Genomic DNA, 57,671 nt, shown 5'->3' on the forward strand with positions numbered 1-57,671 from the left:
TTTTGACAAATACTCAGCACTTTCTTGAACTTCTAGATTGAAAGGGCGTGCCATTGCTTCCTCATGAGTCTTTTTCTTCCATGTTCTTTATTCTACAGTTCTATGCACGCTCATTTAGACTTGGTATTAGCCCTCTTTCCCAAGCATTGACACAACCTGTATTGCTGGGTTTATTTTTACCTATTCAGGCAGGAGGTTGGAGTGCATCTAAATTACCGCGCACTACTGACTGGCAGTTTGAATATAACAAAGCACTGGTACTGAAGGCTGAGGCATTAGGCTTTGATTTGATATTTGCGCTGTCACAGTGGCTTCCCAAAGGTGGCTATGGAGGTGTTTTTAACGGAGAAGCCCTAGACTCGTTTATCACAACAGCTGCCCTGACAAGCATCACCCAAAAAATCATGCTAATTTCTACTATTCATGTGTTGTATGGGCCGATTCACCCGTTACATTTAGCCAAATATGGTGCGACGTTAGACCATATATCAGGGGGTCGTTGGGGTATCAATATTGTGACGGGACATCGAGCTGTGGAACATGAGATGTTTGGTTGGAACCGCATAGAGCATGATCATCGCTATGAACTGGCTGCTGAGTTCGTAGAGGTGGTACAACGTCTGTGGAATGATGACGAGAACTTTTCCTTTGAAGGAAAGTCAACTTGGAAACTTGGTGGAGCCTTTGTCACACCCAAGCCGAAATATGGTCGCCCAGTTTTGGTGAATGCTACAGGTTCAGATGCGGGTATTGCTTTTGCGGCGCGTTACTCGGATATTGTATTTATTACTAGTCCTGGAGGGTCAGATTTTGCTAGTGCGATCGCTCTCTTACCTGCCCATACCCAAAGAGTGAAGCAAGCAGCGCGGGATATTGGGCGTGAAGTCCGCACACTTCTCAACCCTATGGTGATTAGTCGGGACACTGAGCGCGAAACTTGGGACTACCACGATGCGATCGTTGCTTATGCTGATTCTGACGCACCTTTAGGCTTTAGCAGATTTGACAGTGATGCTCACGCTTGGAAGGGTCGTGTAGGTAAAGATGCACCGAAACGTCGGGCGATTGGTGGAAATATCGAAGTCATTGGTACACCTGAACAGGTGGTTGAGCAGTTTATCCAGTTGAAGCAGGCTGGTATTGATGGTTTGCAATTGAGTTTTTATGACTTTAAAGAAGACCTGGAATTTTTTGGCGATCGCATCCTTCCTCTGATGAAGCAGGCTGGTCTAAGATTATAAATTATGAAGTCTGAAATGCAAAAATTCTTGCTTGTATTTAGATTGAAAGTTCTTGATAAACTAGATAGTAGGCTTCCAACTCAGTAGCTCCTGTGAGCTTTAACGAACACAGAAAGGCCACAGAGTTCAAAGTCTGTTGCGTGTAAGGGTATAAATCGTCCAAACTCTTACACCTCTATTACCTGAAATCTGTTACTTATAATATTGTTTCTGCTAAAAGATTTATCATTAAGACCCCAAAGACAGCAGAGGGAGCAGAGGAGAAAATTTTGACATTTCTGCACAGTTTCCTGGAATCATAATTGATTACCCAAAGATGATATTAGACGGTCGCCTCATTGATTTGAATTCAGCAGCTAATAACGTTAGCAAACGCTATAGAAATCATATTTGATTTAGGAAAAAACTAGGTAACTTCTACTCTCTTTTTGCTGTTCTCTGTCTATATAATACCAATTCTGTATGAAGATGCACTGAATTAAATAACGAACCACATAGACGCGGTAGCGGCTTCCCGCAGGGTAGGGCGCAAAGAACACAAAGAAAGACGAGATATGAAGATTAAATGCAGACTCACATAAAATTGGTATAAGTATGTTCAGTTATCAAATTCGATTTCTATAGTAGAGTTCGCTAGTTAACGGAACTTAGATAAAAATCTTGTTTTTCTATATGCTTTTCTCTGCCAAAGTTAACCATGCTACAAATTGCTCATAATTAATAATATTTACGCAATAACACAAAAAATTAAGGTCTTAGACCACATTGCATATTAAGAATAAGTCTAATTTCTAAAATGGATTAGTAAATGAATTGAAATAAATAAGGAATATACATAAATTTATTTATTGTCGACTTTCTAGAATAGCAGATTTATCATATTTATTAGCCAGCTAAATTTCAGACTTTTTTTTTAGCTCTCCAGCTAAAGATTGCTGATGTATGTGTCATAATGTCACGAGTCAATAGTAAAAAAACTATTTTAAGTTTCCAACACATCTAGTGTTGGATGTAACAGTATTTGCTATGTAAAATCCAATGCTATTCTCTATAACCAAGCAATAAATAAATAATCTGGTAAAAACTCATGCTATGTCTGACAATCCAAATATTTTTGTCTAAATTTAACCGATAGCAAGGGTTTAGTAAGTTCTGGATAGGGAGGAAAACTGATGAGATTGTTAGATTTGAAAAATCGTGAAGTTGAATTACCTTCTAAAGCTGATAGTAACTTTTGGGATTCAAGAACAATAGTACACCCACGACCACTGTTAAAACGCTCTACCTGGCAAAGCTTAGATGGCTTATGGAAGTTCGCATTTGATGACGAAGGCAAATGCGTCCAACCCAGCGATCTTAAGCATTGGTCTCATCATATAGAAGTTCCTTTTGCGCCCGAATCTACCAAAAGTGGGATTGGTGATCAGGATTTTCATCCCAACTGCTGGTATGAGCGAGAATTTGCCACACCAGATGGTGATGGCAGATTATTGTTACATTTTGGTGCTGTAGATTATCGGGCGCGTGTGTGGGTTAACGATCAATATATAGCCGAGCATGAAGGCGGGCATACTTCTTTTAGCCTCGATATTACCCATGCTTTAAACAATAGTGGCACAACAAAGGTGACAGTTTGGGCGCAAGATGACCCCCACGACCTCGCTAAACCTCGTGGAAAGCAGGATTGGCAGTTGAAACCCCACAGTATTTGGTATCCCCGCACCACTGGGATTTGGCAAACTGTCTGGTTAGAACGTGTAGGTGAGACTTATCTCGGTCATTTACGTTGGATGCCTGACTGCGAACGCTGGGAAATTGGCTTTGAAGTTGGGCTTGCCGGTAATGTTCCGACTACGGGTGTACAAATCAAAGTGAAGTTGAGTGTGGATGGTTTGGTGTTAGCCAGCGATAGTTATGAGGTATTTAGTGGGGAAATTAGCCGTCGGATTGCTTTAGGTGATCCGGGTATTGATGACTGTCGGAATGAATTGCTTTGGAGTCCAGAAAAACCCACACTAATTGATGCCGAAATTCAGCTATGGCACAAAAACCAGTTGCTAGATAGTGTGCAATCTTATACAGCTATGCGGACTGTGAGTATTCAGCGCGATCGCTTTATGCTCAATGGTCGTCCTTATTATCTAAGGCTAGTGCTTGACCAAGGCTATTGGCCTGATAGCTTAATGACTCCACCCGATGATGATGCTTTACGACGTGATGTAGAACTCGTCAAAGCTATGGGTTTTAACGGAGTCCGCAAACACCAAAAAATTGAAGACCCCCGCTTTTTATATTGGGCAGATGTATTGGGGTTGTTAGTATGGGAAGAGATGCCTAGTGCTTACCGTTTTACACCCACAGCCGTAGAACGTATGACCCGTGAGTGGACTGAGGTAATCAAACGAGATGTTAGTCATCCATGTATTGTGGCTTGGGTTCCGTTTAATGAATCTTGGGGAGTGCCAAATTTAGTAGAGACGGCGGCTCACCGTAACTACGTCTTAGCAATGTACCACTTAACCAAGACCCTTGACCCAACTCGCCCAGTTATTGGTAACGATGGTTGGGAAAGTACAGATACAGATATTCTCGCTATTCATGACTACGATAAAAAGCCTGAGCGATTAGCCCATCGTTATCGCCCGGATATCAAGATATCGGATTTATTTGAGCGTAGCCGTCCAGGTGGACGCATCCTCACGCTGGATAACTACCCCCATCAAGGACAACCTGTCATGTTGACTGAATTTGGCGGGATTGCTTATGCACCAATTGACCACCCTCATGCAGATCAAGCTTGGGGATATGAAAATTGCTCGAATATTTCCGAACTAGAAATGAAATATGCTGCTTTGCTGGAAACAGTGAACGACATCGAGCTATTTAGCGGATTCTGTTACACGCAATTCACAGATACCTTCCAAGAAGCTAACGGTTTATTGTACGGCGATCGCACACCGAAATTTCCCATTGAAGCCATCCGTGCTGCTACCCTCTCAGGACAAGGATTATGTACTCCCACCAGCTGTTAAAGCCCGACGGACGGAAGTTAACTTTATATAGTCGCTATCCCATCAATAGTCAGTTAGAAGCCACGAGTCCTAGTAACGAGCCAGTACAAGCTAATCCGCACCTGCGCTGGCATCCTTTGCGGGGTGAATGGGTAGCTTATGCTAGTCACCGTCAAGGGCGGACATTCATGCCACCCCCAGAATATAACCCCCTTGCGCCAACCATCGACCCCAACTTTCCGACAGAACTACCCCAAGGTAGGTATGATGTGGCGGTGTTTGATAACCGCTTCCCCTCAATGATTCCGACGGCGAAGAATCCACCTGATGCGATCGTGGAGACTTTACCTGCTAATGGAGCTTGTGAAGTAGTAGTTTTTACTCAAAATGCTAGTGCTTCCCTCAGTTCTTTAGAATTGTCGCACCTGGAATTGCTGTTGGAAGTGTGGGGCGATCGCACTCGTGAACTGGGCGAAAATCCCCAAATACAGTACGTTCTAGCCTTTGAGAATAAAGGTGTAGAAGTGGGTGTTACATTGCACCATCCCCACGGGCAAATTTACGCTTATCCGTTTATACCACCTGTGCCTGCGCGGATGTCAGCTATGCAGCAGGAGTATTATCAAGAACATCAAAGGGGTTTACTGCAAGATTTGATTCAACGAGAGATTGCTGATCATCAACGGATTATATATCAGGATGAAGATGCGATCGCCTTCGTCCCAGTGTGTGCGCGTTATCCCTATGAAGTCTGGGTTGCACCAATTCAGCCAGTCAGTAGTTTTACAGAACTAACTCCAAAACAACGCCTAGGACTGGCTAAAGCATTGAAAACCGTCACCCTCAAGTATGACGGCTTGTGGAATCGCCCATTTCCTTACTTAATGGCTTGGTTTCAAGCACCCACGGACGGTTCAGCACATCCTGAAGCACATTTACACGCCCAGTTTTATCCCCCATATCGCACCAGTGACAAGCTGAAGTATTTGGCGGGAACGGAACTTGCAGCCGGGATGTTTGCGAATGATGCTTTACCAGAGGAGAAGGCGAAGGAATTACAGGCGGTGAGTGTCAATTTACAAATGCCAATTTCTGTCTGATGGGAAAATAGGCGCATTTTTATAACTAATGCGCCTCACAACAAATTATAGAGAGATTGATCGATAACGTATCTACTCTACATTCAGGAAGAAAGTGTATGAAGTGAAACTGGAAGAGAAGAATCTTGTACATATTGAAGGATACAACGAGCTACATATTCAGCTAACTTGATAGGAACAGCATTACCAATCATCTGTTCTAAATCTGATTTATTACCCTGGAACTTAAAAGTTTTTGGAAATGTTTGAATATAACTTCTTTCGATGGTAGAAAGAGGTCTTAATTTCTCATTAACATCACAAGCATCTCCTTCATGCTTCTTATATGTTTTGGGAATAGGACGGTTTACTCCCCGAACTGTTGGACTAGGTTCATGGATGCTGAATATAGCCCTTCTTTTATAACTTCTTGGATGACGATAAAAATAATCAATACCTAAATCATGACCTAGATAATCAAAAACAGTCATAGGCTTCTTAGATTGATGTTTGATTAGATAATTGCTGAGAGCATTATCTTCTCCATGAAGCTGACCAATTAAAAAGTAACGTTTTCTAGCTTGTGGAACTCCACAGTAACTTGCATTTAATATTGAACAAGTTAAACCATATCCAGCTTTTTTGAAGATTTCTAAGGCTGTTGTTAAAATTTGACTTTTAGTAATTCTATCTACATTTTCCATCACGAACCAATTAGGCTTGATTTGCAAAATAATATTGGCAAATACAATCGTTAAATCGGCCCTACCAAGATTTTCATCTCGTTTTCCTGCGCTTGAGAAATCTTGGCATGGAGGGCCACCAATAATTATTTCTGGATTAAAACTGGAAATTATTCTACATATATCTTCTTGAAAAATGTCTTTCTCAAAAATAGGATGATGAAAGTTTTGTCTATATACTTCAATTGCTGGAAGCCAATTATCAAAAGCTGCTACTAAATTAAACCCAGCATTTTGAAATCCCAGGGACAAACCTCCGCAACCTGCAAATAAATCTACTGTTTTCATTTCTGATTTTGTAATTTGATAGTTGCAATTTAATTTTGATTTCTAACTAATAATCTGGCATAATAGGAACTGATAAATCAAATATATCTGGTGAGTTAAATATTATAGCATCAAATCTTCTTTCTGGACTCAAGAGATTCTGACCACCGCCTAAGATAATTCTTTTAATTTCTTGTTTTGTAATTCTAGGTTGTCTCAAGGCTGCCGATGTCATGTAAGCATGGGTAACTCTACCGCTTACGGCAAATGCTTTATCATTTTTCGTATTATACGAAAGGCTGTCTATGATTCTCCCATGATTAAAAGAACCATTAATACTAAAGTCAGATAGCATTTTAAACAGCCAAATAATTGTTCTAGTATGCCTAGCAATATTTCTGATTCTTCCGTATGTATTAATTTCTATTTTTGCTAAATCTATAAATAATCTAGTAAAAGCTAGATTACTCCACACAAAAACGTCCAAGCAGTTATCTACTAACTTTGGTGATTTTCCTTCTGTTTTCCAGATAGGCTGCATTAAAAAAGGCTTTTGTGCATCTATAAGTGAAAGTGCGATCGCATCTATACAGTCAATCATATCTGGAATGTAAGGTATTACAGAAATTGCTTCTGTCCAATCAGTAATGTTTGCAAGTTTTTCCGTAATCGCACTGCCCAGAATAGACGGGTTGATTCTAAACTTTTCTACAATACTACAAGCTAAATAAACTATAGTATCTGGTCTGATTACAATTTCACAGCCATAATAATCTTCTGCAAATTCACAAGTTGTATTATCCGGTAAGGCTGTTAATTTAATCTCAATTGGCTGTAAGCAAGAACCTGAATCTCTTGATTGCGTGACTAGATCAACACCTGGTAGATTTCCAATTAGATATTGTTGATATGGTGTAAACTGCGTTTCAAAGGCATAGAAAAGATTATCGGAGGTTGGGTCGATTCCGTAGAAGTTTTCTGTACTAATGCTTGAATGCTCAACTTTGAGGTTTGAGTTTAGCTTAATGTATACATTCTCTAGATTTAAACTATATAAATAAGAGCAAAGAGAAGCCGGGAATGAAGAGTTAAAACAGTTTTTGCCCCAAGCTTCTTTTTGGGTAAAATCTCGGTTTGAGTATATTAATCCAAATAATCCAGGCTGCTGATTTGGTATATTTCCCAGTAACACAGGTTCTGATGGAAAAAATGAGTAATAAGATATTACAGTAAACAGTAGCAGCTGACACTGCTAGATTAAGATTTTTGAGTAATTCGGCGGTAATAGCGATCGCTACCTCAGACAGACGCAGATAGACACAGATAGATTTGATAATTAGCTGTATCTATATATGTTCTTCCTATGAGCGAAGAAGTCTCGACGAAACTAGGATTTATCAGGGAAACCATCTCTCAAACTGAGGTTGGGGGTGTGCGTCTGCGTGGTATAGATTGGTTTGCTTGGGCTACTGGTGGTGCTTCTAATACCGTACTGTTGACGGCTGAAACTGGTGTGGCAGAATTATTAGTCACTGGACAAGATGCGTGGGTATTGACTGATGAAATTGAAGCCCAGCGTCTCAAAGATGAGGAATTACCCAGCCATTTGAAGCTCCATATTAACCCTTGGGCTGATGCTGCGGCTCGTGAGGCTTTTGTCCGTGAGGCTACAGATGGGGGTATAGTTATTAGCGATCGCTGCAATAATGCAACTCCACAAGAACAATCAATACCCCACTCTCTACAACAACATAAGCGGGTATTATTGCCAACGGAGTTAGACAGATATCGCCACGTCGGACAACAAGCCAGCGCAGCGATGACAGAAGTGCTACAAGCTGCCCAACCTACTTGGACAGAATATCAGTTAGCGGGTGCGGGTGCGGAAGCGTTGTGGGCGAGAGGTTTACATCCAGCTTTGACATTGGTAGCTGGAGAAAGGCGTTTACCTCTATATCGTCATGCTACACCGACGGGAGAAAAGATTGGAAGACAAGCTATGCTGGTATTTTGCGCCAGAGGCTATGGATTGTATGCGAATCTCACAAGATTTGTTTGTTTTGGTAGCCTGACAGATGATGAAGCCCAATTACATCGTTATGTCTGCGAAATAGAAGCTAAAGCACTCTCAGCATCTCAACCGGGAATGACTCTTGATGCAGTTTATTATGCTTTAGCGCAAGCTTATGAACAACATGGATTTCCTCATGCTATCCGTGAACATCACCAGGGAGGAACTACAGGCTATTTAGCTAGAGAGATTGTTGCTAATCCAACAACAACCGACTTTTTAACCGAAAATATGGCGATCGCCTGGAATCCCAGTTTAACAGGTGCGAAGGTTGAAGATACTTTTGTCATTCTAAAGGATGGGAAATTAGAAAATCTCACTTTTGATCAAAACTTCCCTAGTGTGGAGGTAGAAGGAAGATTACGCCCTGTACCGTTAGAGAAATGACAGAGACATTTACCAGCAATTATGACTTTTCAACAAATATTTCATCAGCCACCTGAAACTCAAGCGAGTGCATCAGGAAGAGTTAATTTACTGGGCGAACATACCGACTATAACGATGGTTTTGTCTTACCAACGGCGATTCCCCAACAGACAACGGTACAGTTAGGTTTGAGTGATGATGGACAACACCAGTTTTATTCAGAAAATCTGCAAGAGCGTGTCAGTATTTTAGATATTCATCATACGCCTTCTGGATTTGCTAGTTATATTTTTGGTTGTATTGAAATCTTAAAACAAGCAGGATATACCATTCCTTCGCTGAATGTGTATGTGCAATCATCAGTGCCTATGGGTGCTGGTTTATCTAGTAGTGCAGCTTTGGAAGTAGCAACACTCAGAGCAATTCGCCAGCTATTAGATTTACCAATTGATGATGTCGAAATCGCTCAACTTGCCCAACAAGCAGAAATTCACTATGCAGGCGTACAATGCGGCATCATGGATCAAATGGCTTCCAGTCTTGCTGATACTGAACATCTTTTGTTTCTAGATACTCGAACGCTAGAACGGCGTATACTAGCTTTTCCCAACGACACAACAATTTTAGTTATAGATAGCGGTGTACCACGCACTTTGGCAACTAGTGGTTATAACCAACGTCGTGCTGAGTGTCAGGAAGCAGCGCATTTGTTGGGAGTCAAGGCACTACGAGATATTACTGAAGTTCAGGTGACAGAAAAATTGCCAGAACCATTAAATCGTCGCGCTCGTCATGTGGTGACAGAAGATAACCGTGTTTTGGAAGTTTTGCAGGGAGTCACACCTGAGCGTTTTGGTGAGTTGATGAACGCATCTCACGCTAGTTTGCGGGATGATTATGAAGTCTCTGTACCAGCGTTGGATACATTGGTAGAAATTTTACAGAAAACCCCAGGCGTATTTGGTGCAAGGCTGACAGGTGCAGGTTTTGGAGGTGCTTGTGTGGCGTTGGTAGCTTTAGGTGAAGAACAAATCATTGCGCCTCAAGTCCTCCAGCAATACAACAACGCAGGTTATACAGGACAAATTTTAGTTCCTAACTTCGAGGTGCATAATGCAGCCTAACGTTATTTTTGGCAATGCTGTCAGTGAAGGTACAAATCGTTGGGGTTGGTTTATGGGACACTTCATCACTCCAGATTATGATCCACGTTCAACTACAGCACTAGAAATTAAATGGGGTGTGCATCAAGCAGGAGAAAGTAGAACTGAGTGGGCAGTAAATAATCAAGCTGCTACACTTTCTATCTTGATTAATGGTCAATTTTGTCTGCAATTTGAGGACAGAGAGATTAATTTATCTCGTGAAGGTGATTATGTGTTGTGGTATGCAGGTGTGGCGCATTGTTGGACTGCTCAGTCTGACTGTACTATTCTGACTGTGAGATGGCCTTCTGTACCTAATGATAGTGTAGGAATATGATTGAAGTAAAGTAGATAGAAACAAAATTAAATTATATTTTCTCATCTTTATTTCACAGCATGATAGCTATTTTTAGCTATTTATCTACTTATTTTTCAGTATCATTATAGTTGAACTTGCTAATACATAAGTTCGCTTATTTTTTTATATTCATAACAGTATTTCTTATAAAAATTAATAAAACAAATATCAAGATAATACGCTATTATCGACTAGCAATTATAAAAAACTGTCTTCAGAGTCTAATTTATAGCAGTAGCCAAGTTGCTTAGGACATGGATAAATAGTAAAACTGAGACAGCACAAAGCTTTTAACCCTGTCACCTGTCACCTATCACCTGTCCCCTGCTATACATTTGGCTCTCAATTTGTTAATGCAAGAGGTTAAGAGAAATGGTTCAAAGTATAGGCGGTATAGCTAAATATTCAGCTACCGACCTAAATACATTTGCTCAGGAATTGAATCAAGACGGAATTTGTGTAATTCGTAATCTTTTTGAGCAAAAATTGATTAATGAGTGGTTAGAAGCGTTTGAAAAGTTATTTCACGATCGCCAAAATCAACCAGGTGGTTTAGCTCCTCGTGAAACCTCACGCTATTACCTAACTTTGCCTTGGGTTTATCCGTTTGCTAATGAGTCGGTTTTCGCTAACCCAGTAATTATGGGTATTCTAAAGCGCGTTTTTTATCAAGAATATGTAATGGTGCAGTTGGGGGTTGACGTTCCATTCCAGGGTTCAGATTATCAGGAAACTCATCGGGACTTTCGCCCATTATTTAGCGATCGCATCGTTACGCCACTTTACGCCTTAGCAGTTAACTTTCCCTTGGTAGAAGTAACCCCAGACAACGGCCCGTTTCAAATGGCGAGGGGAACTCATCTTTTACCACGGGAAGAAGGATTACAAAAGATTGCTACTGGTGAGATTCCAATGGAATCATTTTATATGCAGCCTGGAGATGTAATGGTGCGATCGCCTTTAGCACTGCACCGAGGTTCACCAAATCGCACAAACCAGCCCAGACCTATGGTAGTCATGGGTTATGCTATGCACTGGTTACAAACACCAAAGGTAGATTTAACTCTGCCACGGGACTATTATGATCATCTCCCAGCAGAACTGAGGCAGATGCTACGGTGCAAAGTTGTAGAGGAATTGTCTCAGCAAAAAGTCGAAACTTATATCAATTTCAAGTATTAGTCATTGGTCATTGGTTAACGCGATTTTTTCAACCCCTCTCCATAGAGCGAAGCTCTTCTCGTAGAGTACCTCTCCCCGAAACGGAAAGAGGCTTTGAATCTTACTCCCCTTCCCTGCGAGGGAAGGGGTTGGGGGTTAGGTTTGAGATAAAGTTGTACACGGCATTAGTTATTCATAGCTAATGACCATGAAATATTAACTATGGAATACACTAATCCGGTTTATCAAGGTTATTTTGCTGATCCCTTTGTTTGGCAACACGAAGGGGTATATTATGCGATCGCTACTGGTGCAGCAGAAGCAGAAGGAACAAAACAATCCCGTGTATTTCCTCTGTTACGTTCCTTTGATTTTGTCAATTGGCATTTTGTTGATCACGCACTGTTGCGGCCAGACCCAGCCCTTGGCAATAATTATTGGACTCCCGAAGTTGCTTACAATGATGGACTTTTTTATCTCTACTACTCTGTCGGACATGAAGATAAAAACCATCAGTTGCGAGTAGCTACAAGTGATACTCCTTTGGGGCCTTATCAAGATATTGGCGAAGCACTTACAGATTTAAATACTTGTCCCTTTGCTATTGATCCGCATCCATTCTGTGATGATGATGGACAATGGTATCTATTTTACGCCCGTGACTTTTTGGATACAGAAGGTGGTGTGCGTGTTGGTACAGCTTTGTTTGTAGACCGACTCCAAACAATGACTAAGTTGGCTGATGAGGGAAAGGTGGTTTTACGGGCGCGTTCCGATTGGCAAAGATTTTTAGCTAACCGTTTAATGTATGGTGAAATCTATGATTGGCATACTTTAGAAGGCCCTTGTGTGCGTAAACATGAAGGTAAATACTATTGCTTTTATAGTGGCGGACGCTGGGAAACTGAAGACTATGGTGTCGATTATGGTGTTGCTGACAATGTGATGGGGTCTTACTCTGATGCTGGTAACGAAACCGGGCCACGAGTGCTAAAGTCTGTGCCTAATTTTGTCAGAGGGCCGGGACATAATTCTATTGTGCTTGGGCCAGATGGTCAAACTGAGTATGTTGTTTACCATGCGTGGACACAAAACATGGATAAACGGCAAATTTGTTTAGATAAACTCATTTGGACACCAGAGGGGCCACGTTGCCAAGGCCCTACTTGGACACCACAGACTATTAGTGACTCTTGAAGTTACTTAAGAAAAAGTTTGATTTTATTTTTGGTAGTTGCAAAAAATTAATTACTCAATTTATGTCATACACAGCGTATTTTTCCTGAATTAGTTATAGGAATAGTTCTATCTGTGGATAGTAAAGTTAGTAGAAAATCAACACTAACATTAGAGAATAACTGATTACAAGGTGCAAATATATGACATCAAAAACTCCTCCCGATAATCGCCAAGATGAAAATAAATATGACCCAGAAGATAATCCTGGGACTCAAACAACTGTTCCTACTACAGAAGAAGGGGATACTCCTCTTGATGAAAGATATCGGATGACTGGTCAAGAATCAGGTACAGAAACTCGTCAGGGTGCTGAACCGGAAGCCCCTGGAGGTAATGTTACAGTTCCTGGTCTTCCCAATCAAGGGACAGAATCTCGTTAAGATAATTATTGAATTTTTGATAATCCCCAAAATGAACGCTTTGGGGATTTGTATTTTACTTACTTCAAAAATGCTGTAGTAATTGATGTCGCTTTTGATGCCATCGCCAAGTATGAGTGATAATTTCTTGCAAACTTGGGTATTGAAGATTCCAACCTAATTTTGTACGTGCTTTATCAATACTGCCGACTAAAATTGGTGTGTCTCCTAATCAGCGATCGCGCTCTACAGAGAGCCAATATATCTGGCTCCGCCTGTAACTAAAAATTGTTGACATAATTAGACACTGGAAATTAAAAATAAAGAATGTAGAACGTTAAATTGTTAATCTATACTGAGACATTGTTAATGCAGAAGGATACATTGCTAATGTAGGTTGAGACATTGCTAATTTAAGGCTTGACATTGTTAATGCAGGGAGACACATTGCTAATGTAAGGCTTGACATTGTGAATGCAGGTTAGTGAATAACGAATGGGTTAGCCTCTATCATCAAAGTAGCGAGACATAGCACTATCAAGACAAGGCATTAATTGACCGCGATCGCTACCAAGTACACTATAAGTAGGGCGTTTTGCAGGTAAATTAATTTCTTGCATAGGCAAAGCAATCAAATTCTTGGTACTCACACCAGCTTGTTTTGCTACTAATCGCGCCAAGTCAGCCCAAGCGATCGCAGTTTTGTTAGCCAAATGCCACAAGCCGCTTTCACCATCAATTAATAAATCAAGACTTGTATGAACTAAATCCGGTATATATGTAGGTGAAACAACCGCATCTTCAGCCGCCACAAAAGTATGACCAGCATTTAGTTCACGTAAAGCAATAGTTACAAAGTTATATTCATCCCAAGGGCCAAAAAATGCACTAGTGCGAATTACCAGTGATGCAGGATAAGCCTGTAATACTAATTTTTCAGCTAAAACTTTACTACAACCATATACATTCAGAGGTGCAGCGTCATCACTTTCTACATAAGGTTTAGTTACAGCACCATTAAAAACTAAATCAGACGAAAAAGTTAACAGTACGGCATGATGTTGAGCGCAAGCAGTAGCTAAGATAGCTGCACCTTCGGTATTAATTTTCAGGCAAATATGAGGTTCACGTTCTGCATCATCTACGCGCACATATCCAGCCGCGTTTACCACTGCCCAAGGTTTTAACTTTTTTAACACTGCATTTACAGAGTCAGGATTAGTAATATCCATTTCTTGACGTGTGAGTAAGCGATATGTAATACCTCGCATCTCACACAACCGAGCAAAAGCTTGTCCTAATGTACCTTTTGCGCCGACTATGACTAGAGGGGGAGTGCTGAGTTTTGAGTGCTGAGTGCTGTTAGCGGTAGCGCGGCGTTTAGCCGGTGCTGAGTTTTGAGTATTGAATGTTGAGTTGGTAAATTTATTGTTATCACTCCCTTCATTGAGACAGTGAATAGCTGGGTATAATAAACGCTGTGGTCGATGCCACCATCCTGGTGTGTTAAGTAAAGGGTGATGGGGTTGATTACCAGTCGCCAAATCACGGACTAATTTAGCGATCGCAGTTGGTCTAGGATGTGGAGAGCGTAAATCAAATACGCCTGATTCGTAATAGCTAACTGAGCGTGTAACTAAACTATTCCAATCGTAGCTGCCAAGAAGTGACCAAGCTGTAACAGCACGAATATCTACACCTTCATTTTGTAATTTCTGAGCATCATTCCACGCCTCATAAAACCAGCGCAATTGCTCCTCACGAGTGCAACTCAGGTGAACTTCAGTGACAGCCAAGGGTAGTTTATAACGTTCCCATGCTTCTTGGAGTAAAGTATACACACCTGCCACATTTTCAGCACAAACTCTTACCGCCTCAACATCTGCATATTGATCACGGCCATTACCACCATGTGTCCGGGCGGGGTAGTTTTCTAATTGTTCATCTAAAAAGCGATCGCTTGTGAGGTAATGGTTAATGCCAATAATATCTGGTGGACAATAAGAATTTTCGCAAGCTGCTTCCAGTTCCGCTTCACTAATGCCACAGTTACACAAGTAACCCCACATCGGATGAGTTGAGGTAATGTCACCACACAATAAATCAAAGCTCAACCAACGGCGTTCGTTTTCAAATTCTGCTTGATACACCAACTTGGTTGTACTGTAAGTTTTGCCCAAATCTTCAGTTTGTACAAGTTGAGCATTGGGGTTAACTTCTCGAATTGCTTGCATAGAAAATGCGATCGCTTGGCATTCCCCTAACAAAGCACGGGCAAAAGTTAAATTGTCTCTACCGTGTGGATACCAGTGACCATACATCCCACTAAATCGTGCCGTTGTTAATGGTTCATTGATTGGCGTGTAATATGTTACCCAAGGATAGCGTTCAGCCACCGCACGAGCAAACTCGGCTAATTTCTGCGGAAATGCGGGATCTATCAAACTAGTATCACGGGGGCCGCTACCATGATGCACCAACCCCACAATTGGAGTAATACCAAGTTCCTTTAACTTTCCTAACCGCACATCTACCCAAGACCAGTCAGCATTTTCTAAGCCATCGGGCGCAACTCTTTCCCAAAGAACCGGGTAACGCATTTTCTTGATACCCAATTCGGCAAACAACTCTAAGTCATCCAAACGCTTTGCATGACCATTAGATTCCAACTGATCAAAATACTCCTCACCCACGCGATTAACAGTACACTCTACTCCAGCCCAAATTTCCACCGGATATCTCGCATCACAGACCATAACTCATACCCACTCCTAATATTCTCCGCGCCTCTGCGTCTCTGCGTGAGAGAAAAATCATTCCACTTCCAAACTCAAACTTTCACAGCAATTTGCTTGTAAACAGACAAAGCCTGAGCCACACATTGATCCATGTTGTAATACTTATAAGTTGCTAACCGTCCCACAAAATAGATCCCTGCTGTGTTATCTGCCAAAGCCTTATATTGCCTGTAAATCTCCTGATTTTCAGGACGCGGTACAGGATAATAAGGATCGCCCTCAGCTTGAGGAAATTCATAGACAACACTAGTTTTAGAATGTTCCTGTCCAGTCAAGTATTTAAACTCAGTTACACGGGTGTAGAGGTGTTCATTGGGGTAGTTGATGACTGGCGCAGGTTGAAATACTGGGATGTTGTGTGTCTCATGTTTGAAATCCAGTGACCGATAAGGTAATTTGCCATAACGGTAATCAAAAAACTCATCCACTGGCCCCGTATAAACCATTTCTCGACAAGGTATCGCTTTTTCGATTTCTCGATAATCGGTATTCAGCATTACCTTGATGTTGGGATGATTCAACATATTCTCAAACATCCGGGTAAAGCCGTGAAGTGGCATAGCTTGGTATGTATCGGTAAAATAGCGATCGTCTCGATTAATACGGGTAGGAATTCTCGCTATCACTGATTTATCAAGTTCTGATGGATCTAATCCCCATTGCTTTTTGGTGTAACCCCGGAAAAACTTTTCATATAAAACTCGCCCAACTTTGCTGACCACCACATCCTCTGAAGTTTGTATGTATTCCTTTGGTTCAGCCAGTGATTTAAAAAACTCTTCCGCCTCAAAAGAATTGAGGTTCATACCATAGAGTTTGTTAATGGTGTCTAAATTAATGGGGATAGGAACAAGTTGCCCTTCTACACTAGCTAAAACGCGATGTTCATAAGCACGCCATTGAGTGAAGCGCGAAAGGTACTCAAAGACTTCGCGGGAATTGGTATGGAAGATATGCGGCCCATATTTATGGATGAGAACACCATCTTCGTTGTAATGATCGTAAGCATTCCCGCCAATGTGGTTACGTTTATCGACAACTAAAACTTTCTTTCCCGACTGAGTGGCTAAACGTTCCGCAATCACACTACCAGAAAACCCTGCACCGACAATCAGATAATCAAAAACAAAATTTCTAGTAATAATATTGGGTGCTTGTTTACCTGCAACGGCACCATTGGAACTCATTTTATCCTCTTTGCTGTGGGTGGCGATCGCAGAGTCTATTAGTTTCATCATCGATGCCAAAGTCCGATCCCAAGAAATCTTTTCTAAAAAAGCATCAACCCGACTCAACCAACCTGTGGCTGAATTATCTTCTTGCATTGCTTGTTCAGCAGCAACTACAAACTCATCAACCGTATCTGCAATTCTTACTAGTTTCGATTCTCCATAAGGACGCACCACATCTCGAATCGAAGTAGAAACTACGGGTTTAGCTGCGGCTAAATACTCTGGGGTTTTGGTAGGACTAATAAAGCGGGTGGCTTCATTGCGTGCAAATGGTAGCATCGCCAAGTCCCATCCAGCTAAGTATGCAGGTAGTTCTTTATAGTCTTTACTACCGAGATAATGAATATTCTCACGCTGCGGCAGAATTGCTGGGTCAATTTTCACCACTGGGCCAATTATTACCAAATGCCAATCGGGACGCGTCTCAGCCACACCACGTAACAGTTCAATATCCATCCGTTCATCAATTACGCCAAAGAAGCCGAGACGCGGATGAGGTATGTTTGCTTGATCTGCTGGTTCTGCAATATTTCTCGCTTGGGCGAAGTGCGCCACATCTACACTGCTAGGAAAAGCATAAACATTGGGGTGCTGATTGACTTTATTTTCGTAAAGGCTTTGCCCACCTGTAAATACCAAATCTGCACGGCGGAATAATTCTGCTTCATAGCCCTTTAATTTGGGTGATGCGCCTTTGAACGCAGATAATTCATCCATGCAATCATAGATAATTGCCTGGGGTTGCAAGTGGTTAGTGAAAGCGATCGCCATTGGTGTGTAATACCAACAGATATAATTGCTAATGCTGTATTCTGCAAATAAACCATCAAGCAGCAGACATAAATCTGCGTTGATCCCTTCTTCACTCAACCCCTCTGGTAAGTGTGGTACAACAACCACTACCCCGTGATCATCTTGCCGGATATCTAACCGCCCTAACGTTTCTTTGCTAAAAACTGGCTCTTCAATAAAATATACTCGCCTTTCTTGCACACAACGACTCAATATATGTTGTGGTCTTTGATAAACAAAATTCCACCGCAAATGAGAAAAACACACTATATCAGGCGTATCTGTGAAAACTGTGTCTTTTCTATTTGCTTTTTGGCTAGAAGTAAAATCTGTTGAAGATACACCTAAAGATGATTGTTTTGCTAGTTCTGATAATGTTGTTTCACTCACTTGCGATGATGTCATATGGTTAGATTTTTGAGCTTTGATGCCTGATTTTTTTTGTGTCATACTTCAACCAAATAGATATATTTGTGAATTAAACTTAAACAGTAAAATTCACTAATTTTTGAGATATTTTTATTCAAAGACTGTTCAAATACATCACAATATTTTTTAATCTCTAATTATTAATGTTAAAAAATATCCTTTGTCTATACTCCCACCATACATAGATATCTTCATCTATCAAAAGAATCACATCTCTTTGTTAAGTTAAATAACTAAAACGGTTATTATGTGGCTTACTAAGGAACTTCAATGAGAGAAAACAGATAATATAGCTTTAATTATTTTTGATAATTTATTGTATTTTAACTGACACTAAATTTTCACATTAATTCTGCCGTTTGAGGGAGTTAACTATTAGTAATTACTATTAACGTGCTGATTAATAGCACTATTAGCTAACAGTGGTTTTTTATGTTTAATTTTCTTAAGGAAGTTGGTAATTATGCCAAACACAGTTTCCAAGCCGGGCTATACATCGGGCAAGGTCTATCAGTTACTTTTGACCACATGCGTCGCCGTCCCATTACTGTACAGTATCCTTACGAAAAACTGATACCCTCTGAAAGATTTCGCGGAAGAATTCACTTTGAGTTTGATAAGTGTATCTCTTGTGAAGTTTGTGTGCGAGTCTGCCCAATTAATTTGCCAGTAGTAGATTGGGAATTTGACAAAGCGAGCAAAAAGAAAAAGCTCAAACATTACAGCATAGATTTTGGAGTTTGTATTTTTTGTGGTAATTGTGTAGAATTCTGCCCCACAAACTGTCTTTCATTTACTGAAGAATATGAACTTAGCGTTTATGATCGCCATGAGTTGAACTTAGATAATGTGGCGATGGGAAGATTGCCTTACAAAGTTACCGAAGATGCAATGGTAACACCGCTACGGGAATTAGTGTACTTACCAAAGGGTATTTTAAATCCTCACGGAGTGTCTGATGATGCTCATCGAGCAGGTATGTTGCCATCTGAAATATTAGAACAAGCCGTAGACGATGTTAATGAAACTAATTCTTTGTAAAATGACAGCTAATTGCAGCTAAATTTATGGACTCGATAGCAATATAATAAAGTGCTACCGCTAAGGGACTTCCAACTAAATATTTTTTTGTTGGGTGTAAATTTTCTTGAGGTAGGAGTGCGATCGCTCTTTAACAGTACACACTATTTTTCCAGAAAGTCAACTACTACTTTTCCTACTTCTGTTGGTATTTGATTCACCATCCATAGGCTTCCACCTTCTAGTTCTACTCTTTGATTGTGAGGAATTACTTCCTTAAGCCACGATTGATTCTCTGCTTTGGCTAAACCAACTTTTTCTAAAGGTTCTAAAGCTTTTTCTCCAGATAAAATCAGAGTCGGACACTGAATTAAGCGAAATCTTTCTGGAGCAGAAAGACAATAGTTGGCGACTGCAATCCCAGGATATACAGGAGAGCCAAAGCACTTCAAATCATCTAAAACACAACGGTGATTTAACTCGCCATTACCAATATAATTAACACGAGATAACCATTGTGCCATCAAATGAGAGCCATCGTCTTGAATTTGAAATCCTTGAGAATATCTTTTGAGAATTTTGTCTTGCTCTTGTGCATCAAAGGCAAGTAAATTACAGAGAATCAGCTTATCAACACGATTTGGATACACTGCGGCTAATTCTCCGGCAATATAACCCCCAGTCAGACTACCGAAAATACTCGTTTTTTCAATGTTTAATTCATCCAAAAGTGCGATCGCTGTTTTTGCATAGTCTGCAACTGAATAAACTCTAGGTGGCTTGTCAGAATCACCCAACCCCATTAAATCCATTGCAATGACTAATTTTTTCTCCGCTAAAATCGGCATCAATTCGTGAAATTCGTCACTACTACGGGGAGTCATGTGTAGTAAAAGTATGGGTTCACCTTTTCCACCTATCCGGTAAAGAATTTGTCCATCTTCTGTGTCTAAAAATGCTCTTTTAATTTGTTGGCTCATTTTTTATACACCTTCAATAAATGCAATTTAAATTTAAATTTGAGATTACACAACTACAATCATTTTGCTCATTGTCTGTCATCAAAGATGATGCAATTTTATATGTTCAGTTTGGCTTCTCTTTTGATTTACCCAGCAAATTTCTGTTTTCGTATTGATCACAAAATAGAGCGTTTTAAATAACGCCCTGTCGGCGAACCTAAAACCTGTCCGTTGTGATAAATCAAATGTCCTCGCAAAAAAGTACTCTTAACTCTTGCGGTTAACTCCATACCCTCAAACGGTGTGTAACCTTGCTGTGATTCTGACTCAGCTGCACGTACCACAAAATTTTCATTTGGATCTACTAACACCAAGTCTGCATCATAACCAACAGCAATATCTCCTTTTTGCAATACACCAAAGCGCCGCGATGGGTTCCACGATAGCAACTTAGCAATATGGTTGTAAGACATTCCCCGCTTACTACCTTCACTTAATACACCCGAAAGTAGATATTCCGTACCGCCGAAACCAGACTTGGCTAACCAAATATTATGGGGGTCTTTCGCACTGCGTTTTTGTTCCGCAGAACAGCAAGCATGGTCACTTACTATCCAATCTACTTGATTATCCAATATCGCTTGCCATAAATATTCCACATCAGCACGGGGACGAATTGGCGGGTTAACTTTTGCCCAAGTACCATTAGGACTATCAACATCTAAAAGTAAATGTCCCACCGTCACTTCTCGCCGGAAATTAATATGAGGAAAAGCAGTTTGCATAGTCAACGCTGCTTCCATTGCTTTGCGCGAACTCAGATGTAACAAATTGATATTTGCACAATTAGTTTCATGTGCTAAATAAGCCGCAATACAAATTGCTAAACCTTCAGAATGAGGCGGACGTGCAGCACTATAAGCAGACAGTCCACTCAGACTAGAATCGTTGGCGACTATTTTGGTATAAGCGTTGAGAATTTCGGCAACTTCGCAATGCAAACTTAAGCTAATAGTATCTCGTGCTGTTGGATATTCTTCCATCAAACGAGTTATACCACGCATGATAAATTCAAAATGGGCAAAGTCGTAGCGTTCTTCTTTATTAATCATCAAAAACAAGTTTTGCTGGTCTGACAAACCATGCAACCCATAACCGCCATAAAACATGAAAATCTTAAATGAAGATACCCCATGTTCTGTAAACAATAAAGGTATTTCGTCGATATGTTGGCTGGCTATGGGTGCAACGTGATAGCTGTAATCAACAAAAAAATTACCTGTGGATAATGCCAATACTTCAGGAAAAAAATCGCGATAGGAACCACCTTTGTTGAGATAATATTGTCCAGTGCGAATGTAATTTAAACTAGTTGTAACTCCCCCCATTGCGGCAGCTTTACTTTCTGTGACTGCATCTTGATTGAGGGGTTGATAAATGCCAATGTGCATGTGAGCATCCACAACCCCTGGAAAGCCGAGTAAATTTTTAGCATCGAAGATTTCTTTGGCTTGTGTGGCGCTAATATTAGGGGCAATATCCACAAATTTACCATCTTTAATGCCTAAATCCAGTAGTTCGACTGCATCTTGATGAGGGCGAACTACTCGCACATTTTTAATAACTTTATCTAATAAGGGAGGTTCAGACACAGTAGACCTCAGACTAAAATAAGTATATCAGCTTAAATTCTGGCTGGTTTAACCAGAAATTTTTATATATTACTGGAACCTCGGCTAAAAACTATGATTATGTAATAGTTTTTAGTAAGTATTCAGAATAAAGAATACAGAAGTCAGAATTGATCACATTTGGATAACTTGTAGTTTGAGGTTATGAGAATCTCTGTCTAGTAAAACCTTTACTTATCAATGATTCTGAATTCTGACATCTTTTATTCAATTAACTTCAGGATAAAAACAATGGCAACTTTTAATGAATATCATCTCGACCCCCAGCAATTTCCGTTTCTCCACAGTCTGGAAGATGAATGGCAAGTCATTAGGGATGAGTTTACTAGCTTTAGGCAGCAGGCATCAACTGAAGAGTTAAAATTTGCTTACGATGTTTTGGGGCCTAAGAGTAAAACAATTAAAACTAAAGGTGATTCAAAATATAGTGCTTTTGGAATTTTATTCCAAGGTTTATTTATTGAGGAATATATTCAATTACATCAAATCCAATATCCAGATGATGGCACAGATGAGGCAGCAGCAAAAGCTCTTTCTTTAAGAAAGAAATATTTACCAAATTTAGCGAAGGCTATTGAAAAAGTTAACTTTAAGGAAGATAATATCCTGAGAAATGTTTATTTTGGGACATTTCATCCAGGTTTGGATATCAAGCTGCATGTTAACTATAACCCACACATGAATCGCGGCTATTTGGGCTTGATTGTGCCGGAGGGTGATGTGGCGATGAAAATTTGCTATGACCAGCTTTATTGGCATGAAGGTAAGTTTTTGATTTTAGATCATAGCTATCCCCACTGTCCTCACAATTACACTGATTATGATCGAACTGTTTTGGTCGTAGACTTTTTTAAACCAGAAAAATCTAGAGAAGAAGTCAGGGAATTTGAACAAGAACAAGTTACAAAACGTATGCAAGATAATCCTTACAGTTTAGGTGTGTTTGGTAAGAGTGATAAAGCAACAGTCGAAGATTTTATTAAGTATGGTTTAGCTCATCAATTAGAGTGGGATAAGGCTTTGTAAGTGCAATTAAGTCACAGGCAAATGTCAAATAGATTGTTAATTTTTGATTTTAGACTTTTGCCTGTCATTGACTATTTACTTGTGCTGATTCAGTGCAGACTGAAGACGTGCATCGTCTTGCTGAGTAATATCTGGGTTATGCAGTATCCAATAACAATCTAAGCGATCGCTTGTCCGAAATAACAGCAGTGCGCCACTTTCTGTCCAAAATGGGCCGTGGGGAACATGAGCAGGTCGCCAATAGTAACCATCTTTGCACATTGCTGCATAACGTCTATTAAATGGATCATCGCTCATTGACCAATGTCCCAGTACATCTCCACTGATGACATAAGCTTCTTCGGTAGTGGGATGACCTGCATAAAAGTTACCTTCTATCCACATTGGTACTAAACCAAGAACCCAGGTGGCGCGTCCGGTTTTTTTGTTGGTATACAAACTTTTACGCGCTGAACCAGGCGGTAAGAAAGTTGTGCTTTCCCATTTCATGGCGTGGAGTTCTTGCAATGGTATATACTCAGCCATGCGTGGATGCGTCTGCATATTCCCGTGGTATAAAGAAGTGGCAGGAATTTGCTCTAGGCTGGCATAGTCTTCTGTAATATAAGTGGGGGTAGCGTCTGGCATCCACAACAGAATTGTGTCTTCTTCGGTTTTCCAAGGGCCTGTAGGTATACCAGCCGGAATATATGAGTAACTGAGATTGCGAAGTTTAAATCCACCTTGGCAAAGTGTACCTGTCAGGACGAAAATTTCTACATCTGTGGTGAAATGACCGATAGGTGCGTTCCAACCTTGTTTGAGGATGACTCGTTGTGTAGATTCACCAGTACTGTCGTTGATGGATAAAATCTGAGTCGTACCATATTCACCAGTGACAAAGTTTTTTACCTCAAACGGTACTTGTGGGAAGTTAATCACTGAGTTGAGTGATGCTTCTGTTTCAACATGCTTGCGTCCTGTCCAAGTTTGATTACTTGTGTCTGTCTGTGGAAGGTTCACATTTTGATGCTGTAAATATGAACTTTTATTATCTTCGTATGCTTGCACCATATTTATTTGCGATATCCATGAATTGATGAGTTACAAAAGTTAGATTTAGCTGAAAAACTAATGACGAGTATAAGCACGTTCAAATTTAGTTTTTAATTGCTGTGCTGCAAAGGCTAATACTACTGCGAATAAACTAGCTGCCACAGCTACAGGTTTAACCCAAGAGTTATCTGTAAGTATAGCTAAAGCCGCAAGTGCGATCGCTACTCCAATTAAAATTTGCTTGCTTGAGTTTGTCACCCGATAAGCTTGATTGCAAGAACTACAGATTTGAGTATGTTGCGATAATCTATCCAAGGTCAGCGAACTTTCCTGTAACTCATTGCTATGAAAGTTTTTCTCTGAGTCATAACCTTGATAAAATGGCAAACCTTGACCGAATTTATCTAACCATTTGCGATACTCAACTACTAATGTGTCAGAAGTTTTGAGTGGTAAATAAATTTCCTTGAGACTTTTTCCTAAACGCTCAATTTGTCTTTTTTGTTCCACAACAATTTGCAAATCCCCTTCTAAAATTATGTTGCGGATCATAATATGGTCGAACCATCTGGGCATCAACTTTACTTGCCAAGGGAAGAAATTTCCATAGTTTCGCAGCAAAATTCGACATCTGTCTTTACACATAGGTAGGGAATACAAAACTACTCCCCCAAATTTGCCTATATGACTATTGCTAGATTGATAAATAACTAAGTTAGGTGCAACAAAATTTAATAACGACCAAGGCTGGTGCTGTTGTCTGGTGCTGCGCCATCTCCCACGAATGCCTGACAATGAACTATCAAGAACTTCTAGGTCAAGTGGTTGGGCATTTTCGCGTTTACCAACAATACCATCATGGCTAATGTAAACATGGGCTGGGTCAATGACATTTTCAATAAAATATGTTTGGTCGTAAGGTAAATCTCGGATGTAATCTGTACAAAATACCCCTGGTTTGTCTAATTCTGGGATTATGGGGATTAATTCTTCAAGAGGTTGTTCTTGCCCAGCCCACATCCAAATTATCCCTTGGCGTTCTACTACAGGCAAAGATTTAACACAGGCTTTGGCAGGAATTTTGGCATCTTGTGGTAATTGTGGAATATGCAAACATTGACCATCAATTCCAAATTGCCAGCCGTGATATAAGCACTCAATTCTGCCATCAATAATTTGTCCATCAGATAGTCTAGCAGCGCGGTGAGAACAACGGTCTGTTAAACAACCTAATTTTCCTTCTTGATTTCTGAATAAAACCAAGGGTTCATTATATAAGGAAAATCTGTAAGGCTTGTCTTTTGGTAAATCTTGTGTAAACGCAATGGGATACCAGCAGTTTTGCCAGTCAAACTCTTGATGGGTTGCTGGTGTTGGCGAGGTTTCGGAAATTGCTTTATCAGGTGCGATCGCCATATATTTTCACTCATTTTTTAGCTTAAAACATACAATAAAATCGTAAATATTATTATTGATAATTGTTAATTAACATTTAGGAGAGATATTAAAATTGGCATATTTTAATATCTCTCCCTAGAGAATGATGACTTTATAAATAAAATCTGATTTATACATTTTTATGTGAGATAACAAATATGGTTTAAAGTTGACGCTGAGTGTATAAATAGTTGAGAACAATGACACAAGACCCTGCAAATACATTAAAAGTTGCTCACCAAGCATTTGAAAATTTTACATACGGTCTAGCGACGGGAGAATGGCAAAAGTTTCTCGATATGCTAACAGAAGATTTTAGCTTATGGTTTCCGATGGGTAAATTTCATGGTTTGAATGAGGGGAAAGAACGCGCCCAAGAGTTTTTTCAATATGTTTCAGAATCTTTTGGTTCGGGAATTACTTTAACTGCTGTTGACCGTGTTACTAGTAATGATCAAACCGTCGTCTTTGAGTTTCGTGACGAAGGTCTATTATTAGGACAACCTTACAAAAACCGTGTTGCGGTGTCTTTTGATGTGCGCGGCGATAGAATTTGTGCTTACCGAGAATATTTTGGCAGTGATGGGAAATCCTATTAATTGATTAAGAGTAAATAGCCTATGATCAGTGTTAATTGAGTTCTTTTAATTCTTGACATTTAGCTTCGGCGGCTTGATAAGCTGCTAAATATTCTTGACCTCCTAACATCACATCACCATAGTATTCATAAGGTGTTGTGCCGTAAATTGGTAAGGGGTCATCTTCGGGATAATCCTCTTTTGATTCTTCGATGATAGCTTTGAGTTGTTTAGCGTTTAAACTTTGTGCGGCAAAATACCAAAGTTCTTGGTTGGCTTTACTAATGTGAGGTAAGTTGGGGTCAATGATGCGTGTAACGGAATCTTCCCCAGAGGTATCTTTTAATTCAATCCAACCATGTTCAACAGGGCGATAAGGTTTACCAGCATAAACTAAAAAACCTTGAACATAAATTGCCCCCTCGGTCGATAATGCTGCTTTGTAAGCATTATCAAAAGTTTTATTTGCTTTACTTTTAATGCGTTTAGCAATTTCTAACGAAAAAGTTTCATCTAATACTTTATTCATTTACAGAGGAAATTTCAGTGCGTACTTATATTATTCTATCACTGGCGTAGACTGGATTGAATTGATTGAGATATCAGGTGATCGCTCTTTATCTTTACAAAAATACTAATAACTATAAATATTGCTAAACTCCAGCTACAAATGTCAATTATTTTACATCTACAGTAGGATATCCATCTTAAATTTAAACACTTAAAATATACACTTAAGTATACTCTTGTCTAATCCACATAACCATCGTGATTAATCAACACTCCGAGAGTGTCTTTCACCAAACCCTAGAAACATCCTCAGACAAAGGCTATAAATTTAGTTGGTTTGATTGGATTTGTCTGTGGTATCCGCCAGGATGGTTAATTTTGTTTAACCGTCACTGGCAACATTATCACAGTGACCCAGATGGTTGGAATTGGTTGGAATATATATTATTTCTGATACCGTGTGGGTTTTATTTAGCACTACTAATTCGATGGTTGCGCTTGGGTTGTCGTTCCCCTAGAAAAGAAGTTGGAGAATTTAACCCCAAATATCAACAAGCTTTTCGGCAAGAAATTTTAGCCCCAATTGTGAAATATTATTTTCGGGGAGAACTGCAACAAATTGAGCATTTGCCACAAACAGGGCCAATGATTGTGGCAATGAATCACGCAGGGATGTGTTTTCCTTGGGATTTTCTGACTTTGGGTTATTTGTTAAGTGAAACACAGGGATGGGTAGTGCAACCATTAGCCAATGTCTCTTTATTTGAACATCCTTGGATGATTTGGTGGCTACCATCCCAATGGTCGCAAGTATTAGGTGCAGTGCGAGCAGAAATTCACGACTTTGAGACAGCGATCGCACATGGTAAAATTTTGCTGTATGCACCCGAAGGCATACGTGGGCCGGGTAAAGGCTGGCAAAAACGCTATCAACTGCAAAAATTCGATATCAGCTTTATTCAGTTGAGCGATCGCTATCATATACCGATTACGCCAGTAGTTTGCATAGGTAGCGAATTTTTGCATCCTTGGACTGTAAATAGTAAAAAGTTGCAACGCATCATCAAACTACCATTTTTACCCATATCTCCATTAATGTTTATCTTGCTATTATTTCCCTCAATGGGAGTTTGGGCAATGAAAACACGCTTACGATATTTTATCCAACCCTTAGAACAGCAGATTCATACAAGTAAAGACCGTGCTGATACTTATCAAAAAGCTCAACTATTGAGAAATAAACTGCAAACTCAAATTACTAGAATGTTGAAGAATGTAAACCCGTAAAAATACTCAAATTAATTTTCAAGCTTATCTAAATATAATTTAGGAGTTAAGAAGTCCAAATTCCGAGTTGAATTCTGTATTCTCATACATTAACAGTTGTCTAATTAGTCTTGATGTAGTAATTTTATTTAAGCTTTGGGTATAAACACTGTATATATATATAAATACATAAAAAATCTTCTTTTCATTCTTGAAATTAAAGTTCTGATAAAAAAATAAAGCAACTTATAGACTCTTTAGAACTTAGTGTGCCAATTTATATCTATGCAATCGCTGAGAACCATAATTCAGAGATTGACTTTAGGTGCATCTTCCATTGAACTCACTAGCAAGTAGAAGTTGCTGTTAGATAAACTCAGTGAGCTAACCCAGGATTGAATACTGATTTGCAGAAATCGATTAGCTTTCGCAAAGCAATTTATAGGCTGAGTGCGTAATGGCTTCAAAACTAGATTTTGAAGGAGAGTTTCTGCTGCCAAGTGTTTTTATGAAACTTTTTAGATGCGAAAAGGAGAATTAAAAAAAGTGACACAAATGAACTCAAAAAAACTCATAGGTTACATAACCTGTGGCGTATCATCATTAGCGGTAGTCATGGCTGGGCAAATGTCGCAAGCAAACGCAGCAGCCATGAGCTTTACAACCACAAACTTTACAGGCAGTTCCCTACAAGCCAAATATACATTAGATGACACCATAGCCGGAGCAGGGAAAGTTCAGTTTAAAGTAGAATTTATCACCGACTCAACCTATAAAAATATTGGAGACATTCGCGGAGTATTCTTCGACATCAAAGACAACTACCTTCTATCAGGACTAAAAGTCACAGGTGTAGGTGGAACAGACATCACAACAACAGCCTACAGTAACTTAGGACTACTAGAAAGCGTCGGTCAAGCTGGTCTCAATGGAGATGGTAATACCCATAAATTTGACTTTGGGATCGAAATTGGTGATAACGGTTTAAAAGGTGGGTCAGATGATTTCCGCACAGCCACCTTTGTTCTATCTCACAGCACAGCAGCCTTAACCCTAGATCAATTTTTTGGTCAAGAATTCGGCTTACGTGCAACCAGTGTAGGAGTTGCTGGTTCGAGTCGAGAAGGAAGTAGCAAACTAGCAGGGATAGCAACATCAGCACCCACATCAATACAAACACTCAAAGAAGAATACAACAAATTAGTTGCCGAAGCTGACGAGGCAGAGGAAACCGCCAAAACAGCTAAATCCAATTACGATAGATATCAAAAAGACGCTGACAACAAAAAAGCTGACTACGAGAGATATCAAAGAGACGCAGACAGCAAGAAAGCTGATTACGAGAAAGCTCAGAAAGACGCAGACACCGACAAAGCTGACTACGAGAGATATCAAAGAGACGCAGACAGCAAAAAAGCTGACTACGATAGATATCAAAAAGACGCTGATAATAAAAAAGCTGACTACGAAAAATCTCAAAAAGACGCAGACAGCAAAAAAGCCGAATATCAGAAAGCCCAGCAAGATGCAGACAACAAGAAAGCTGATTGTGACAAAGCTCAGAAAGATGCTGACAGCAAAAAAGCAGCTTATGAGAAAGCCCAGCAAGAAGCCAACAAAGCTTCTGGTTCAGACAGAGCCAAAAAGCAACAAGAAGCTAATAATAAGAAAGCCGAATACGAGCAAGCTCAGAAAGAGGCTAATAACAAGAAAGCGGAATATGAGCAAGCTCAGAAATCTGCTGACAATAAAAAAGCAGACTGTGACAAAGCTCAGAAAGACGCTGATATCAAGAAAGCAGACTGTGATAAAGCTCAGAAAGAGGCTAATAACAAGAAAGCAGACTGTGACAAAGCTCAGAAAGACGCTGATACAAAGAAGGCTGATTACCAGAAATCACAGAAAAACGCTGATACAAAGAAAGCAGACTGTGACAAAGCTCAGAAAGAAGCTCAGAGCAAGAAAGATGATTGTGACAAGGCTCACAAAGAAGCTCAAAGCAAGAAAGATGATTGTGACAAGGCTCAAAAACACGCTAACAACAAAAAGTATGATGCTTACAACAAGAAGATAGAGTGCGATAAGGCTGAGAAACCTACACCATCACCAGCGCCAGCACCAGCACCAGCGCCTGTACCAGCACCCGCACCCGCACCAGCACCAGCGCCTGTACCAGCACCCGCACCAGCACCAGCGCCTGTACCAGCACCCGCACCAGCACCAGCGCCTGTACCAGTGCCTGCACCTGCGCCAGCACCAGCACCAGCGCCAGTACCAGCACCAGCACCAGCACCAGCACCAGCGCCAGTACCAGTGCCTGCACCAGCACCAGCGCCTGCACCCGCACCAGCGCCAGTACCAGCACCAGCACCAGCACCCGCACCCGCACCAACACCAACACCAGCGCCAGTACCAGCACCTACACCCGCACCTGCACCAGTACCAACGCCTGCACCCGCACCAACACCAGCACCCGCACCAGCCCCTGCGCCTGCTCCATCTCCCACAACTTACTATCAACCGCCTACTTCTCAGCCTCAACCTAAGAAGGTACCTGAGCCTAGTACACTAGCTGCTTTGGGCTTATTCGGTCTCAGTACTATCAGGTTGAAGAAAATCAACAAGAAAAATGATTTGTAAGCTTCGGCAATACTGTTAAGCTTTCATATTTAGCTAGATATGGGTTGAGAGGTAACAAAAAACTTCTCACCCATTTTTTTATAGTGAAAAATACTTGTAGCATTCCTGTTGGAGATATGAAGAAAAGAGACAAGGTAGAGTGATGTTTGTAAATCAAATAGATTGCTATGGTTTTGTATATCTCAGATTGACTCAACAAAAGTATTACCGAAGCGATAGCCTTTACCATACACTGTGTGAATCAAAGTAGTTTCTTTACCTACCTCAATCTTGCGGCGCAACAGGCGAATTAATGCTGCTATGACGTTGCTACTTGGTTGTTCTTCATCGTCCCAGAGATGTTCCATAATTTGGGCGTGAGTTAGCAACTGTCCTGTGTGTTCCATAAAGTATTGCAAAAGTTGACTTTCTTTTTGGGAGAGTTCAATGATGCGTCCTTGGCGGTAAGCTACTTGGTTGTCGCAATCAAGTTCTAAATCAGCAACAACTAATCTTCCTGGTGTGGTTTCATAGGTTTGGGAAGCGCCACGACGCAATAAGGCGCGGACTCTGGCTAACAACTCGCGTAATTCAAAGGGTTTGACTAAATAATCATCTGCACCAGCATCTAAACCTTGCACGCGATCGTCTAAAGTATCTTTAGCGGTAAGAAACAACACAGGTGTATTTTTTCCTTGTCGTCGCAATTCTTGGCAAATTTCTAATCCAGTTTTTCCTGGCAACATCCAATCTAAAATTAGTAAGTCATAGTGACTGGCTGCGGCCAGTTGACTACCATTCGCCCCATCATAAGCGGCATCTACGGTGTAACCTTCACGAGTTAACACACGGCTTAAGGGGTCTGTTAATTCTACTTCATCGTCAACTAATAAAATTCTCATGCTGCTTATGGTAAGCAATCGAGATATTCTCAATAATAAATGAACTGTCTACACGCTAAGGATATCAAGAAAAAGAATGTTGACTGTCGCACTACCGAAAGGGGAACTACTAAAAAATAGCATCCGCCTGTTGCAATCTGTAGGATTAGATTTTAGTGCTTTTTTAGATTCTGGAAATCGCCAACTTCAGATTCTTGATGCGAGTGGACAAGCTAAGGGTTTGTTGGTACGCGCACAGGATGTACCTGTCTATGTAGAATATGGTCAGGCACAGTTGGGGATTGTTGGTTATGATGTGTTGCGAGAAAAACAGCCACAGGTAGCACATTTAGTTGATTTACAATTTGGCTATTGTCGCATGTCGGTGGCAGTTAAAGCAGCTAGTCCTTACAAATCACCTTTAGATTTTCCGCCGCACAGCCGCATTGCTTCTAAGTATGTCAATTGTGCTAGGGAATATTTTCAAAGTTTAGATTTACCAGTGGAAATAGTACCGTTGTCTGGTTCTGTGGAACTTGGCCCGATTACAGGAATGTCAGAAGCTATTGTTGATTTGGTTTCTACGGGGCGGACTTTGCGCGAAAATGGCTTAATTGAACTGGAGACTTTGTATCACAGTACGGCACGGTTAATTGGACATCCGTTAAGTTACCGAATCAATACAGGTAATATGTGCGAGTTGAGTGCTAAGTTGCGCGAGGTGGCTTTGCTGGGGGTATAGGTGTGTAAGGGTGTAAGGGTGTAATGGTGTGGAATTATTTTTCTCTACTTCCTATTACCCATTCCCTACTCCCTACTCCCTTCTATTTTGTCTAAACTGGAATCATGCCCATTATTCAAGTTTAGGGCGATCGCTTTCTCTGTTAAACACTTTAAAATCTCAAAAAGCTCCTGCTTCCTTCAATAAAAATCAAATTTTTCCAAACTTTTAATCAAATCTTTTTTTAAGTTTTTTCCCAAAATTAATGCAAACTGAATCTTATTATCAAGAACAGGCGAGGCTTGAAGCTCTGCGCCGATATCAGATTTTAGATACTGAACCAGAACAAGCCTACGATAATCTCGCTCGGTTGGCGGCTTTTATTTGTGGGACTTCGATTGCTTTGGTTAATTTCATTGATGAAAACCGTCAGTGGTTTAAGGCGAAACTTGGTATAGATGTGCCAGAAATGCCTCGTAATGTTGGCTTATCGTATCTTTGTTTAGAACGCCAGGATATTGTCGTTATTAATGATACTTTAGAGCATGAGCAGTATGCTGCGAATCCCGCAGTTACTGGCTATCCCCATGTGCGTTTTTATGCGGGTGTGCCTTTGATTTCTCCGAATGGACAGATATTAGGAACGCTCTGTGCAATTGACCCACAACCACGAAAACTAAACCAACAACAAGTAGAGGCTTTGTTGGCTTTAGGTCGTCAAGTAATTAGTCAGTTAGAACTGAGACGACATTTAGCTGAAAGACAACAAACAGAAGCATTTTTACGCGAAAGTGACCAAAGACTGAAGTTAGCATTACAGGCGGCTAAACTGGGTTCTTGGCAACTAGACCTGAAAACAAGGGAATTAGCTGCTTCTAGTCAGTGCTATATCAACTTTGGTTTACCGCCAGAAGTTGAGTTTACCTATAGTAAGCTGTTGGAATGTATTCATCCTGACGATCGCTCTTATATGCAAGAGTCTGTCAGACAAGCTATAGAAAATCATGGTGATTACGAAGCAGAATATCGCTGTATTTGGCCAGATAACAGCATTCATTGGGTGTTAGCACGGGGTACTGTCATCTACGATAGCGAAAATCAGCCAATTCGGATGATTGGTGTCACCTTGGATGTGACTGACCGCAAGCAAGCAGAGGAAGAATTAAAAAGACAGAACTTGCGATCCCAATTATTTGCTGAAATAACGCTGAAAATTCGAGAATCTTTACAGTTAACAGACATTCTGCAAACCACAGTGCAAGAAGTCCAAAAACTGCTGCACGCTGACCGAGTGTTGATTTTTCGTTTGTGGGCAGATGGTTCAGGTACAGTAGTACAAGAAGCTGTTCTACCAGGTTGGCCTGTGGTTTTAGGACAAAATATTCTTGACCCTTGTTTCCAACAAAATTACGTAGAAAAATATCGTCAAGGACGCATCAGTGCAATTTTTGATATTGCAACAGCTGAGATTCAAGATTGTCATAAAGCATTTTTGCAGCAGTTTGGTGTCAAAGCGAACCTCGTAGTGCCAATTCTCATCCGCGATGGGATTTGGGGTTTATTAATTGCTCATCAATGCGCTCACCCCCGTCATTGGAACAACTTTGAAACGGAATTATTACTCCAGTTAGCCAATCAAATTGGTATCGCTTTATCCCAAGCACAGCTTTTAGAACAAGAAACCCGCCATGTTCAAGAGTTAGCCCGTTCTAATTCGGAATTGGAACAGTTTGCTTATGTCGCTTCCCATGACTTGCAAGAACCGTTACGAATGGTGACAAGTTATTTACAGTTACTAGAAAAGAAATACAGCAGCCAACTTGATGCCACGGCCGATCAGTTTATCAACTATGCCGTAGATGGAGCGCGGCGAATGCAAAATCTAATCAACGACTTGTTGAATTATTCACGGGTAACAACAAGGGGACAACCTTTTGTAGAAGTTGATTGTGGAGAGATTTTAGAGCAGGCGATCGCTAACCTAAAATTTGCTATAGAAGATAGTGGCGCAGAAATTACTTATGATTCTCTACCCATAATCAAAGCCGATCCCATACAACTAACACAAGTCTTTCAAAACCTCATCGGTAACGCCATCAAATTCCGCCGAGATATTCCACCACGTATTCATATTAGTGCATTGAGAGCAGATGAAGGGGATGGGGGACAAGGGGGACAAGGTGGACAAGGAAGAAATGTAGACAAAGATGTTTCTTCTCCCTTGTCTACCCCCTCTACCTTGTCTCCCCCCTCACCCCACTCAGCACTCAGCACTCAGCACGAATGGTTATTCTGTGTAAGTGATAATGGAATTGGTTTAGAGGCACAGTACGCTGAACGTATTTTTGTAATTTTTCAGCGTTTGCATGGTAGAAGTAAGTATCCGGGTACTGGTATTGGTTTGGCAATTTGTAAGAAAATCATAGAACGCCACGGCGGACGTATCTGGGTTGAGTCAGAATCGGGCCAAGGCTCGAATTTCTATTTCACAATTCCAGATCAAGCAGGTCAACCATCGTGAATAACCCACAACCAATTATGCCAATTGAGGTTTTGTTAGTTGAAGATAATCCTGGTGATGCGGAACTGACACGCATCGCCCTACAAGATAGCAAAATCTCAATTAACTTGAACGTTGTGGAAGATGGTGTAGAGGCGATGGCATTTTTACGCAAGCAGGATAGCTATGCCAGAAAACCTCATCCTGATATTGTATTGTTAGATTTAAATTTACCGCGCAAAGATGGACGGGAGGTATTGGCAGAAATTAAATCTGACGACAATCTCAAACGCATTCCCGTTGTTGTCCTGACTACTTCCCAATCGGAAGAAGATATTCTTAAAGCCTATAATTTGGCTGCTAATTGTTATATCACCAAGCCGGTAGATTTTGATCAATTCGTTAAAATTGTACAATCCATAGAAAATTTCTGGTTTGCGATCGTAAAACTGCCGCCGGAGTAATGGAAATGGCAGGAGAATTAATAAAAGTCTTATTAGTCGAAGATAACCCTGGCGATGTTTTTCTTTTACAGGAGTTATTAAAAGAAGTCAAGACAGTGCAGGTAGATTTGCGTCCGGTTGAGGAATTGTCGGCAGCACTCAACTTATTAGCGCAAGATAATTTTGATTTGATGTTATTAGACCTGTCTCTACCTGATAGTCAAGGAATTGGCACTTTTTTAAGGGCTACTAGTCAAGCAAGAGCTACACCAATTATTGTGCTAACAGGTTTAGATGACGAAACTTTAGCACTCCGCGCGATGCAAGAAGGAGCGCAAGATTATTTAGTTAAGGGGCAAGTAACTGGTGATTTGCTTGTGCGTTCGATGCGCTATGCTATTGAGCGTCAACGGATTGAAGATGCACTGCGTCAGAGTGAGGAACGGTTTCGCGTAGCACTGAAAAATTCGCCGATTTTTGTATTTAATCAAGATAGAGAGTTACGCTACACCTGGGTTTATAATTCGATTTCTGGCTGGACAAATGAAGATATGCTGGGTAAGCATGATTCAGAACTGCTCCCAGATGCAGATGCTCAAAATTTAACTACCATTAAACAAGGTGTCCTGACCACAGGAATAGGTACAAGAGCCGAAGTATTGCTGACTACGCCCCAAGGGATTCGCTATTATGATGTGACTGTTGAGCCATTACGGAATGAGTCGCAAGATATTGTGGGAATAACTTGCGCCAGTATCGATATTAGTGAAAACAAACAAGCCGAAGCAAAAATCCGCGAACAAGCAGCATTATTAGATATCACCACAGATGCTATTTGTGTACGTGATTTAGATAATAAAATTTTATTTTGGAACAAAGGTGCAGAAAAACTTTATGGCTGGCAAGCATCAGAAGCTTGGGGCAGCAATGTGAGTGAGTTATTATTTGATGAGTCTTGCCCCGAATTTGAAGCAGCTTGGTTAAACGTCGTCAGCAAAGGTAAGTGGCAAGGTGAATTAACTAAAAGAACTAAAGCCGGTAAAGATGTATTAGTAGCGAGTCGCTGGAGTTTGGTGTGCGATCGCCAAGGTAGACCCCAATCAATTTTAACAGTAGATACGGATATTACGGAGAAAAAACGCCTAGAATCGCAACTGTTTCGCGCCCAACGTATGGAAAGTATCGGCACTTTAGCCAGTGGTATCGCCCACGACCTCAACAATATCCTCACACCAATTTTAGCGGGAGCGCAACTATTACCACTGAAGTTCCCTGATGCTGATGAACGAACCCAGCATTTATTAGAAATTTTAGAAATTAATGCCAAACGCGGTGCAGACTTAGTTAAACAAGTATTATCCTTTGCGCGGGGTGTGGAAGGGCAACGCATCAATTTGCAACCTCGACACTTAATTGTCGAAGTTGCCAAAATTTTGAAAGAAACCCTACCAAAATCTATTGAAGTTCGCCTTGACTTATCACCTGAGTTATGGATGGTTTCGGGAGATAGTACCCAACTGCATCAAGTTTTGATGAATCTCTGCGTCAATGCTCGTGATGCTATGCCTGATGGTGGTACTTTAACGATTACTGCGGCAAACTTGTTAATTGATGAAAATTACGCCCGAATGAATTTAGATGCCAAAGTCGGCCCCTACACAGTGATTAGTGTCTGTGATACCGGGATTGGCATTCCAGAGGAAATTTTAGATCGAATTTTTGAGCCATTTTTCACGACTAAACCTGTAGGACAAGGCACAGGATTAGGACTTTCTACAGTTTTGGGAATTGTGAAAAGTCACGGCGGTTTTGTGAGTGTAGAAAGCCAAGTCGGGAACGGAACTTGCTTTCGGGTTTATTTGCCTAGTGTGGGTGAACAGGAAATTTTTCGCCAAGACGAAATCACACTGCAAGTTGGTCACGGAGAATTGATTCTGATTGTAGATGATGAACCCTCGATTCAAGAAATTACCAGAACATCCCTAGAAACTCATCATTATGAAACTTTAATTGCTAGTGATGGCATTGAGGCGATCGCTCAATACGCCAAAAATGCTCATAAAATTAGTGTCGTGCTGATGGATATTATGTTGCCCTCATTAGATGGAGTCACAGCCATCCGTACCTTACAAAAAATTAACCCCCAAGTCAAAATTATTGCCACCAGCGGACTCATGCCGAAAGAGAAGCTAGGGGAAATCACTAAAATGGGTGTCAAGAAGTTCTTGGCTAAACCCTATACTGTGAATGAATTGTTACTCAGTTTGCAAGAGATTCTCAACGAAGGTGGTTAATCGTCAAGCATCTCTGCTTTCTCAGTAATGTATTCTCTATTCTTCAAGCACTTTGCTCATGTTCTATTGGGGTAAGCTGAATTACTACCCGTTGATTCAGGACATGAGCAATTTTTTGCAACATTGAAAGAGAATGTCCTTCGTAATCAGCATCTTCCAATCTGGCTATTACAGGCTGTTTTGTACCTACAAGTTCCGCCAGTTGTTTTTGTGTTAATCCTGCTTTGGTTCTGGCTTCATAAATCAGTTGTGCAACTTCTGCATTAATTGAGGCTTCCTCTACTAATGCTTGAAGTTCAGAATCACTGTTGGTTATTTTGTCAATAATTTTGATTGCATCGCTAATCTTGGCCATCTTTTTGTTCTTCTACGTAGGTGTGAACTTCTGGGTTTTGTTCAAATAAAAGCTTACGTGCGATCGCTCGTTCAATATCAATTGGCGGTACTGCTGCGTCTTCTTTTGTGATTGCATGTGCAAGAATCGCCAAATTTTGACCATGAAAAAAGTACAGAATGCGGTACTGCACATGAATATGTTTTGCCCGTAGCTCGTATATACCATCGCGCAAGTAATCAACCGCCGGACGACGAAGTTCGTATCCTGATGCTGTAAGTTGTTTGATTCGAGCAACACAGTTTGCATAACCTTTGCGGTCTTCCTGCAAAAGTCTTGTCAGCCATTTCAGCACAGGAACTTCCCCTTCCTCTTCCTGGTAGAAAACAACACGGGTTTCAGGCACAGCTTACACTTTAATTATATCAATATTGTTATATTAATGTATAAGAAACCAGACAAACCAACTAAACAAAGTTTCCTCAATTAAAAATTAAGTCTTCCCACTACCAATCAAATACAACAACGCCATTCTGACCGCTACACCACTGGTAACTTGCGATTGAATCAAGCTAAATTCTGGGTCATCCATTAAATCAGAACTAATTTCTACACCACGATTTACAGGGCCGGGGTGCAGAACTTTCACATCAGGTTTGCACAGTTGCAATTTTTGTCGAGTAATGCCAAATAACTGATGATATTCTCGCAAGCTTGGGAGTAAATGTGCTGTCATCCGTTCTTTTTGCAGTCGCAGAGTCATCACAAAGTCTGCGTCTTGCAAGGCTGGTTCTAATTGCCAATGTAAAAATAGTTGACCATTGAGTGTATCTTTTTTCTCACTATATATATACTCAGCAAATAATTTTGGTAACAAAGTCGGCGGTGCGGCTAAATGTACTTGTGCGCCACTGGCAACTAAACTCCAAATATTCGATCGCGCTACGCGAGAATGTAAAATATCCCCAACGATCGCAATTTTTTTCCCCGCCAAAGTTTCTATATTCGGGTGATCTCGGTCAACTAAAGTGCAGATCGTAAATAAATCCAGCAACGCTTGGGAAGGATGTTCATGTTGACCATCCCCAGCATTGAGTATACTCACTCGCACACCCAACCGATCCATTTCTTGAGCGATCGCATCTGGAACACCCGCTTCTTTATGACGGATGACCATAATATCAGTCCCCATCGCTAAATAAGTTTTAGCTGTATCGAGAATTGTCTCACCTTTGGTCATCGAAGAAGTGGAAGCCGCAAAGTTTAAGGTATCTGCGCTTAGACGTTTTGCAGCTAGTTCAAAACTGCTACGTGTGCGGGTAGAAGGTTCAAAAAATAAATTTGCCACCACCTGTCCTTGCAAAGTTGGTACTTTCTTCGTCCGCCGCGATAGCACTTCTTGAAAACTTGCAGCCGTTTGCAAAACGGTATTGTATTCAGCAGCAGTAAAGTCAGCTAGAGAAATGACGTGATGACGATTCCAGGTGGTAGTAGGCATAAATCTGTGCTTTGTGGTGTAAAGATGCAATCAATTGCTTCTCTACCAATATTTACTTTTGGTATGCAGAGGTAATAATAGCACTTGGTTTCAACATCGAGGACTAATATCGAATAGGGTTAAGAATACAGAATACAGAAGTCAGAATTGCTCATAGGTTAAAGACTTATAGTTATAGACTAATTAAAATTTCTACCTAGCAACATCTTGATTTCACAATCATCTTGATTCTGATAGCAAAACTGACCAGGAGTTATGAAATTGTCCATATACCGACTGAGAAAACAATGGATGTTGTTACTAGCGGGTTTGATTCTCGCTTTACTGCTTACTATTCCTGTCAGACTGGCAATTGCTTATTACCAAAATCCCCAGCCTCAAGCTATTCTAACCCTCGGTGGTGGCGCAAACCGACAAGAGTTTACCGCTTCGTTTGCTCAATTTTATCCAGGTCTACAAATTTGGGTTTCTTCTGGTCTTCCTCCCCGCCAAGCAAAAGCCATTTTTCATACCGCAGGAATCAGTGATCAGCGATATCACCTTGACTATCGTGCTACGGATACGGTAACTAACTTTACCACCTTAGTAGAAGTTTTCCAACAACAGCAGATACACCATATATTCTTAATTACTTCTCAGTTGCACATGCCTAGAGCAAGAGCGATCGCTACTTTAGTTTTGGGTAGTCGAGGTATTGCTTTTACTCCTGTCTCAGTACCATCTGAACCCACTGAATTAGAACCAATAGACCTGATTTTGCGTGATTTTTTGCGTTCCCTTCTCTGGATAATTACAGGGTATACAGGAACCGAGTTTTAACTAGTACAACAAGGCAAAAGTAAAAAGGGAAAAGTAAAAAGAAAGAATAACTATACCACAAGCCTTTTAGCAATTTCTTATGGTCACTGAGCGTAGTCGAAGTGTGGTCTGTTTATTTACACCGACCTGTACTATTAGTCCAATAAACCAATTATGAAAGGTCACAAATCCCCAACTTTTCAAAAAGTCGGGGATTTGAACACTTGCAACCTGTCAAAGACAAAAAAGAAGGGACGTTTTGAAAACATCCCTGTAATTCAATCTTTAAACACTCAATGTCAGCCAAAACAAAGAGGCCTTACAACTGTCTCAAGAAAGCGATAATTGCTCTTTGATCATCGCGTGTTAGAGAACGGAAGCGAGCCATAACTTCTCTTGCTTCACTTCTGCGAGTGTTGGAAAGAGGACTGTTATATTGTGGGCAAATGACATCTTGAGGTTTTGCACCGTAGTCGATAACAATGGGATCGCTGCTGTTCACTACGCCGTCATAACCAAGTTTGTTGAAGTATTTACCACCTACATTTGGAGGTACAGGACATCCACCACCAGTCAATTTTGAAGTCTTAGAGTCATCGGGTGCAGGTAAGTCATGTAGCTCAATTGCAGCCAGTAGAGCTTCGTCTACATTGCGAACAACTAATGGTTCGTTGGTTGCGTCTTTATTAGTTGTTACAGTACCTGCGGGTGTTGTGTCACGGTTAAGGACACTTAAGAAGACACGCGCATCGTGCATGAATGGAGGGCCAACTCTACCAATACCAGTCAGAGGTGGTGTACGGAAGCGATCGCCAGTAGCCGTACCTCTTACATTGGAGAAGGAATCGCTGGCAAAGTTACGCATTAAATCGTAAGTTGCAAAGGTAGCTGCACCAGACCTTTGACCAAATGCGTCAGCACGGGTTACAAGGAATGGATCGCGGGGAATTGGGGAGAATCTTTCAACATCAATAACTGGGCCTCTATGGATGTTGATATCCGAGAATAGAGGAGCCCAACGATAGCTAAGAGCATCGATAAGTCCTTGTGCATCTGGCCCCAAGGATGGGTCGCCAGTAGCTGGAGACTGACCAGTTCTTTGAATTGGAGTGTGGCAGTTAACGCAACCAACCATGCGATCGCTCTGGTTAATCGCATTCGGATCTAAACCATCGCCACCTCTAGGCATCTTACCAGCAATAGTCCGGTTAGCAAAGGCAACCAAGTCAACACCAAACAATTGCGCCCCTCTTTGCACTCTAGCAGCTGGATTGTTACCAGGTAGAGTTTTAGAAGGATCTTTAGCTCTGAGGACAGCTAACAACTCTCTACCAAATTCTGGTGGAGCGATGGAACGGATAAAGTTACGTTCGCTGAATGGTCTGCTGACAGGAAGTTCTGGGTCAGCTACTAGGTTGCGGCAGTTGCGATTATAGGGAGCAATAGCGGGGTTAGCAATATTCTGCTCAACAGGAGAGATCCGGTTAGTCATACTCAGACTACCAAACATACCTCCAACGATAAACTGCATCATTTCCGCACCGTTGGCACGTAAACCAAAACGTCCCAGTCCTTGAGCTAGTCGATCTTCTGCGGTAGGAGACACAGTTGCATTGGGAGGAATTGTATTGGTTACACCTGTGACACAATCACCAGTACATTGGAAGAAACTAGTTCTGAGGGAAGAATTATCACCTCTAACATCGTTGGGATCAGAAGCGCCTGTAATATCCACGTTGGGAATCGCTTCTATCAAACCACGACCAATATATGGAGGCCCAGCAAGTTCGGTAATCGCCCGTCTAAATCCACTGGCGCTCCGTCCGGTGGTGCGATCAAAGTTAGTAAGGTTTCTATCTTCTGCAACGCTGGGAATCGCATCGGGTTTACAGTCTATATCAGAACCAAAAGCCGCTTTCAGTTCTTCATTTGGAGGGCGTACGTGCTGTAAGAAACCACCAAAATCTTGACCACTGGGACTAGAAGCATTTAACGCATCAAAAATGACAGGTGTTGCTGTAGCGTTAAAGTCTCCAAATACTGTAAAGGCTGCGGTTCTTCCTGTACTGTTAACCGCATCTAGTTCGTTACTGGTATTTAAACTACGACGACTTAGGTCAACAGAACCATCTGGATTGACAGGATCTAAGCGTCTACCAGGCGCTCTACCACCATTAACTTGTGTATCACCAGATACAAAGCTGTAGTTAGTAGGAGTTGTTCTGTTAGCTCTACTAACTGTAGAAGTACCTGTCAGCAGCCCTTCATTGGGTACTGACTCCAGGTTATTCAGGTGACAACCTGCACATCGTGTTTGCATAGCCATCGACCCGAAACCATTCTCAACTCTGTTGGGGGTAGTAAAAAATTCTGCCCCTTCGAGTTCTCTTTCCTTAATTGAATTTGGCAGAGAAGGATAAACCAATCTATCCAACTGAGCCACAGTAGTAATGGGTCTGAATCTTGTTCCGCTATCCAAATCTACGTCGCCAAAGGTATCACGACGTATACGCTCTGCTGGACGAATGGTGCGGCCATTCGGAGGGTCAACTACAAAGTTAGTTGCAACTTCGGCTCGTCGGCGTGCAAATAAAGTTTCTTCGTCAGGTAAGGCAATCTGACCGAAGACTTTTTGTGGGTTGATATAGCCTATCAGTACCGACAGGCCTAAAGATAAACCCACTATTAATAAAAGAAATCTTCGTTGTTTTCGCATTAACTAAGTTCCAAGCTTATTTAATATTGAGTAATACAAACTCAAGGCTATCTATTTCGCATTAGGAGTAATACAATTTCAGGGCTACAGATTCCGCAGAGGAACTGTAACTTTTTCGTCACCAAGTACGAAGAAATCAAGCAAAGTATTGATCCCAATACTTTAGAACTTAAGTTCGCAAATAGTTGAGTAACTAATTACACTGTATATTACTACAACTTCAAACTAAAAGGAAATTTTTATTAAGTATATACTGTTAAATATTTCTACATAAACTGTCTCAAATAAATCAAGATACTATAAAGTTAATGTGACGCTAAAGTCTAGTTTATGTAATCTTTAAATTCCCGTTATTGCCATCATGAAGTTAAAAAAATCTTTAAAGAAAGCATGATTAAGAAAGAATTATGCAGCCATAAAGTAAATGCTTAGGTGCTTGACACCTACCGCCAGCATTAGGACAAAATGCTGTAAAATCAAGGCTTTGATATGACATACCTGGCCTTTGTATTACTTCACTGAGTCAACAATATTGCCTACCCAACAATAGTTTGATCAAACTTAGAGGAATTAGCTGATTACATAACATAACAGAAATAGAGTATCTCTATCTCTATATTGCTAGTAAATTTGCTTAAACAATATAAGCACATAATGAAGCTTATATACTCAGTTTCAATATTTAAACTTTGTATCAATTCAGGTTGACTTGCAATCAATATTATGTGTTATCAAAATTGATACATTTTGCTGATCTATGTTTTCCAAAAAGCACATAACTTTTAACTAGTAAATAAAGTTAACAAAATTTCACTGCTAATATTCATCAATAGTTAATGTTAAGAAAAATTCTCAAGAAGTAATTTGTGGAAAACCTAGTAGGGCAAGATTCAAATCTTTCTAGATTGTCACTGTAAAGATAGAGATTTGGCACTGAAATTTAAAAATAAGTTGCAGATATTGTCAAATAACTCTCTATATGTATGAGATGGTAGATTTTCCCACACTGTTGAGAGGCTTAAACTTGAATGGTTGCGTTAATACTATTGATGCAATAGCTGTAGGAGGTTAAATACTTGCTATCTACCCCAAGCATAGATGTCAGAGTCATCAATAATATTGAAAATTAGGACTTTTATATAAAGTACGGAAAACCTTAGATGCGCTAGGGGCTTCTCGTACTCTACAGGAGTACCCAATAAATGGGGTTTAACAGAGGACACAGAGCAAACGGAGGGAATAGAGTTGAAAGAGCTGATTACGTAAGTCCTAACGTCAAAATATCATACCAAACTTCTTTGGTGATGAAATTAAACTTTACATTAAGTTAAGATATGGGGAATTTAGAATCAGTAGACTCACTGTGGTAGGTGTAAAACATGCAAAGCTAGAGAAATTAAAGTCAGGAAAGTTAAAAAGCCGATAGTATCTAGCATTGTGGTGACTAACGGCCCACTCACTAGTGCAGGGTCAAGTTTCAGCCGTTTTAAACCCATTGGTAAGAGAGTACCAAGAGTAACAGCCACCATTGTGTTAGTAGCCATAACTGTACCTGCAACTAAACCTACCCATCGTTCTTCAGGTTTAGCCCAAATCATTGATAGCCCCATCATGGTTATGCCTAAAACCACAGCAGTACCTAAACCCGCCAAAATTTCTTTACGCAGAATTTTGAAGGTATCTCTAGATGTGACTTCACCCACACCTAAGCCTCTAATTGTCACAGTTAAGGCTTGAATTCCCACAGTTCCGCCTGTATTAGAGAAAATTGGCATAATGACGGCTAATACTGGTACAGCCGCAATTACCGATTGAAAAGGGGCGATCGCACTTGCCGCACCAATGTACAATCCCATAATTGCCAATAACCAAGGTAGGCGCTTGCGAATGGTAACTAAAGGCGGTGATAAGGCTTCTTCATCACCACTCACCCCGGCTAATTTTTGGATATCTTCGGTGGCTTCTTCTTCTAAAATATCAATCACATCATCAATGGTGATGATGCCGACTAACCTTTCTTCCCTGTCAACTACCGGGATAGCGATTAAGTCGTAACGCTTCATGATTTGGGCGACTTCTTCTTGCGGCGTTTCGGTTTTAACTTTGATGACGCGATCGCTAGATATATCACGAATATAGACATCAGGAAAGGTAAACAATAACTGACGCAACGAAACGACTCTGACAAGTTTGCGGTTATTATCTGTAACGTAGGCGTAGTAAATTGTTTCCTTATCTTCGTCTTGACGGCGAATTTTGCTTAAGGCTTCACCAACAGTTAAACCTTCTTGCAAACGCACATATTCTGTAGTCATCACCCGGCCTGCTGTACCTTCGGGATAACCCAGAATTGTGGCAGTTGCTTGTCTTTGTTCGGGACTTAGTTGTTGTATTAGGCGTTTAACTACCCCAGCCGGCAATTCATCAAATAATTCCGCCCGTTCATCAGGACTCATCGCCTCCATAATTTGCGCTACCTGGACATTATGCAGAGAGTTAATCAGTTCTTCCTGCACTTCTGTGGGTAGATATTCAAACACGTCAATTGCTTGAGCTTTATTTAACAGCCGAAAAGCGATCGCCCTCTGTTCTTCTGGTAATTTTGTAATATATTCACCGACATCTACGGGTTGTAACCCATTTAAGTCGCATTTCAACTGATTTAAATCAGAGACATTGAACAGTGAATCACGAATGTCCTGTGTAAGCATGAATACCTCCTATGTGCCTCCCCCGCGCCGAGAGACACGCTCACTAGCTTAGAGGAGGTTCGTACTGCCGTCTTGTGGACTTTTGTCCATAAAATTTCAACAACTCAATATCGATTGCCAAATCAAGGCATCGCTAACTGATCATCCTAACTTGGAATAGTGCGATCTGATCAATTTTCAGTAACCACGTACTAAGTTTGTGATATTCAGTACAGGTACATTATTGATTACCCTGACTTTCCGTTAACTAGTGTCGATTGTACTATTGCTAAAATTTGTGTCAAGCAAATGTAGAGGTTTGCTGGCAAACTTCACAAAGTCAAAATATTTACATCCACTAATGAGTGTTTGTTTGAAGACTCAGGGTAGAGTGATCATAGAAGGCAGTGGTTCGACTACTTCGACTGCGCTCAGTACAAGTTCGCTCACCAACCAGGCAGGAGGCAGTCTCGATGAAACTTATTTCATAGCCAAGTATGAAAGTGAGACTAGCATTTTTACTCAGCACTCAGCACTCAGCACTCAGAACTTTCAAGCCATTTCTGTAGGTTGGGTGAAACGCAGTGTAACCCAACACAGCACATTTTAAGTATTTTTGCAACAGTTGGGTGACGGCGCAATCACAGATTTACCTTGTTACCAATATCTTTTGTGCGCCTCCACCCAACCTACTCTTTATTATTCTTCTTCTGGGATAGGTAAATCTAAGGCTATCAACAAAGCCTGAGATAAATGAGCCATTACCGAATGCGAAACTGCACCTCTTAAACGCAAAAAGCGGGTTTTAGATAGCACCCGCACTTGATCTGCCATTGCGATCGAATCTCGCTTGAGTCCGCCATCGGGTGCTAAAATTAACACTTGAGTCGGATAAACTCGCTTACCTGATTGATACGTAGTGCAGGGAACGGCTAAAACAACTGGACTCGACGAATTAATTGCATCACGACTGACAATAATTACTGGGCGAGTCCCTCCTTGCTCTGAACCTTCAGTTGATTCTAGGCGAGCATCATAGACCTCACCCCTTCTCATTATAAGGATTCCTCTAACAGAAAAGCCTCCCACTGAGCAGCAGCAAACTCAGACTCTAGTTTGAGTACTTCTGCTTGATAATCAGGATCACAGGCCATTTCTGTCAAAGCAGCGTCAATTGCGGCTCGTTTCTGTGCTGCTAATTCTCGACGTAACGCTTGCACCATAAAATCATTACGACTTCTTGCTTTGCCTTCTAAAACTGCCTTGTCAGTTGCTTCTAAAAGTTCTCGTGGGATTGCCAGTGTAGTGCGAACGGATTCGGCTTTCATGTAGTGATGATTATTTTGATGTCTTCAGTGACGACTTCTATGATATCACTCTTAATCGCACTCCGACCCTTGGAGTTCTACCGAAGACCATGTAGCAACTAAAATTTTGCGCCCACAGTAGTACCGAATCAGTAATAGAAAAGACTTTTTGTCTCCGCAAAGGTATGTTCACATTACACACTGATTTACAAACTTCAGCCATAACTAAAAGTCCCGATTCTATCGCTATCTTAGGCATCTGGACGAGAAATCCACTTCTATGTACTACTTAAGTAGGAAGAGTTATTTGTAGGTGATAGTCAGTAATTCGGCAGAAAATAAAATTTTTTTTGTGACTTTGCCTGAAACACTCACTTTTTTGGGTGAACCATCGGCATAAAGTTCAAGGCGTACTATTCTAATTTGGAGGAAGGCTAATGCTAGATGTCACATTCTACTCACAAGCCAAAGAAACAATTGATACAGTGGATGTTTCAGACGATTTTTACGAATGGCTGCAAAAATCAGGCTTTGCCAACATTGCGAAATCTCAAGAAATAGAGATGAAACCTGACGGAGAAACTGTGAAAGTTTCTGCCATTGTTCTTGAGGGTGGAAACCGGAGAAAGTTTAGTGACTTCTTGCGAGACGCAATTGTTCAAGAAAGTGATGATGTGCTGAATACGTTGGGTAATTCACCGTCGAAGGAAGAATACATAAACACCACCTATAAACTCAAAACCTTACAGAGTTTGCGTAAGTTTGTGGAGGATGAAAAATGTAAATATCTAGAATGGGAGTAAATAGAGGGGCTTAAATGGTCGTAGTTGGAATAAGACTGGTGATTCATACCGACTTACTTACAACATCGAGATGCGATCGCAGTATAATAAAATTGTTGTGTAAACAGTGTAAATCGGCAAAACTTGATTCTGTATTACCACAAGTTCTTTCTAGAACCTCAAATTTTAGGTCTTTCCCTTCATTTTCACCAGATGCCTTACCAGTGAAAAACATTTGGATTTAGTGAGAATTCATTCACAACTGTGTAACTAAATGGCTACTAACGCGAGATAATAAGTAGTCTCTACTACTCTTAGCTGTAAATACCCTGACCAATTACAAAAAAATTCTCTTCACAGCTACAGGTTGGAATTCTGCAAGCATCCCTTAATGAGTATGAAAACAGCTACCGAATTACAAACTCGACTAGAGCATTACTACCAGCAAATCAAGACAATTATCTTAGTGCGGCAAAATCCGATTACTGGTTTGCTACCTGCGAGTACAGCCATTACGGCTCACGGTGATTATACAGATGCTTGGGTGAGAGACAATGTTTACAGCATTTTAGCGGTTTGGGGTTTGGCGCTGGCGTATCGCAAAGTTGATGAAGACAAAGGACGCACTTACGAACTAGAACACAGCGTGATTAAGCTGATGCGTGGGTTGCTGTTTGCGATGATGCGACAGGCGCATAAAGTCGAGCATTTTAAACACACTCAGTCACCTTTGGATGGTTTACACGCTAAATACAATACTGCGACTGGCGATATTGTAGTAGGTGATGATGAATGGGGACATTTGCAACTGGATGCCACATCTATATTTATATTGATGCTGGCGCAAATGACAGCTTCGGGATTGCAGATTATTTATACGATTGATGAAGTAAACTTTGTACAGAACTTGGTTTACTATATAGGTCGCGCTTACCGCACACCAGATTATGGTATTTGGGAACGGGGGAATAAAATCAATCATGGTAGTGCGGAGTTAAACGCTAGTTCTGTGGGAATGGCGAAAGCTGCACTAGAGGCCATTAATGAACTCGATTTATTTGGGGTACGGGGAAGTCAAGCATCGGTAATTCATGTGCTACCTGATGAAATTGCCCGCGCCCGGAGTACATTAGAATCCTTATTACCGAGAGAATCGGCTTCTAAAGAAATTGATGCGGCGCTGTTGAGTATTATTAGCTATCCGGCGTTTGCGGTGGAGGATATTAATCTGCGCGATCGCACTTTTAACGATATCATTAACAAACTCCAAGGCAAATACGGCTGTAAACGTTTCTTACGTGACGGACATCAAACTGTTTTAGAAGATCACCAGCGTTTACACTACGAACCTTGGGAATTAAAGCAATTTGAGCATCTTGAATGCGAATGGCCACTATTTTTTACTTATTTGTTGCTAGATGGCCTATTTCGCAATGAGCCAAAGCAAGTTCAACAATACCAAGAAATGCTGGAATCATTATTAGTAGAACGGGACGGTTGCTATTTATTACCAGAACTTTATTATGTGCCTGCTGAAAACGTCGAAGCCGAAAAATTAGCACCCCAAACGCAAAAGCGTTTACCTAATGAAAATATCCCTCTAGTCTGGGCGCAAAGTTTATATTTTCTAGGTTTAATGTTAAGTGAAGGTTTGCTGGCTGTTGGCGATATTGACCCATTAGGGAGATATTTAAGTATTGGTAAAAATCGGGAAGCTTTGGTACAAATTGCTTTGTTAGCGGAGGATGATGACTTACAAGCAAAACTAGAAGTGCATGGCATTGAAACTCAAACCCCTAAGCAAATAGAACCAATTCAAGTTAGAAAAGCTGGGGAATTATCAAATATTTACACCCAAATTGGACGCAACGATAAACTAGGTTTAACAGGGCGACCAGTCAGAAGATTACGGAGTTTAACCACATCGCGGATCTTTAGAATTTCTGGTGCAACTGTAGTATTTTTGCCGTCATTTTTAGATGCTCAACAGTTTTATTTAACTCTTGATTACCATTTTTTAATTGATCAAATTAGGAGTGAACTTGCTTATATTCAAAAATATTGGAGTGATTTAGGTCGTCCTATTTTAACTTTAATGTTGACTCACACCATGTTAGAAATTGGGGCGGAAGCATTACTCGAATTGATGCAAGAACTCAAAGATGGTGTTTGTAATGGTGTACGCGTCAAACTAGGTAGACTCAATCAATTAATGCTGACAGGCGCTATTCAAAGAATAGATTTTTTGCAAGATACAGAATTTTATCAGTCAGCGATGCACGATGCTGCACCACATTGCTGTTATTTGGCTTACCATCCCGGAAAGAGTTGGCGCTTAGGACATACCCAAGAATTTCAAATGGAGTATGAAACCAATTTGGGATTATTACTTTCTTCCCTGCGGGGTTCAGAAAATCTCTATGAACAAATTGAGTTATTGCAGACTTTAACCCGTTTGCAAGGATTAGACTTTGATACTGGTTTTGGTGGCCCTAATACTCGCGTCACAGTGGGAGATTTGCTAAATGAAGTTTATATCAAAGCCGGTGATTTAGGGATCTGGGCAATTGTCCGTCGGGCTGCGGGTTTATTGCAAATGGTGGATATTGCTTTATCCGATGCAGTCACCAGTATTTTGATTCGGGGTAAGCAAATAGCTGTGGGGAGGGCGTACAGCGAAGCATCATTAATTAATGTACCAATGCCTCCCAATGAAATTGCCGAGAAAATCAATAATTTCTGTCGTGAGGATATCCGCGATCGCGTACTGACACAAGAAATCATACTTTATCTGGGGACTTTGATTCGCTCGGAGCCGGAATTATTTCAAGGGCTGTTAACTTTACGTGTAGGCTATCTCATCTTATTAATTACCAGCGAACTAGCCCAAGAATTGCGCGTTACCCAAGATGAAGCCTATGAACAGTTAATGGAAATTTCGCCCTTTGAAATTAAAATGCGCTTGCGTCAGGTGTTAACTGGTTACACAGGGATGAGTAACTTGTTACGCCAGCAAGAATCATTACACGTCAAGCAAAAAGAAAGTGATATTGAATGGGTAGTGCAACCAACAATTACGGAAGAAATCGAAGAAGTTCCTGCGGGTGGTTGGAGACGTTTCCGCCAAGCCGAAGGGGCGCTGAACCGCGTCCCAAAAAACTTCTTTCAGCAAGTTTGGCTATTAATGCAACGTTGTAAAGGCTTAGTAATTGGTGACAAACTAGAACGCCGTAATCGTTTAGATAGCGAATTGATGTTATCTGAAATGACGGCTGGCGAAAAAAACTTTGCTTTGCGAGTGGAGCATTTATTAAATAAAATCGAAGCGCCAGAATACCGCCAAGTTAATATTGAAGCATTAATGGAACTAGGCGCGATCGCCTCGAAAAACCCCAGCTTGCAAATCGAAGAATATATTGTGCTAGATGTGTTGATTGGTCATGCTGTGCGTTTAGCATGGTTAGATGCACATCCAGAACGCGGCGATCGCTATGATGAAGATAAAGCAAATGCGTGGCGGTCTTTTTACAATACTTCACCACAAGATTGCGCGACTTATATTCTCAAGGCCTTCAGATTCTTAACACAATTTGGCGAAGTCAACGCAGCTTAATTAGCAGTTAGTTTACCTATGCCATGTTCACAAACAACTGTAAGTCATCTAATACCAATTTTTTTGCAGAGGCAATAAAATGAGTCGATTAACAGTAGAACTACCCCCATATATTTCTCCAGACGAAGCAATATTACTGCTGGCAGTTAAACTCTATGAAACTGGAAAGTTATCACTAGGAAAAGCTGCCAAATTAGCAGGTTATTCCAAACCAACATTTATAGAGTTGCTGGGAAAAATGGAAATTCCAGTAATTAATTATCCAGCCGAGGAACTAGAACAGGAGATAAATATTTGATAAAAAAAACGGTAACTAATAGTACCTGTTTAATTGGTTTGGAACGCATTGGCAGACTAGATATATTGCCTCAAGTATTCTTCCCAGTGATTATACCTTGTGCCGTAGCGGCTGAAGTCGGTTTATCAGCAGAGTGGTTAACAGTTCAAGCAGTCAAAAATTTAGCAGTAGTTACCACTTTAAAAACTCAAATTGATAGTGGAGAAGCAGAAGCAATAGCACTGGCAATGGAAATTGAAGATGTGTTCATTATTCTTGATGATAGAAATGCTCGGCGCATTGCACAACAGCTTAGTTTAAAAGTTATTGGAACAGTCGGAATGCTTTTACGTGCCAAACAACAGGGTATTATTCCTGAGATTAAACCATTACTAACCGCTTTAGAAGCAGCAGATTTCCGCATTGCCGAGCCTTTAGTTCAGAATGCTCTGCGTCTTGCTGGAGAATTGTAATGTTGGCTTTGAAATAGTATAGGGGTGTAGATATTCAAAACCCCCACACCCATATACCCTTACACCCAGCCTCGTAAGATTACTTATCGCAAATTTGCTGGTATTTCTTTCGGCACTACCCAATAGTAAATAGTTTTTCCATCTACTTGCAGTGTTTGTTGTGGTTTCCAGTCGCCCATATCAAAAGCGTGGGAAACAATTCTTGTACCAGGTTTGAGTTTTAATATTTCCGGGCGGAGTCTGAGGTTAACTTCCGGCAATAGGTAAAGTGTAATTACAGTAGCTTCACTCAAATCAGTTTTGAATAAGTCTTGCTGACGAAACTCTACACGGTCTGTAACTCCTGCCCTTTGGGCGTTGGCGTTAGCCTCTTGAATGCGTTCAGGATTAATATCTATACCTACGCCACGTGTACCATATTTCTGGGCGGCGGTCACAACAATTCGTCCATCACCACTACCAAGGTCATAAAGCACATCATTTTTACCTACCTTGGCTACTTGCAACATCGCATCAACTACAGGCTGTGGTGTGGGTACATAAGGAACATCACCAGGGCGTTCTTGAGGTTGAGTTGTCGTAGTTGGTGCTTCAGTCTGAGCAGTTAAAATAGGTGGTTGCACTTCTGCGGCTGAGTCTTGTTGTTGGGCAGTGCATCCAGCAATTCCGAAAGTGGTGACACTAACGCCTGTAATAAATAAAAGCAACATTTTTTGAAACATGAATCTACTCCTAAAGCAAAAATGATGAAGGGGATAGAGGCTAGAGGTTAGAGGTTGGCGTAGATATTAATTTTTCTAGTCCCTAACCTCTGGGAACTTGGCGGTAACGATTCCACAGCAATAGCGGAATACCTGCGGCTACAACTACAACACCAACAACCGCGCCCACGCCGGTATATACCAAACTGGAATAAAGTAAGTAGCCGCAGACTGAACAAAACAGTAATGGTGTCAAGGGATAAAATGGTACGCGGAATGGTCGCTGAATTTGTGGTTCTCGATTACGTAGCACTAGTAGCGATGCACCTGAAAGTAAAAAGAAAAACCAAAATATGGGTGCAGTGTAGTCCACCATTGTTTCAAAGCCTTTGCGGGTGAACGTACCTAACAAAACCAACGCCAAAGCGATCGCAGCTTGTAATACTAAAGCATAACTAGGTGTACTGGGACGTTGCCGCCAATGTCCCATAAAACCAAAGATGGCAAAATCTTGTCCTAAAGCGTAATTAGTCCGCGCCCCAGTAAAGACAGTGGCGTTAAGTGCGCCCAAAGTTGAAACCGCAATTAATAGACTAATAAACCAAGCACCTGATTCGCCCCAAAAATTCCGCATTAAATCGGCGGCGACAGCTTGGGAATTAGCCATATTTGTTAACCCCAATCCCCGCAGATAAGCAAGATTGATTAACAAGTAAATTACAGTAATTGTGCCAATACTCCACAAAAGCGATCGCACTATGTTGCGTTGACGATTTTGGATTTCGGCGGAAATATAAGCAGCTTCATTCCAACCGCCATAAGACAACAAAACAAACACCATTGCGAGTCCCCAAGTTCCGGTAGAGGTTGATTCCACAGGAGTGGGAAGATTAGGGGTTGCTGTTAAGCCAATTAATACCACTAGCAACAAACCGAGGACTTTCGCCGCCGTGAGTAAGTTTTGTGTCCACTTACCTTGTTGCAAGCCGATAATATTTAAAACCGTTAAGAATGCGATCGCCATTGCGGCATAAATTGAAGGTGAAAAGTTGCCTAGCTGCCAAATCTGCGAAGCGTAATCACCAAACACAAATGCCAACAAAGCAATAGAACCTGTTTGAATTACACTCATCCGCGCCCAAGCAAATAAAAAGGCAACCTCTCGCCCAAAGGCACGTTTAAGATAATAATAAACTCCACCCACATCAGGGTAGGTTGTAGCTAACTCGGCGTAGCACAACGCGCCCACCAAAGAAACCAAACCACCGATGAACCAAAATAGCAATACGGCTTGACTGCTACCTGCTTGGGTTGCTACTAAAGCGGGAGTTTCAAAAATGCCTGCACCAATCACAATACCGACAATCAACGCCACAGCATCTGATAATGTCAGTGATGGCTTAGGTGCGGTTTCTGTAGTTGCTAAACCTTCCAGTAACTTGTACTTTTCATGTCTACTCACATCGACTCCTGCTTAGTATTGAGTGTAATGAGCAATGTTGGGGAATAAAATATCAATTACTTATTTATGATTCAGGATAAATGTGACATAAAAGTGACAACCAGTGTCATTTTTCATCTTTTATGAACGACCAGATCCCCGACTTCTCTAAGAAGTCGGGGATCTGAAATTATAGGTTTCTATTTACTCTTAAAGTGGCAGTTTAATTTGAAAGACAGAACCTTTGCCTTGTTCACTTTTCACACTGAGATGCCCGCTATGTGCTTCAATGATTTGTTGTGCGATCGCCAATCCCAACCCAAAGCTATTTGCCGAATTTGTCTGATGTTGTTCTACCCGATAAAATTGTTCAAAGATATGCGGTAAATCTGCGGCAGCAATTCCAATACCGTTATCTTCTACTTCAATAATTGCCTGACTATACTTACTAAATAAACGTACATCTACTATTCCACCAGCCGGAGTATATTTACAGGCGTTACCAAGCAAATTAATCACAGCTAAACATATTAAGTCGGCATCTATCTTTACCATAATTGGCGATTCTGGTAAATCACTCTTGAGATTTAAATGTTTGGCAGCAGTCTTTACAGATGGAGAGTTTAATAATTCCTTCAGTAAATCGTTCAAATCAACTTCTTTTAAAGATTCAGTAGTTAAACGTCCTGTCTGGCGTGCCAGAAATAGCAAATTTCCAATCAATGTATTCATTGATTTGGCGACTTCTACAACTTTTTCTAGACGTAAATGTTTACTATTGCTATCTTCCATCGGTGCGAGTAAACCAACTTGAGCATTACTCAAAATCGCTGCCAAAGGAGTACGTAATTCATGGGAAGCATGGGCGGTAAAGCGTTCAAGTTGTTTGTAACTTAGTTGGATAGGTTGCATGGCTAGTCCACTGAGAAACCATCCAGTTAAACTCGTGATAACTAAAGTAATTAAGACTGTTGATATTAGTAAAAGTAAAAATTTATTGAGTATTTCTTGGACACGATTCATCGGCATTGCCATTTGCAAATAGCCAATTAGCTCACCTTGATACTGCACTGGCAAGGTGATTTCTCGTAACAAAATTACTTGTGAATTTGACCCAGGATTATTGTTAATTTTTAATGTTTGATAAGTAAATATAGGATTTAACTTATTATGAGGAGTTTGACCAAAATAACGCTTTAAATTGCCTTGGGTGTCATACCAACGAGCGTAAATTATTTCACTATCTTCTGGTGGGGGGTTATTTCCTATAACTGGTAAATTTTTTAGGAATACGCGTTTTTCTCCTTGGTAATCTTTATATCGCACACTGGATGTAATTACTCTAGATTTCTTATAAAGAATTAAATCTATAGCTTCTAGCTGTTGGACTGATTCTTGATAATAAAGAATCCCAGCAAAAATCACAAGAATACTGCCCATTGAGAGAGTGAACCAACTAGCCAAGTTACGGCGGCTACGGTTGAACATGACTAATTTTTTCGATCAGGATTGAGACGATAACCCATCCCATAAATAGTTTCTAGCCAGTCTGCGGCATTTAGTAACTGTAAACGCTGGCGCAAACGGCGTACTAAAGTAGTCATCGCATTGCTTTCTGGTTCACTACCCCATTCCCATAAAGCTTGTTCAATTTGAGTGCGACTTAAAATTTGATATGGGTGACGCATTAAATATTCTAGTAACTGAAATTCGCGGGTAGATAGTTCTACCTTGGCTGCACCTCGTTCTACAATCTGTGTGGAAATGTGCAATTGCAGATCCTCAAGTTGGAGTTTTTCTCCTTGCCAAACAGGCGATCGCCTACTTAAAGCCCGCACTCTGGCTAATAATTCAAATAAATCTGTAGGTTTGACTAAATAATCATCTGCACCAGCATCTAAGCCTGTGACTTTTTCGCCAGTGGTATCTTTTGCAGTCAACATCAAGACAGGTGAGGTTTTACCTGCTTTGCGATATTGCCGACATAAGTCTAAACCACTTATTTCTGGTAGCATCCAGTCTAATATCAATAAGTCATAGTCGCGCTGGGTAATTGCCCATTGAGCGATCGCACCATTTTCTAAACCATCTACAATATGTCCAGCTTGAGACAATGCTGTTTGCAAGGGTTCTAACTGGGCGATGTCATCTTCTACCAGAAGTATTCGCATTGTTAGCTAGTTTCAGTTATTCCATAGCTGATTTTAGGAAAGCTGACTCAGTAAAACTTCTGCCATCAGTGAGATTTTTCACACATTAAAGAATAATCCACTGGGAGTAGGCAAAAATCCCCGATTTCTCACAGAAATCAGGGATCTTGGTGTTCATAAATAATTGATTTAAAAACCTATTTAACCGACACAGCATCAACATCAACTGTTTTTGCAGCGGAATCAGCATCATCAGAAGTATCGGCAGGATTTGTAGTAGTGTTAGTTGTTTCTACACCTTTACGCGCTTTCCAACCATCAATTACTAATCCAGACACCTCAGTTACTAATAGTGTCATCAGTAAAACATCATCAATTTCGCCGACGATGGGAAAAATATCAGGAACAATATCAATCGGGCTGATGAAATAAACTATTGTTCCTAAAATTACCCACCAGCGATATTTAGGATTACGAATTAAATTGCGATACCAGTTGTACACAGAGTCAATGGAAAATTTCATTTTTTAGCCCTCAAATTACCTTTCATTCTGACAAATCCTGTTGATAATTTCCGGTGGGAATAACCGTCCTAGATAATTCTGGAAGATGCTACATCAACTCATCCGTAATTTACAAAAATTAATTTTTCTCTCTAAATGTTGAGTTAGCCGTTATCTGTGGGAATACTATGTCACAAAGTATAAATTTGCCTCCATCCTGGGTTGGAAGAAAGAAATTGAATGAATAAGACTGACTCTCGCAAAGTTAAAGCTTTTCCATTACAACTAGTGTTGATTATTCCTTTTGCCTTACAAATCTTTGGTGCAGTGGGTTTAGTCGGCTACCTGTCATTTAAAAATGGACGACAAGCAGTTAATGACTTGGCAGATCAGTTAATGAATCGGACGAATAGCATAGTACAGCAGCATTTAGATGCTTATTTATCTATTCCCCACAAGGTAAACCAGATTAATGCAGATGCGATCGCAATGGGATTGTTGGATGTACGCGATCGCAAAACTATTGGTAAGTATTTTTGGAAGGAAATGCAAGCTTATGACCTTACTTACATTGGTATAGCTTTAACCACCGGTGAGGGACTCGGAGCCGCCCGCTACGATGGTAAAACAGTTACTATTGATGATTGGAATGGGAAATTACCCAAGAATGGACGCAACTACGCTATTGATTCTCGCGGCGATCGCATCCGCATCAATAACACTTTTGAATACAATAACTTTAAAGAAAGTTGGTATACCGAACCAATTAAAGCTGGTAAACCAATTTGGTCGCGGATTTACACCTGGAATTCTCCTGATGGTGCTTATATAACTGCCTCTGCTGGTCGTCCTATATATGACGCAAATGAGCGATTATTGGGTATGGTTGGCGCAGACATTCATTTGTTGAAGTTGAGTGAATTTTTGCGGCGTTTAGATATTAGCAATTTTGGACAGGTATTTATTGTCGAACGTAATGGTCTGTTAATTGCCAGTTCTACTAAGCAAGATACTTTTGCAATAGTTAAGAACGAAGTCCAACGAATCAAAGCTACAGATAGCACAGATCCAGTAATTAAAAATACTGCCAAATATATCGAAAATAAATTTAAT

The 57,671-nt window shown here is 40.7% G+C and carries 47 protein-coding genes (1 of these 47 running past the window's edge); 25 read left to right on the top strand and 22 right to left on the bottom strand.

Annotation, left to right across the window (positions count from 1 at the left end; all coding sequences use genetic code 11):
• Window positions 1-80: 80 nt before the first annotated feature.
• The 3 genes from H6G75_RS24240 to galT all read left to right on the top strand — a co-directional run bounded on the left by H6G75_RS24240 (window position 81) and on the right by galT (window position 5,352).
• Window positions 81-1,241 (top strand): LLM class flavin-dependent oxidoreductase, encoded by a 1,161-nt coding sequence (locus H6G75_RS24240; protein ID WP_190982493.1) that lies wholly within the window; start codon window positions 81-83, stop codon window positions 1,239-1,241.
• A 1,172-nt stretch (window positions 1,242-2,413) separates the two neighbouring features.
• On the top strand, window positions 2,414-4,273 hold the full coding sequence (locus H6G75_RS24245) for a glycoside hydrolase family 2 protein (protein WP_190982494.1): 1,860 nt from the start codon (window positions 2,414-2,416) through the stop codon (window positions 4,271-4,273).
• Complete coding sequence (gene galT, locus H6G75_RS24250; RefSeq protein WP_190982495.1) at window positions 4,252-5,352, top strand: galactose-1-phosphate uridylyltransferase; 1,101 nt, start codon at window positions 4,252-4,254, stop codon at window positions 5,350-5,352. The genes H6G75_RS24245 and galT overlap by 22 nt, the downstream gene beginning before the upstream one ends.
• Before the next feature lie 83 nt (window positions 5,353-5,435).
• Here the strand turns inward: galT and H6G75_RS24255 are convergent, their stop codons facing one another.
• Both H6G75_RS24255 and H6G75_RS24260 read right to left on the bottom strand, forming a co-directional pair.
• Window positions 5,436-6,362, bottom strand: coding sequence for a DNA cytosine methyltransferase (locus tag H6G75_RS24255; RefSeq protein ID WP_190982496.1), 927 nt, complete (start codon window positions 6,360-6,362; stop codon window positions 5,436-5,438).
• A 46-nt stretch (window positions 6,363-6,408) separates the two neighbouring features.
• Complete coding sequence (locus H6G75_RS24260) at window positions 6,409-7,533, bottom strand: HindVP family restriction endonuclease (RefSeq protein ID WP_313934907.1); 1,125 nt, start codon at window positions 7,531-7,533, stop codon at window positions 6,409-6,411.
• A 171-nt stretch (window positions 7,534-7,704) separates the two neighbouring features.
• Here H6G75_RS24260 and H6G75_RS24265 point away from each other — a divergent pair, with 171 nt between their 5' ends.
• From H6G75_RS24265 to H6G75_RS24290, 6 genes are all read left to right on the top strand, one after another.
• Window positions 7,705-8,799, top strand: a complete 1,095-nt coding sequence (locus H6G75_RS24265) for a Xaa-Pro peptidase family protein (protein WP_190982497.1) — start codon at window positions 7,705-7,707, stop codon at window positions 8,797-8,799.
• 21 nt (window positions 8,800-8,820) lie between these two features.
• Window positions 8,821-9,903 carry a galactokinase gene (gene galK, locus H6G75_RS24270; RefSeq protein ID WP_190982498.1) on the top strand — a complete coding sequence of 361 codons (1,083 nt, stop codon included), beginning with the start codon at window positions 8,821-8,823 and terminating at the stop codon, window positions 9,901-9,903.
• Window positions 9,893-10,261 carry a signal peptidase I gene (locus tag H6G75_RS24275; RefSeq protein ID WP_190982499.1) on the top strand — a complete coding sequence of 123 codons (369 nt, stop codon included), beginning with the start codon at window positions 9,893-9,895 and terminating at the stop codon, window positions 10,259-10,261. Before galK ends, H6G75_RS24275 begins: the two co-directional genes overlap by 11 nt.
• A 393-nt stretch (window positions 10,262-10,654) precedes the next feature.
• Window positions 10,655-11,464, top strand: a complete 810-nt coding sequence (locus tag H6G75_RS24280) for a phytanoyl-CoA dioxygenase family protein (RefSeq protein WP_190982500.1) — start codon at window positions 10,655-10,657, stop codon at window positions 11,462-11,464.
• 201 nt (window positions 11,465-11,665) lie between these two features.
• A complete protein-coding gene (locus H6G75_RS24285; RefSeq protein WP_190982501.1) occupies window positions 11,666-12,640 on the top strand; it encodes a glycoside hydrolase family 43 protein in 975 nt (324 codons plus the stop codon).
• A gap of 182 nt (window positions 12,641-12,822) precedes the next feature.
• Complete coding sequence (locus tag H6G75_RS24290) at window positions 12,823-13,062, top strand: hypothetical protein (RefSeq protein ID WP_190982502.1); 240 nt, start codon at window positions 12,823-12,825, stop codon at window positions 13,060-13,062.
• Between the two features lie 479 nt (window positions 13,063-13,541).
• Here H6G75_RS24290 and H6G75_RS24295 read toward each other — a convergent pair whose 3' ends face one another.
• Together H6G75_RS24295 and glf are read right to left on the bottom strand one after the other, a co-directional pair.
• Entirely contained in the window at window positions 13,542-15,797 is a 2,256-nt protein-coding gene (locus tag H6G75_RS24295; protein ID WP_190982503.1) for a family 1 glycosylhydrolase, read from the bottom strand.
• A 74-nt stretch (window positions 15,798-15,871) separates the two neighbouring features.
• Entirely contained in the window at window positions 15,872-18,313 is a 2,442-nt protein-coding gene (gene glf / locus H6G75_RS24300; RefSeq protein WP_190982504.1) for a UDP-galactopyranose mutase, read from the bottom strand.
• Between the two features lie 411 nt (window positions 18,314-18,724).
• Between glf and ndhI the strand changes: the two genes are divergently transcribed.
• On the top strand, window positions 18,725-19,333 hold the full coding sequence (ndhI, locus tag H6G75_RS24305) for an NAD(P)H-quinone oxidoreductase subunit I (protein ID WP_190982505.1): 609 nt from the start codon (window positions 18,725-18,727) through the stop codon (window positions 19,331-19,333).
• Window positions 19,334-19,476: 143 nt separating this feature from the next.
• Here the strand turns inward: ndhI and H6G75_RS24310 are convergent, their stop codons facing one another.
• Together H6G75_RS24310 and H6G75_RS24315 are read right to left on the bottom strand one after the other, a co-directional pair.
• A complete protein-coding gene (locus tag H6G75_RS24310; RefSeq protein WP_190982506.1) occupies window positions 19,477-20,292 on the bottom strand; it encodes an alpha/beta fold hydrolase in 816 nt (271 codons plus the stop codon).
• Window positions 20,293-20,450: 158 nt separating this feature from the next.
• The gene (locus tag H6G75_RS24315; RefSeq protein WP_190982507.1) at window positions 20,451-21,926 is read right to left on the bottom strand and encodes an amidohydrolase family protein; all 1,476 of its coding nucleotides are present in this window, start codon (window positions 21,924-21,926) and stop codon (window positions 20,451-20,453) included.
• Between the two features lie 270 nt (window positions 21,927-22,196).
• Between H6G75_RS24315 and H6G75_RS24320 the strand changes: the two genes are divergently transcribed.
• The gene (locus H6G75_RS24320) at window positions 22,197-22,991 is read left to right on the top strand and encodes an aspartyl/asparaginyl beta-hydroxylase domain-containing protein (RefSeq protein ID WP_190982508.1); all 795 of its coding nucleotides are present in this window, start codon (window positions 22,197-22,199) and stop codon (window positions 22,989-22,991) included.
• Between the two features lie 75 nt (window positions 22,992-23,066).
• On the opposite strand, the gene H6G75_RS24325 is transcribed toward H6G75_RS24320, so the two are convergent.
• Complete coding sequence (locus tag H6G75_RS24325; RefSeq protein ID WP_190982509.1) at window positions 23,067-24,044, bottom strand: DUF4437 domain-containing protein; 978 nt, start codon at window positions 24,042-24,044, stop codon at window positions 23,067-23,069.
• Window positions 24,045-24,101: 57 nt separating this feature from the next.
• Window positions 24,102-25,442: a Rieske 2Fe-2S domain-containing protein gene (locus H6G75_RS24330; RefSeq protein ID WP_190982510.1), complete on the bottom strand. Its 1,341-nt coding sequence runs from the start codon at window positions 25,440-25,442 to the stop codon at window positions 24,102-24,104.
• Window positions 25,443-25,663: 221 nt separating this feature from the next.
• Between H6G75_RS24330 and H6G75_RS24335 the strand changes: the two genes are divergently transcribed.
• Window positions 25,664-26,062, top strand: a complete 399-nt coding sequence (locus H6G75_RS24335) for a nuclear transport factor 2 family protein (RefSeq protein WP_190982511.1) — start codon at window positions 25,664-25,666, stop codon at window positions 26,060-26,062.
• A 31-nt stretch (window positions 26,063-26,093) separates the two neighbouring features.
• Here H6G75_RS24335 and H6G75_RS24340 read toward each other — a convergent pair whose 3' ends face one another.
• Window positions 26,094-26,570 carry a hypothetical protein gene (locus tag H6G75_RS24340; protein WP_190982512.1) on the bottom strand — a complete coding sequence of 159 codons (477 nt, stop codon included), beginning with the start codon at window positions 26,568-26,570 and terminating at the stop codon, window positions 26,094-26,096.
• A gap of 239 nt (window positions 26,571-26,809) precedes the next feature.
• Between H6G75_RS24340 and H6G75_RS24345 the strand changes: the two genes are divergently transcribed.
• Together H6G75_RS24345 and H6G75_RS24350 are read left to right on the top strand one after the other, a co-directional pair.
• The gene (locus H6G75_RS24345) at window positions 26,810-27,838 is read left to right on the top strand and encodes a 1-acyl-sn-glycerol-3-phosphate acyltransferase (RefSeq protein WP_190982513.1); all 1,029 of its coding nucleotides are present in this window, start codon (window positions 26,810-26,812) and stop codon (window positions 27,836-27,838) included.
• A 534-nt stretch (window positions 27,839-28,372) separates the two neighbouring features.
• A complete protein-coding gene (locus tag H6G75_RS24350; RefSeq protein ID WP_190982514.1) occupies window positions 28,373-30,457 on the top strand; it encodes a hypothetical protein in 2,085 nt (694 codons plus the stop codon).
• A gap of 182 nt (window positions 30,458-30,639) precedes the next feature.
• Here H6G75_RS24350 and rppA (H6G75_RS24355) read toward each other — a convergent pair whose 3' ends face one another.
• Window positions 30,640-31,338 carry a two-component system response regulator RppA gene (gene rppA / locus H6G75_RS24355; protein ID WP_190982515.1) on the bottom strand — a complete coding sequence of 233 codons (699 nt, stop codon included), beginning with the start codon at window positions 31,336-31,338 and terminating at the stop codon, window positions 30,640-30,642.
• Between the two features lie 76 nt (window positions 31,339-31,414).
• On the opposite strand from rppA (H6G75_RS24355), the gene hisG reads away from it, so the two are divergent.
• From hisG to H6G75_RS24375, 4 genes are all read left to right on the top strand, one after another.
• Entirely contained in the window at window positions 31,415-32,059 is a 645-nt protein-coding gene (gene hisG, locus H6G75_RS24360) for an ATP phosphoribosyltransferase (RefSeq protein ID WP_190982516.1), read from the top strand.
• A 244-nt stretch (window positions 32,060-32,303) separates the two neighbouring features.
• Window positions 32,304-34,559, top strand: coding sequence for a GAF domain-containing protein (locus tag H6G75_RS24365; RefSeq protein WP_190982517.1), 2,256 nt, complete (start codon window positions 32,304-32,306; stop codon window positions 34,557-34,559).
• Window positions 34,560-34,576: 17 nt separating this feature from the next.
• Window positions 34,577-35,002: a response regulator gene (locus H6G75_RS24370; protein ID WP_190982540.1), complete on the top strand. Its 426-nt coding sequence runs from the start codon at window positions 34,577-34,579 to the stop codon at window positions 35,000-35,002.
• A 5-nt stretch (window positions 35,003-35,007) separates the two neighbouring features.
• On the top strand, window positions 35,008-37,275 hold the full coding sequence (locus H6G75_RS24375; protein ID WP_190982518.1) for a response regulator: 2,268 nt from the start codon (window positions 35,008-35,010) through the stop codon (window positions 37,273-37,275).
• A gap of 43 nt (window positions 37,276-37,318) precedes the next feature.
• Here the strand turns inward: H6G75_RS24375 and H6G75_RS24380 are convergent, their stop codons facing one another.
• From H6G75_RS24380 to H6G75_RS24390, 3 genes are all read right to left on the bottom strand, one after another.
• Window positions 37,319-37,630: a helix-turn-helix transcriptional regulator gene (locus H6G75_RS24380; protein ID WP_190982519.1), complete on the bottom strand. Its 312-nt coding sequence runs from the start codon at window positions 37,628-37,630 to the stop codon at window positions 37,319-37,321.
• Complete coding sequence (locus H6G75_RS24385; RefSeq protein ID WP_190982520.1) at window positions 37,617-38,015, bottom strand: type II toxin-antitoxin system RelE/ParE family toxin; 399 nt, start codon at window positions 38,013-38,015, stop codon at window positions 37,617-37,619. The genes H6G75_RS24380 and H6G75_RS24385 overlap by 14 nt, the downstream gene beginning before the upstream one ends.
• Before the next feature lie 87 nt (window positions 38,016-38,102).
• On the bottom strand, window positions 38,103-39,107 hold the full coding sequence (locus tag H6G75_RS24390; protein WP_190982521.1) for an aspartate carbamoyltransferase catalytic subunit: 1,005 nt from the start codon (window positions 39,105-39,107) through the stop codon (window positions 38,103-38,105).
• Window positions 39,108-39,362: 255 nt separating this feature from the next.
• Between H6G75_RS24390 and H6G75_RS24395 the strand changes: the two genes are divergently transcribed.
• The gene (locus H6G75_RS24395; RefSeq protein WP_242051630.1) at window positions 39,363-39,926 is read left to right on the top strand and encodes a YdcF family protein; all 564 of its coding nucleotides are present in this window, start codon (window positions 39,363-39,365) and stop codon (window positions 39,924-39,926) included.
• Window positions 39,927-40,224: 298 nt separating this feature from the next.
• Here H6G75_RS24395 and H6G75_RS24400 read toward each other — a convergent pair whose 3' ends face one another.
• Window positions 40,225-42,621: a di-heme oxidoredictase family protein gene (locus tag H6G75_RS24400; protein ID WP_190982522.1), complete on the bottom strand. Its 2,397-nt coding sequence runs from the start codon at window positions 42,619-42,621 to the stop codon at window positions 40,225-40,227.
• Between the two features lie 1,358 nt (window positions 42,622-43,979).
• A complete protein-coding gene (gene mgtE / locus H6G75_RS24405; RefSeq protein ID WP_190982523.1) occupies window positions 43,980-45,332 on the bottom strand; it encodes a magnesium transporter in 1,353 nt (450 codons plus the stop codon).
• 340 nt (window positions 45,333-45,672) lie between these two features.
• Between mgtE and H6G75_RS24410 the strand changes: the two genes are divergently transcribed.
• Window positions 45,673-45,921 (top strand): hypothetical protein, encoded by a 249-nt coding sequence (locus tag H6G75_RS24410; RefSeq protein ID WP_190982524.1) that lies wholly within the window; start codon window positions 45,673-45,675, stop codon window positions 45,919-45,921.
• A gap of 89 nt (window positions 45,922-46,010) precedes the next feature.
• Here H6G75_RS24410 and H6G75_RS24415 read toward each other — a convergent pair whose 3' ends face one another.
• Window positions 46,011-46,367: a type II toxin-antitoxin system PemK/MazF family toxin gene (locus tag H6G75_RS24415; RefSeq protein WP_190590595.1), complete on the bottom strand. Its 357-nt coding sequence runs from the start codon at window positions 46,365-46,367 to the stop codon at window positions 46,011-46,013.
• Window positions 46,367-46,639, bottom strand: a complete 273-nt coding sequence (locus H6G75_RS24420; RefSeq protein WP_190590594.1) for a ribbon-helix-helix domain-containing protein — start codon at window positions 46,637-46,639, stop codon at window positions 46,367-46,369. The genes H6G75_RS24415 and H6G75_RS24420 overlap by 1 nt, the downstream gene beginning before the upstream one ends.
• 416 nt (window positions 46,640-47,055) lie before the next feature.
• On the opposite strand from H6G75_RS24420, the gene H6G75_RS24425 reads away from it, so the two are divergent.
• The 4 genes from H6G75_RS24425 to H6G75_RS24440 all read left to right on the top strand — a co-directional run bounded on the left by H6G75_RS24425 (window position 47,056) and on the right by H6G75_RS24440 (window position 51,763).
• Entirely contained in the window at window positions 47,056-47,421 is a 366-nt protein-coding gene (locus tag H6G75_RS24425) for a hypothetical protein (RefSeq protein ID WP_190590593.1), read from the top strand.
• 376 nt (window positions 47,422-47,797) lie between these two features.
• Window positions 47,798-51,013: a glycoside hydrolase family 15 protein gene (locus tag H6G75_RS24430; RefSeq protein WP_190982525.1), complete on the top strand. Its 3,216-nt coding sequence runs from the start codon at window positions 47,798-47,800 to the stop codon at window positions 51,011-51,013.
• Window positions 51,014-51,092: 79 nt separating this feature from the next.
• A complete protein-coding gene (locus tag H6G75_RS24435; protein ID WP_190982526.1) occupies window positions 51,093-51,311 on the top strand; it encodes a UPF0175 family protein in 219 nt (72 codons plus the stop codon).
• Window positions 51,308-51,763: a DUF3368 domain-containing protein gene (locus tag H6G75_RS24440; protein ID WP_190982527.1), complete on the top strand. Its 456-nt coding sequence runs from the start codon at window positions 51,308-51,310 to the stop codon at window positions 51,761-51,763. The genes H6G75_RS24435 and H6G75_RS24440 overlap by 4 nt, the downstream gene beginning before the upstream one ends.
• 83 nt (window positions 51,764-51,846) lie before the next feature.
• Here H6G75_RS24440 and H6G75_RS24445 read toward each other — a convergent pair whose 3' ends face one another.
• The 5 genes from H6G75_RS24445 to H6G75_RS24465 form a co-directional block, all read right to left on the bottom strand.
• On the bottom strand, window positions 51,847-52,485 hold the full coding sequence (locus H6G75_RS24445) for a cyclopropane-fatty-acyl-phospholipid synthase family protein (protein ID WP_190982528.1): 639 nt from the start codon (window positions 52,483-52,485) through the stop codon (window positions 51,847-51,849).
• Window positions 52,486-52,567: 82 nt separating this feature from the next.
• A complete protein-coding gene (locus H6G75_RS24450; protein WP_190982529.1) occupies window positions 52,568-53,926 on the bottom strand; it encodes an amino acid permease in 1,359 nt (452 codons plus the stop codon).
• A 189-nt stretch (window positions 53,927-54,115) separates the two neighbouring features.
• Window positions 54,116-55,393 carry a cell wall metabolism sensor histidine kinase WalK gene (locus H6G75_RS24455; RefSeq protein WP_190982530.1) on the bottom strand — a complete coding sequence of 426 codons (1,278 nt, stop codon included), beginning with the start codon at window positions 55,391-55,393 and terminating at the stop codon, window positions 54,116-54,118.
• Between the two features lie 2 nt (window positions 55,394-55,395).
• Window positions 55,396-56,076 (bottom strand): two-component system response regulator RppA, encoded by a 681-nt coding sequence (gene rppA, locus H6G75_RS24460; RefSeq protein WP_190982531.1) that lies wholly within the window; start codon window positions 56,074-56,076, stop codon window positions 55,396-55,398.
• Between the two features lie 176 nt (window positions 56,077-56,252).
• The gene (locus H6G75_RS24465) at window positions 56,253-56,579 is read right to left on the bottom strand and encodes a YkvA family protein (RefSeq protein WP_190982532.1); all 327 of its coding nucleotides are present in this window, start codon (window positions 56,577-56,579) and stop codon (window positions 56,253-56,255) included.
• A gap of 219 nt (window positions 56,580-56,798) precedes the next feature.
• On the opposite strand from H6G75_RS24465, the gene H6G75_RS24470 reads away from it, so the two are divergent.
• Window positions 56,799-57,671 carry the start of an ATP-binding protein gene (locus H6G75_RS24470; protein ID WP_190982533.1) on the top strand. It continues 1,305 nt past the right edge of the window, so 873 of the gene's 2,178 nt are visible here — the first part of the coding sequence; it begins with the start codon at window positions 56,799-56,801; its stop codon lies beyond the right edge, outside the window.

The organism is Nostoc sp. FACHB-280 (genome assembly GCF_014697615.1).
Lineage (GTDB): Bacteria > Cyanobacteriota > Cyanobacteriia > Cyanobacteriales > Nostocaceae > Nostoc_B.

Coding starts and splice junctions, on each gene's coding strand:
- H6G75_RS24240 (WP_190982493.1), top strand. CDS start 81: ATGTTCTTTATTCTACAGTTCTATGCACGCTCATTTAGACTTGGTATT.
- galT (WP_190982495.1), top strand. CDS start 4,252: ATGTACTCCCACCAGCTGTTAAAGCCCGACGGACGGAAGTTAACTTTA.
- H6G75_RS24255 (WP_190982496.1), bottom strand. CDS start 6,362: ATGAAAACAGTAGATTTATTTGCAGGTTGCGGAGGTTTGTCCCTGGGA.
- mgtE (WP_190982523.1), bottom strand. CDS start 45,332: ATGCTTACACAGGACATTCGTGATTCACTGTTCAATGTCTCTGATTTA.
- H6G75_RS24365 (WP_190982517.1), top strand. CDS start 32,304: ATGCAAACTGAATCTTATTATCAAGAACAGGCGAGGCTTGAAGCTCTG.
- H6G75_RS24335 (WP_190982511.1), top strand. CDS start 25,664: ATGACACAAGACCCTGCAAATACATTAAAAGTTGCTCACCAAGCATTT.
- H6G75_RS24285 (WP_190982501.1), top strand. CDS start 11,666: ATGGAATACACTAATCCGGTTTATCAAGGTTATTTTGCTGATCCCTTT.
- H6G75_RS24465 (WP_190982532.1), bottom strand. CDS start 56,579: ATGAAATTTTCCATTGACTCTGTGTACAACTGGTATCGCAATTTAATT.
- H6G75_RS24435 (WP_190982526.1), top strand. CDS start 51,093: ATGAGTCGATTAACAGTAGAACTACCCCCATATATTTCTCCAGACGAA.
- H6G75_RS24245 (WP_190982494.1), top strand. CDS start 2,414: ATGAGATTGTTAGATTTGAAAAATCGTGAAGTTGAATTACCTTCTAAA.
- rppA (WP_190982531.1), bottom strand. CDS start 56,076: ATGCGAATACTTCTGGTAGAAGATGACATCGCCCAGTTAGAACCCTTG.
- glf (WP_190982504.1), bottom strand. CDS start 18,313: ATGACACAAAAAAAATCAGGCATCAAAGCTCAAAAATCTAACCATATG.
- H6G75_RS24265 (WP_190982497.1), top strand. CDS start 7,705: ATGAGCGAAGAAGTCTCGACGAAACTAGGATTTATCAGGGAAACCATC.
- ndhI (WP_190982505.1), top strand. CDS start 18,725: ATGTTTAATTTTCTTAAGGAAGTTGGTAATTATGCCAAACACAGTTTC.
- H6G75_RS24325 (WP_190982509.1), bottom strand. CDS start 24,044: ATGGTGCAAGCATACGAAGATAATAAAAGTTCATATTTACAGCATCAA.
- H6G75_RS24430 (WP_190982525.1), top strand. CDS start 47,798: ATGAAAACAGCTACCGAATTACAAACTCGACTAGAGCATTACTACCAG.
- H6G75_RS24380 (WP_190982519.1), bottom strand. CDS start 37,630: ATGGCCAAGATTAGCGATGCAATCAAAATTATTGACAAAATAACCAAC.
- H6G75_RS24350 (WP_190982514.1), top strand. CDS start 28,373: ATGAACTCAAAAAAACTCATAGGTTACATAACCTGTGGCGTATCATCA.
- hisG (WP_190982516.1), top strand. CDS start 31,415: ATGTTGACTGTCGCACTACCGAAAGGGGAACTACTAAAAAATAGCATC.
- H6G75_RS24445 (WP_190982528.1), bottom strand. CDS start 52,485: ATGTTTCAAAAAATGTTGCTTTTATTTATTACAGGCGTTAGTGTCACC.
- H6G75_RS24290 (WP_190982502.1), top strand. CDS start 12,823: ATGACATCAAAAACTCCTCCCGATAATCGCCAAGATGAAAATAAATAT.
- H6G75_RS24310 (WP_190982506.1), bottom strand. CDS start 20,292: ATGAGCCAACAAATTAAAAGAGCATTTTTAGACACAGAAGATGGACAA.
- H6G75_RS24390 (WP_190982521.1), bottom strand. CDS start 39,107: ATGCCTACTACCACCTGGAATCGTCATCACGTCATTTCTCTAGCTGAC.
- H6G75_RS24295 (WP_190982503.1), bottom strand. CDS start 15,797: ATGGTCTGTGATGCGAGATATCCGGTGGAAATTTGGGCTGGAGTAGAG.
- H6G75_RS24425 (WP_190590593.1), top strand. CDS start 47,056: ATGCTAGATGTCACATTCTACTCACAAGCCAAAGAAACAATTGATACA.
- H6G75_RS24320 (WP_190982508.1), top strand. CDS start 22,197: ATGGCAACTTTTAATGAATATCATCTCGACCCCCAGCAATTTCCGTTT.
- rppA (WP_190982515.1), bottom strand. CDS start 31,338: ATGAGAATTTTATTAGTTGACGATGAAGTAGAATTAACAGACCCCTTA.
- H6G75_RS24370 (WP_190982540.1), top strand. CDS start 34,577: ATGCCAATTGAGGTTTTGTTAGTTGAAGATAATCCTGGTGATGCGGAA.
- H6G75_RS24340 (WP_190982512.1), bottom strand. CDS start 26,570: ATGAATAAAGTATTAGATGAAACTTTTTCGTTAGAAATTGCTAAACGC.
- H6G75_RS24415 (WP_190590595.1), bottom strand. CDS start 46,367: ATGAGAAGGGGTGAGGTCTATGATGCTCGCCTAGAATCAACTGAAGGT.
- H6G75_RS24275 (WP_190982499.1), top strand. CDS start 9,893: ATGCAGCCTAACGTTATTTTTGGCAATGCTGTCAGTGAAGGTACAAAT.
- H6G75_RS24410 (WP_190982524.1), top strand. CDS start 45,673: ATGAGTGTTTGTTTGAAGACTCAGGGTAGAGTGATCATAGAAGGCAGT.
- H6G75_RS24375 (WP_190982518.1), top strand. CDS start 35,008: ATGGCAGGAGAATTAATAAAAGTCTTATTAGTCGAAGATAACCCTGGC.
- H6G75_RS24420 (WP_190590594.1), bottom strand. CDS start 46,639: ATGAAAGCCGAATCCGTTCGCACTACACTGGCAATCCCACGAGAACTT.
- galK (WP_190982498.1), top strand. CDS start 8,821: ATGACTTTTCAACAAATATTTCATCAGCCACCTGAAACTCAAGCGAGT.
- H6G75_RS24395 (WP_242051630.1), top strand. CDS start 39,363: ATGAAATTGTCCATATACCGACTGAGAAAACAATGGATGTTGTTACTA.
- H6G75_RS24330 (WP_190982510.1), bottom strand. CDS start 25,442: ATGGCGATCGCACCTGATAAAGCAATTTCCGAAACCTCGCCAACACCA.
- H6G75_RS24280 (WP_190982500.1), top strand. CDS start 10,655: ATGGTTCAAAGTATAGGCGGTATAGCTAAATATTCAGCTACCGACCTA.
- H6G75_RS24455 (WP_190982530.1), bottom strand. CDS start 55,393: ATGTTCAACCGTAGCCGCCGTAACTTGGCTAGTTGGTTCACTCTCTCA.
- H6G75_RS24400 (WP_190982522.1), bottom strand. CDS start 42,621: ATGCGAAAACAACGAAGATTTCTTTTATTAATAGTGGGTTTATCTTTA.